At 41.9% G+C, this 57,671-nt stretch carries 46 protein-coding genes and 1 tRNA gene (1 of these 47 running past the window's edge); 23 read left to right on the top strand and 24 right to left on the bottom strand.

Features of this window, described 5'->3' with window-relative positions; genetic code table 11:
* Together V7L31_RS31645 and V7L31_RS31640 are read right to left on the bottom strand one after the other, a co-directional pair.
* Positions 1-574, bottom strand: the 5' portion of a protein-coding gene (locus V7L31_RS31645) for a DUF4335 domain-containing protein (RefSeq protein WP_334699893.1). Its footprint begins 866 nt before the window's first position; 574 of the gene's 1,440 nt are visible here — the first part of the coding sequence; it begins with the start codon at positions 572-574; the stop codon falls past the left edge of the window.
* A complete protein-coding gene (locus tag V7L31_RS31640) occupies positions 571-1,197 on the bottom strand; it encodes a DUF3038 domain-containing protein (RefSeq protein WP_179066478.1) in 627 nt (208 codons plus the stop codon). The genes V7L31_RS31645 and V7L31_RS31640 overlap by 4 nt, the downstream gene beginning before the upstream one ends.
* A 434-nt stretch (positions 1,198-1,631) precedes the next feature.
* Here V7L31_RS31640 and V7L31_RS31635 point away from each other — a divergent pair, with 434 nt between their 5' ends.
* Together V7L31_RS31635 and V7L31_RS31630 are read left to right on the top strand one after the other, a co-directional pair.
* Positions 1,632-2,150 carry an adenine phosphoribosyltransferase gene (locus tag V7L31_RS31635; protein ID WP_179069185.1) on the top strand — a complete coding sequence of 173 codons (519 nt, stop codon included), beginning with the start codon at positions 1,632-1,634 and terminating at the stop codon, positions 2,148-2,150.
* 113 nt (positions 2,151-2,263) lie between these two features.
* Positions 2,264-3,310, top strand: coding sequence for an ABC transporter permease (locus V7L31_RS31630; protein WP_334699892.1), 1,047 nt, complete (start codon positions 2,264-2,266; stop codon positions 3,308-3,310).
* Positions 3,311-3,509: 199 nt separating this feature from the next.
* Here the strand turns inward: V7L31_RS31630 and V7L31_RS31625 are convergent.
* From V7L31_RS31625 to V7L31_RS31610, 4 genes are all read right to left on the bottom strand, one after another.
* Positions 3,510-3,580: transfer RNA gene (locus V7L31_RS31625), tRNA-Gly, on the bottom strand.
* A gap of 56 nt (positions 3,581-3,636) precedes the next feature.
* Positions 3,637-4,812, bottom strand: a complete 1,176-nt coding sequence (locus V7L31_RS31620; RefSeq protein ID WP_334699891.1) for a hypothetical protein — start codon at positions 4,810-4,812, stop codon at positions 3,637-3,639.
* Between the two features lie 68 nt (positions 4,813-4,880).
* Positions 4,881-8,426 (bottom strand): response regulator, encoded by a 3,546-nt coding sequence (locus V7L31_RS31615; RefSeq protein WP_334699890.1) that lies wholly within the window; start codon positions 8,424-8,426, stop codon positions 4,881-4,883.
* A gap of 221 nt (positions 8,427-8,647) precedes the next feature.
* The gene (locus tag V7L31_RS31610; protein ID WP_256874850.1) at positions 8,648-8,821 is read right to left on the bottom strand and encodes a hypothetical protein; all 174 of its coding nucleotides are present in this window, start codon (positions 8,819-8,821) and stop codon (positions 8,648-8,650) included.
* 908 nt (positions 8,822-9,729) lie between these two features.
* On the opposite strand from V7L31_RS31610, the gene V7L31_RS31605 reads away from it, so the two are divergent.
* Both V7L31_RS31605 and V7L31_RS31600 read left to right on the top strand, forming a co-directional pair.
* Positions 9,730-10,335 (top strand): GNAT family N-acetyltransferase, encoded by a 606-nt coding sequence (locus tag V7L31_RS31605; protein ID WP_334699889.1) that lies wholly within the window; start codon positions 9,730-9,732, stop codon positions 10,333-10,335.
* A gap of 734 nt (positions 10,336-11,069) precedes the next feature.
* Positions 11,070-11,624: a hypothetical protein gene (locus V7L31_RS31600; protein ID WP_334699888.1), complete on the top strand. Its 555-nt coding sequence runs from the start codon at positions 11,070-11,072 to the stop codon at positions 11,622-11,624.
* A gap of 8 nt (positions 11,625-11,632) precedes the next feature.
* On the opposite strand, the gene V7L31_RS31595 is transcribed toward V7L31_RS31600, so the two are convergent.
* The 4 genes from V7L31_RS31595 to V7L31_RS31580 all read right to left on the bottom strand — a co-directional run bounded on the left by V7L31_RS31595 (position 11,633) and on the right by V7L31_RS31580 (position 16,459).
* Positions 11,633-12,778 (bottom strand): histidinol-phosphate transaminase, encoded by a 1,146-nt coding sequence (locus tag V7L31_RS31595; RefSeq protein ID WP_334699898.1) that lies wholly within the window; start codon positions 12,776-12,778, stop codon positions 11,633-11,635.
* A 105-nt stretch (positions 12,779-12,883) separates the two neighbouring features.
* Positions 12,884-13,525, bottom strand: a complete 642-nt coding sequence (locus V7L31_RS31590; RefSeq protein ID WP_334699887.1) for a YqiA/YcfP family alpha/beta fold hydrolase — start codon at positions 13,523-13,525, stop codon at positions 12,884-12,886.
* 76 nt (positions 13,526-13,601) lie between these two features.
* A complete protein-coding gene (gene gor / locus V7L31_RS31585; RefSeq protein WP_334699886.1) occupies positions 13,602-14,978 on the bottom strand; it encodes a glutathione-disulfide reductase in 1,377 nt (458 codons plus the stop codon).
* Between the two features lie 218 nt (positions 14,979-15,196).
* On the bottom strand, positions 15,197-16,459 hold the full coding sequence (locus V7L31_RS31580) for a FecR family protein (protein WP_334699885.1): 1,263 nt from the start codon (positions 16,457-16,459) through the stop codon (positions 15,197-15,199).
* 664 nt (positions 16,460-17,123) lie between these two features.
* Here V7L31_RS31580 and V7L31_RS31575 point away from each other — a divergent pair.
* Positions 17,124-18,284 carry a hypothetical protein gene (locus V7L31_RS31575; RefSeq protein WP_334699884.1) on the top strand — a complete coding sequence of 387 codons (1,161 nt, stop codon included), beginning with the start codon at positions 17,124-17,126 and terminating at the stop codon, positions 18,282-18,284.
* A 47-nt stretch (positions 18,285-18,331) separates the two neighbouring features.
* Here the strand turns inward: V7L31_RS31575 and V7L31_RS31570 are convergent, their stop codons facing one another.
* A complete protein-coding gene (locus V7L31_RS31570) occupies positions 18,332-19,153 on the bottom strand; it encodes a sulfurtransferase (RefSeq protein ID WP_334699883.1) in 822 nt (273 codons plus the stop codon).
* A 204-nt stretch (positions 19,154-19,357) separates the two neighbouring features.
* Between V7L31_RS31570 and V7L31_RS31565 the strand changes: the two genes are divergently transcribed.
* The 6 genes from V7L31_RS31565 to V7L31_RS31540 all read left to right on the top strand — a co-directional run bounded on the left by V7L31_RS31565 (position 19,358) and on the right by V7L31_RS31540 (position 26,422).
* Positions 19,358-20,281, top strand: coding sequence for a tRNA (5-methylaminomethyl-2-thiouridine)(34)-methyltransferase MnmD (locus V7L31_RS31565; protein ID WP_334699882.1), 924 nt, complete (start codon positions 19,358-19,360; stop codon positions 20,279-20,281).
* 192 nt (positions 20,282-20,473) lie between these two features.
* The gene (locus V7L31_RS31560) at positions 20,474-20,599 is read left to right on the top strand and encodes a hypothetical protein (protein WP_334699881.1); all 126 of its coding nucleotides are present in this window, start codon (positions 20,474-20,476) and stop codon (positions 20,597-20,599) included.
* A 425-nt stretch (positions 20,600-21,024) separates the two neighbouring features.
* The gene (locus tag V7L31_RS31555; protein ID WP_334699880.1) at positions 21,025-22,269 is read left to right on the top strand and encodes a response regulator; all 1,245 of its coding nucleotides are present in this window, start codon (positions 21,025-21,027) and stop codon (positions 22,267-22,269) included.
* Positions 22,270-22,457: 188 nt separating this feature from the next.
* Entirely contained in the window at positions 22,458-23,807 is a 1,350-nt protein-coding gene (glmU, locus tag V7L31_RS31550; RefSeq protein ID WP_334699879.1) for a bifunctional UDP-N-acetylglucosamine diphosphorylase/glucosamine-1-phosphate N-acetyltransferase GlmU, read from the top strand.
* Between the two features lie 656 nt (positions 23,808-24,463).
* Positions 24,464-25,426 (top strand): ABC transporter permease, encoded by a 963-nt coding sequence (locus V7L31_RS31545; RefSeq protein WP_334699878.1) that lies wholly within the window; start codon positions 24,464-24,466, stop codon positions 25,424-25,426.
* A 42-nt stretch (positions 25,427-25,468) separates the two neighbouring features.
* Positions 25,469-26,422, top strand: a complete 954-nt coding sequence (locus tag V7L31_RS31540) for an ABC transporter permease (RefSeq protein WP_334699877.1) — start codon at positions 25,469-25,471, stop codon at positions 26,420-26,422.
* A gap of 197 nt (positions 26,423-26,619) precedes the next feature.
* Here V7L31_RS31540 and V7L31_RS31535 read toward each other — a convergent pair whose 3' ends face one another.
* The 5 genes from V7L31_RS31535 to V7L31_RS31515 all read right to left on the bottom strand — a co-directional run bounded on the left by V7L31_RS31535 (position 26,620) and on the right by V7L31_RS31515 (position 34,310).
* Positions 26,620-28,365, bottom strand: coding sequence for a peptide ABC transporter substrate-binding protein (locus V7L31_RS31535; RefSeq protein ID WP_334699876.1), 1,746 nt, complete (start codon positions 28,363-28,365; stop codon positions 26,620-26,622).
* 368 nt (positions 28,366-28,733) lie between these two features.
* Positions 28,734-29,339, bottom strand: coding sequence for a nitroreductase family protein (locus tag V7L31_RS31530; RefSeq protein ID WP_334699875.1), 606 nt, complete (start codon positions 29,337-29,339; stop codon positions 28,734-28,736).
* Between the two features lie 393 nt (positions 29,340-29,732).
* Positions 29,733-30,686, bottom strand: a complete 954-nt coding sequence (locus V7L31_RS31525; protein WP_334699874.1) for an isoaspartyl peptidase/L-asparaginase — start codon at positions 30,684-30,686, stop codon at positions 29,733-29,735.
* A 125-nt stretch (positions 30,687-30,811) separates the two neighbouring features.
* Complete coding sequence (locus V7L31_RS31520) at positions 30,812-30,967, bottom strand: DUF2256 domain-containing protein (protein WP_094341107.1); 156 nt, start codon at positions 30,965-30,967, stop codon at positions 30,812-30,814.
* A 421-nt stretch (positions 30,968-31,388) separates the two neighbouring features.
* On the bottom strand, positions 31,389-34,310 hold the full coding sequence (locus tag V7L31_RS31515; RefSeq protein WP_334699873.1) for a GAF domain-containing protein: 2,922 nt from the start codon (positions 34,308-34,310) through the stop codon (positions 31,389-31,391).
* 110 nt (positions 34,311-34,420) lie between these two features.
* Here V7L31_RS31515 and V7L31_RS32765 point away from each other — a divergent pair, with 110 nt between their 5' ends.
* From V7L31_RS32765 to V7L31_RS31505, 3 genes are read left to right on the top strand one after another with little or no spacing between them, the layout of a single operon-like run.
* Positions 34,421-34,606 carry a DUF6888 family protein gene (locus tag V7L31_RS32765; RefSeq protein WP_442944522.1) on the top strand — a complete coding sequence of 62 codons (186 nt, stop codon included), beginning with the start codon at positions 34,421-34,423 and terminating at the stop codon, positions 34,604-34,606.
* The gene (locus V7L31_RS31510) at positions 34,603-34,794 is read left to right on the top strand and encodes a DUF6887 family protein (protein WP_229455084.1); all 192 of its coding nucleotides are present in this window, start codon (positions 34,603-34,605) and stop codon (positions 34,792-34,794) included. Before V7L31_RS32765 ends, V7L31_RS31510 begins: the two co-directional genes overlap by 4 nt.
* A gap of 28 nt (positions 34,795-34,822) precedes the next feature.
* On the top strand, positions 34,823-35,965 hold the full coding sequence (locus tag V7L31_RS31505) for a quinone-dependent dihydroorotate dehydrogenase (protein WP_334699872.1): 1,143 nt from the start codon (positions 34,823-34,825) through the stop codon (positions 35,963-35,965).
* Positions 35,966-36,151: 186 nt separating this feature from the next.
* Here V7L31_RS31505 and V7L31_RS31500 read toward each other — a convergent pair whose 3' ends face one another.
* From V7L31_RS31500 to V7L31_RS31480, 5 genes are all read right to left on the bottom strand, one after another.
* Positions 36,152-36,877, bottom strand: coding sequence for a hypothetical protein (locus tag V7L31_RS31500; protein WP_334699871.1), 726 nt, complete (start codon positions 36,875-36,877; stop codon positions 36,152-36,154).
* A gap of 291 nt (positions 36,878-37,168) precedes the next feature.
* On the bottom strand, positions 37,169-40,126 hold the full coding sequence (locus V7L31_RS31495; RefSeq protein WP_334699870.1) for a DUF3769 domain-containing protein: 2,958 nt from the start codon (positions 40,124-40,126) through the stop codon (positions 37,169-37,171).
* A gap of 136 nt (positions 40,127-40,262) precedes the next feature.
* Positions 40,263-40,379, bottom strand: a complete 117-nt coding sequence (locus V7L31_RS31490) for a photosystem II reaction center protein I (RefSeq protein WP_041566417.1) — start codon at positions 40,377-40,379, stop codon at positions 40,263-40,265.
* Between the two features lie 318 nt (positions 40,380-40,697).
* The gene (locus V7L31_RS31485) at positions 40,698-41,399 is read right to left on the bottom strand and encodes an acyltransferase (RefSeq protein ID WP_334699869.1); all 702 of its coding nucleotides are present in this window, start codon (positions 41,397-41,399) and stop codon (positions 40,698-40,700) included.
* Between the two features lie 663 nt (positions 41,400-42,062).
* Complete coding sequence (locus V7L31_RS31480; protein WP_256091202.1) at positions 42,063-42,191, bottom strand: hypothetical protein; 129 nt, start codon at positions 42,189-42,191, stop codon at positions 42,063-42,065.
* A 577-nt stretch (positions 42,192-42,768) separates the two neighbouring features.
* Between V7L31_RS31480 and V7L31_RS31475 the strand changes: the two genes are divergently transcribed.
* The 3 genes from V7L31_RS31475 to V7L31_RS31465 all read left to right on the top strand — a co-directional run bounded on the left by V7L31_RS31475 (position 42,769) and on the right by V7L31_RS31465 (position 46,598).
* Entirely contained in the window at positions 42,769-43,092 is a 324-nt protein-coding gene (locus V7L31_RS31475; protein ID WP_334699868.1) for a hypothetical protein, read from the top strand.
* A gap of 518 nt (positions 43,093-43,610) precedes the next feature.
* Positions 43,611-46,175 (top strand): alpha-glucan family phosphorylase, encoded by a 2,565-nt coding sequence (gene glgP / locus V7L31_RS31470; RefSeq protein WP_334699867.1) that lies wholly within the window; start codon positions 43,611-43,613, stop codon positions 46,173-46,175.
* A gap of 129 nt (positions 46,176-46,304) precedes the next feature.
* Positions 46,305-46,598 carry a hypothetical protein gene (locus V7L31_RS31465; protein WP_334699866.1) on the top strand — a complete coding sequence of 98 codons (294 nt, stop codon included), beginning with the start codon at positions 46,305-46,307 and terminating at the stop codon, positions 46,596-46,598.
* A gap of 65 nt (positions 46,599-46,663) precedes the next feature.
* Here V7L31_RS31465 and V7L31_RS31460 read toward each other — a convergent pair whose 3' ends face one another.
* Complete coding sequence (locus V7L31_RS31460) at positions 46,664-47,416, bottom strand: DUF429 domain-containing protein (protein WP_334699897.1); 753 nt, start codon at positions 47,414-47,416, stop codon at positions 46,664-46,666.
* A gap of 151 nt (positions 47,417-47,567) precedes the next feature.
* Here V7L31_RS31460 and V7L31_RS31455 point away from each other — a divergent pair, with 151 nt between their 5' ends.
* The gene (locus V7L31_RS31455) at positions 47,568-48,827 is read left to right on the top strand and encodes a glycosyltransferase family 4 protein (RefSeq protein WP_334699865.1); all 1,260 of its coding nucleotides are present in this window, start codon (positions 47,568-47,570) and stop codon (positions 48,825-48,827) included.
* A 177-nt stretch (positions 48,828-49,004) separates the two neighbouring features.
* Positions 49,005-49,871: a calcium-binding protein gene (locus tag V7L31_RS31450; RefSeq protein ID WP_334699864.1), complete on the top strand. Its 867-nt coding sequence runs from the start codon at positions 49,005-49,007 to the stop codon at positions 49,869-49,871.
* A 220-nt stretch (positions 49,872-50,091) separates the two neighbouring features.
* Here the strand turns inward: V7L31_RS31450 and V7L31_RS31445 are convergent, their stop codons facing one another.
* The gene (locus V7L31_RS31445; protein ID WP_334699863.1) at positions 50,092-50,994 is read right to left on the bottom strand and encodes an XDD3 family exosortase-dependent surface protein; all 903 of its coding nucleotides are present in this window, start codon (positions 50,992-50,994) and stop codon (positions 50,092-50,094) included.
* A 966-nt stretch (positions 50,995-51,960) separates the two neighbouring features.
* Here V7L31_RS31445 and V7L31_RS31440 point away from each other — a divergent pair.
* Positions 51,961-53,094 carry an SAM-dependent methyltransferase gene (locus V7L31_RS31440; protein ID WP_334699862.1) on the top strand — a complete coding sequence of 378 codons (1,134 nt, stop codon included), beginning with the start codon at positions 51,961-51,963 and terminating at the stop codon, positions 53,092-53,094.
* Positions 53,095-53,344: 250 nt separating this feature from the next.
* Here V7L31_RS31440 and V7L31_RS31435 read toward each other — a convergent pair whose 3' ends face one another.
* On the bottom strand, positions 53,345-54,250 hold the full coding sequence (locus V7L31_RS31435) for an acyl-CoA desaturase (protein WP_334699861.1): 906 nt from the start codon (positions 54,248-54,250) through the stop codon (positions 53,345-53,347).
* Between the two features lie 381 nt (positions 54,251-54,631).
* Between V7L31_RS31435 and trpS the strand changes: the two genes are divergently transcribed.
* The 3 genes from trpS (at position 54,632) to V7L31_RS31420 (ending at position 57,605) form a co-directional block, all read left to right on the top strand.
* A complete protein-coding gene (gene trpS, locus V7L31_RS31430) occupies positions 54,632-55,642 on the top strand; it encodes a tryptophan--tRNA ligase (RefSeq protein ID WP_334699860.1) in 1,011 nt (336 codons plus the stop codon).
* A 58-nt stretch (positions 55,643-55,700) separates the two neighbouring features.
* Positions 55,701-56,621 carry a methylenetetrahydrofolate reductase gene (locus tag V7L31_RS31425; RefSeq protein ID WP_334699859.1) on the top strand — a complete coding sequence of 307 codons (921 nt, stop codon included), beginning with the start codon at positions 55,701-55,703 and terminating at the stop codon, positions 56,619-56,621.
* 123 nt (positions 56,622-56,744) lie between these two features.
* Complete coding sequence (locus tag V7L31_RS31420) at positions 56,745-57,605, top strand: Rpn family recombination-promoting nuclease/putative transposase (protein ID WP_334699858.1); 861 nt, start codon at positions 56,745-56,747, stop codon at positions 57,603-57,605.
* The last annotated feature ends 66 nt before the right edge of the window (positions 57,606-57,671 follow it).

Here is a 57,671-nt window from a genome sequence, read left to right as displayed (position 1 = left end):
CGATCGCTGCTACTGCTAAACTTGATACTCCCACAGCCGCAGGAACAGTCTGCCTGATCAAAGCCTGACTAGCACCGCCATAGCGTCTAGTAACCGGTTGTAGTTCTAGAGATAATTCTGGTAAAGTCTGGCTATCAGCAAAAAACTGATCTACTGCTTCTACTAAATCAAACAACTGCACCGTATTCAAATCTATTTCAATCGGCGGACGTTTGGAATTCTTAGAGTGAGACTCAAATCCCTCTGGAGCGCCTTCTGAATGTATGATTAATCGATGTCGGTTGCTGTCAATTTTCTGAAACTCTACTAGCTCCGATTCCTGATTGTGTGCTTGCGGATTGGGTACACTACTTAAAAATTCTTGGGCGTAGCCACTAACAGCCCTTACCAAACTTTCAAAAAATTCCCGTCCTCCCGTTAAGGGTTGATTGTACCCAGATAAATAGCATTCTGCATTTACCAATATTGACAATTCCGGGCGCATTTCCTGGAATTGTGCAGCCCTAGTGACATCACTTAACCCTTCTAAAAGAAGTGTGCAATTAGGTAGACTATACTTACGTTGAATATTCATTCCACTTCACCGTCAAAAAGACTAATCCAGAACCGCTGCATTCCAGCCGTACCAGTACAAAATAGTAATTGTCCTAACAAATTTATCGCTAGCGCATCTAATTTCTCATCAGAAGTTAATGCTAGTACACCAGAACGCCGAGCATTCATCCGGCTTTTAAAATGCGCTCTAAACCGCTCTAGATAATTAGATAGACGCAAATTCTGTTCTAATGGAATCTGCTTCTCTTCCATTTGTTGACATATCATTAATAATTGGCGGATGACAACAGTTAAACGCCGCGCTATGTAGCAAGCAATTACCACCAGAGCTTTCGCTTCCATAATAGTTAAGGGACGGCGTATATGCGCTCTTCGTAGCGGGTTAGAGCTACGCATCCGCCATAAATTCACCCTGTCTTTAACAATTCCTTTAAGATCCAACTCTTGAGCAAAAGCCAGGATTGCTTCTGAACCACCAAGCTCTAAAGCTTCAATTGCCAGTAAAATCAGGTCAATTTGCAGCCTAGTTCTCCGAGGACAGGTTTTGGAAGCGATCGCCGGATCTGGTAAAGTGTCCAAAATCATTGGCACTGAGTCTTGGGTTGGACTGTTGAACGGCGTTAAACTTGCTGAGACATTCATTCTATAAATACCTTATGCGGTTCCAACAGACTAGATAAAACAAATTTAAGGTCGGTAGTCAAGACTTGAGCGTTAGACTTGTAGCAGTATCATGACTACCTGATATATACATTACTTAACTCTTTCTATTGAAAGTTTTCCCTATATTGAAATCAAAATTTTAAAACATCACTAAATTCACCTCATTTATTAATGCAAGACCTTTTCTAGCTTGGTTTAGATTCTAATTATCGTCAATGAAGGGCGAAACTTCAGCCTCGACCCCCAGCGTATGACATTATAGTGTACGATTTTTCAGGTATCTGAAATTAGGCATTGGGGATTGGAGACTAAGGACTAGGATAGTTATGAATTTAAATTAATAACTCCTCACTCCTCACTCCTCACTCCTCACTTTCCCCATTCCCTACTCCCCATTCCCCATTCCCCATGTTATGGATTTAAAGTCTCTCGTTCGTGACATCCCAGATTTCCCGAAACCCGGAATTTTATTTCGGGATATTACTACGTTACTGCGCGATCCCGAAGGACTGCGCTACACTATTGACTTTTTAACACAAAAATGCAGCGAAACTGGAATAGCTGTAGATTATGTCATTGGGATAGAGTCGAGGGGATTCATTTTTGGTTCACCTCTGGCTTATAAGTTAGGAGCTGGTTTTATTCCCATTCGCAAAAGAGGTAAGTTACCGGCAGTCGTTCACTCAATTGAATATGAACTAGAGTATGGTACAGACTGCCTAGAAGTGCATCAAGACGCTTTACACCAAGGTAGCCGAGTTTTGATCGTAGACGATTTGATTGCCACAGGTGGAACTGCAAGTGCTACAGCAAAGTTGGTGCAGAAAATTGGCTGCGAACTAGTAGGGTTTGGGTTTATTATCGAGCTACGGGATTTACAAGGGCGTACACATTTGCCGGACGTGCCAATTATCTCTTTAATTGAATATTAGTCATTGGTCATTAGTCATTGGTCATTGGTCAATAGAAAAACAAATGACAAATGACAAAGGACAAAGGACAAAGGAAAAGTGACAAGTGACAAAGGACAAAGGACAAAAGATAAATGACATCTACAAAAATTTCCTTGGAGACAGGTCGGGATTGGCTAATCAGGTTAGTCACGAGCGAAACTTTTGTTTATGTAGGGAAGCGGCTATTGCAGGCACTCCTGACTTTGTTGTTGGCGTCAGCTTTGTCGTTTTTTATCATTCAACTCGCTCCCGGTGATTATGTAGATACGCTACGGCAAAATCCGAAGATATCTCCAGAAAGAATTGCGGAAATCAAGCGGCAGTTTGGCCTAGATAAGTCTTGGCCAGAGCAATTTTGGCTATGGCTATGGCGAATTTTGACCAAAGGGGATTTTGGCACAAGTTTTATTTATCAGCGTTCAGTGGCATCGCTGTTGTGGGAACGGGTACCAGCGACTTTGTTATTAGCGATCGCGTCTTTAATTGTCACATGGGCGATCGCTATCCCTCTAGGAATCTTTGCCGCTGTTAAACAAAATAAACCAGCAGACCGGATTCTACAGGTGATCAGTTACGCTGGACAAGGCTTTCCCAGTTTCATCACTGCCTTAGCGCTGCTGGTTTTAGCCCAAATCACCTCGCCGCTATTCCCAGTGGGTAGTATGACTAGCATTAATCACTCAGAACTATCATGGTTTGGCAGAATCTTAGATATCGGCTGGCACATGATTTTACCCACAATCGCCCTCTCAATTACTAGTTTTGCTGGTTTGCAACGCATCACTCGCGGCGAATTATTGGATGTGCTGCGTCAAGATTACATCCAAACAGCTCGTGCCAAAGGTCTACCAGAAAACCCCGTAATTTACGTTCATGCACTCCGCAATGCTATAAATCCCTTAATTACCTTATTGGGTTTTGAATTAGCCGGTTTATTAAATGGTGCTTTCATCGCTGAATTTTTCTTCAACTGGCCCGGTTTAGGGAGATTAGCTTTACAGGCTTTACAAGCTCAAGATTTATATTTATTAATGGCAAGCTTATTAATGGGCGCAGTATTGCTGATTGTTGGCAATTTAATCGCCGACTTGATGCTCAAAGCAGCCGATCCACGCATTCGCCTAGAAAACCTCAATTAGCGTAGCAGCAATTCTAAATTCAGAAAATCAAGAAGCATTGGCTGACTCCCACACCCGCATTTATCACCTTGCCTGAAATTTTGCTGCTCTGAGTCTTTTAAAACCAATTGACGGATAAATACCTTGTAGAGACGGCGATTTATCGCGTCTCCCTAACCTTACTGATGGCAGTAGTTAGTATATTTGAGGGTTTTTTCTAAGCGGGCGGCGGGAATCGAACCCGCATTAATAGCTTGGAAGGCTATAGTTTTACCACTAAACTACGCCCGCGTATTTCCAACCCTATAAATCTAACACAGCTTAGGTAAAAAATCAAGCATTTAGTTTTAATTGGCAGTTTGGATTGTGACTCTAATATACAGATTGCTCAAGTCTGGTTTTTTGCCATCGTTATTGTGAGCAGGAAGAAAGTTTTCTGTTTTGAAAACTTCATTGAGGACTTGCTCGTATGTGCTTTTTTCACTTTGCAGTGCTGCTGGTTGTATTTCTAGAACTACAGCCTGTTTAAAGTTACCATTGCGATCAATTATTAAGCTAGTCAAGAGCTGTGCTGGTTTAAGTCCAGAATTCTGGACAAGAAAACTTGAGTCTAATTGTTTTGTGTTGCTTCCCTTGTATAAAGCGATAACGTCGGGTAAAGCATCTTGTCGAAATCCTCTTGATTGTATCAAGCTAATCACTTCATCTCTAGATAAAGGAGCTACTATTGCTACCGATGCTCCCCCAGTAGAAGCTGGTGGAGTTTCCCTAGTTGGAACTGCTGGAGTTTCTCTGTTTTCAGGTTCCGAAACTGGCAAATTTGATGGAATAGTTGTTGGTAGGGGCGTTCCGTTTCCCAAGTTGATGGGTGGACGGGGTTTCCAAGGTAGATTACCGACTGGAACTGTGGATGTCGGCGTCGGTCTGGGCGTAGATGTCGGTGTCGGTCTGGGTGTAGATGTCGGCGTCGGTCTGGGCGTGGATGTTGGCGTTGGTCTGGGTGTGGATGTAGGCGTCGGTTTGGGCGTGGATGTTGGCGTTGGTCTGGGTGTGGATGTGGCTGTCGGTCTGGGTGTGGATGTGGCTGTCGGTCTGGGCGTAGGAACTCTCTGTTGTCTAAAGGGTTGGCTATTAGGTTTAGAGGCGACCTTACGCCTCTTTTGCTGGGGATTATCCACAGAATCTATTACGCCAAAATCTTGATTTCTGGGCGTAGTTCGTCCTGTTTGTAGTGGACGTGCTGCTGGTACAGACTTTTGAGGTGAAGATAGTGGCTTTGATGAAGCTGTTTTGGCTGTTGATTGTGTTTTGGGAGCAATGTCTATCAATTCAATGGGAACAGCAGATTGACTTTGCTGGGGAAACCACAGACTAAATGCATTAGATGAGCGCATCAGCCAGAACACCAGCAAGTGCAGAGAGACTGAACCGACAACAACAGAAATCCACAAACCTGGGGGATCAGTATGTCGTCTCCAGACCTTGGCTGGAATTGGAGTTTTGTCTGCAACCGATGGTGTCATATTATATAAACTGGATATGATTAGGCACTCTTACTCATTGATAATGCTTTCAAATACCAGTCTAAATTTTAGCGATTAACCATTACCTCTGGTGTAACAGCGAAAGTCAAAACTGTTTCATCTACTCCTTTAAGTTCTAGCGGACTACCTTTAGTAATTTCTTCTTCCTGCAAATAATCTGCCACGGCAGCAGAAACCAGGATCGTACCGGGAACGGCGGCAGCTTGCAACCTAGCAGCGATATTTACACTTGGGCCAATAGCAGTATAATCGGCACGTTCCGCGCTACCAAACATTCCCACAACAGCAGTACCTTGGTGGATACCACACCGAAACTGGACGCTAGTAAGTCTGTCGCCATCGAATACACCTTGCTCTCGCCAGCGTTCGTTTAACACGGCCAGTGAGCGGTGCATTGCTCTTGCTGTATTAATGGCACGACGTACCTGTTCATTGGGGGTTAGTTCTTCGGGCGCTCCGTATAAAGCTAAGATCGCATCTCCCATAAATTTATCGACAGTGCCGCCATTACCAAATACAACCTTGGTCATAGCTTCTAAATATTCATTTAGCAACTCTGCGACTCGTCGGGATCTGAGAGTATTTGATAGCTGTGTAAAACCTACGATGTCACTAAACAAAACTGTAATTAAGCGTGGTTCTGGGCGCAAATCTAACGTCAAATCTCCAGTTGCGGCTTTTTGCACCAATACAGCTGGTAAAAAGCGCTTTAGCACCGATTCTGTGAGATAAGTATTTAACTCCACGATTCGCCGCTCATTTTCTTTCAACGCTAAAAGATTCCGAACTTCCGCCAAAAGTTCCCGATCGTTGAATGGTTTTGCTAAATAAGCATCCGCCCCATGTTCTGTACCTTCGATGCGGGTTTCCTCGTCTACTTTCGCTGTCAGGAGAATGATTGGTGTTCCTTTCAACTTCTCCTCATTGCGGATCAACTGAATCATCTCAAGTCCGCTGACCAAGGGCATCATTAAGTCAGTCACAATTAAGCTGGGTAGAATTTCCTTAGCTTTACTGTGCCCTTCATGACCGTTACGAGCTGTCTGTACGCGATAACCGTTGCGACGGAAAATCTCAGATACATAGGTTCGCAAATCTGGATTGTCATCTACAACTAAAATTGAGTGCTGAGTCTTATGTGCTGAGTCTTGAGTATCAATACTGGGGGGGAAGTTTATTGTAATATCTTCAATATTGTCTGTTGTTGACTCTACTAGTTCTAAATCAGCTAATTCTACGCTAGCGCGGCTCGTATTCAGTTCGGTAGGCGTTTCTAGTACTTGCTGTGGGGGTAAATGAGCATTTCCACTCACCAGCCATAAACTAAAGGTAGTGCCTTGACCGTAAACTGATTCCACGGTGACTTGACCACCATGTAATTCGACCAATTCTTTAACTAAAGCTAAACCTAAACCACTACCTTCATAGGAGCGATTTGCTGAACCTTCTGCTTGACGGAAGCGCTCAAATAGATGGGGAATTTGTTCTTTAACAATGCCAATTCCAGTATCTTGTACTTGCAAGACGCAGCGATCGCGCTCAGATTTTAGTCTGACACTAATCGTGCCACCTTCGGGAGTAAACTTCATGGCATTTGACAGGAGGTTATAAACCACCTTGTCAAATTTTTCCATGTCCAAGTACACCGTAGAACATTCATCTAACTGGGTGACGAGATGCAGTCTCTTTTTCTCACAGTAGGGACGAAAAGATTCCACAATTTGGCTGACAAACTCGACTAAATCGCAAGGATGGAAGCTAGGCTGCATTCTCCCTGCATTCAAGCGTTGTAAATCCAGGAGTTGGTTTACCAGTCGCAGCAGGCGGCGGGAATTACGCAGAGCGATCGCACTTTGGGAGTAAGATAATCCTTCACCAGCCGCCACCGCCGACTCTAAAGGCCCTTGAATCAAGGTGATCGGTGTGCGAAACTCATGGGAAATATTTTGGAAAAATTCAGTTTTTTGCTTGTCTAACTCCAGTAAGCGTTCAGCTTGTTGGCGAGTTTTTTCATACAAGTGTGACTGCTGCACAGCGATCGCTGCTTGCGCTGCTACTGCTTTCGCCAAATCGATATCAGACGGTAGCCATTGGCGTATTTTTTTACCTTCATGTAGCGTAATACTACCGATACATTTACCGTCAGCCAACAATGGCACAAACATTAGCGATCGCGCTGGCATTTTTAAAGGCAAATCAAAACCCCGCACATCTGAGGGAGAATGGCTCACATTACCAATTACCACAGGTTCATGAGTCTGTAGCATTTGTTGGAGGATGGGATTCTCCTGTATGGATGCTTGAGAATAGGGTAATCTCTGAGTTGGTACGTGATTATTGCCATTTAAATGATTATCTGGGGCTGGCAAGCGTGAATTTTCTAGATGTTGAAAACTGTCATACAAGGCCACACACTCGACAAACTCATCTTCCTCAGTCCACAAAGACAGGACACAGCCATCGACTTGTAAAGCTTGTCCCAATTGCTGAGTGATGGCCGCAAATATATCTTGCGGATCTAGGCTAGAGCGAATCGCGCTTGTAATTGTGTTAATTAGGGCTTCTCGCTTGGCAAGGGCACGTACTTGTTCGTAAGCATAAGCTTGAGACAAAGCTAAGGCTGCCTGATCCGCTACCATCAAAACTAACTGCACCTCATCATCCCCCCAGAGGCGAGGCTGAGAACATTGGTGCAGTGCTAGCACTGCCATCAGTTCTTGTTGGCAGATCAGTGGCACAATTAAACTAGAACGAATATCAGCAGCAGCAAAAGCTTCCCCCCGCTCGTGCAGTTCGGCAGTATTACCGTGAATCCGCTCATCATCGATGGCATCGTGAATTACCTGGACTTCGCGGGTTTCCCACACCGTCTGAGCCAAAAGAGGCTGAGGGGAAACAAGAGGATGGGGAGCAGAAGAGATGGGGGGCAAAGGAGAAAGATTTAGTGCTACTTCCCCTCCGATCCCCTCCACCTCTGCTTCTTCAGAAAGAGGCTTCTGATAAATAAATCCTTTATCCGCCAACTGGTCATCTTGAAAGGGACGCAACAGACAGACATCCACCTCTAACATGTGACCCACTGTGTCTACAATTGCTTGCAAAATTTGTCTGTAGTCTAAAGCACTGCGAATCGTATTTGTAACGGTATTCAGCAGTGATTCTTGACGGAGTGTGCGGGTAAGTTCGCGGGTTCTGGCTTTGAGAACATTGTGGGTATCCAAAGCTTGGCGTACCACTGCTTTAAGTTCTTCAGCTTCCCACGGTTTAGTGACATATTTGAATACCTTACCAGCGTTGATTGCTTCCACCAAGTCTTCGACATCGGTGTAGCCAGTTAAAATAATCCGAATAATATCTGGATATTGAGTTGCTGTGAGGCTTAAAAATTCTGTACCGCTCATCATCGGCATCCGCTGATCGGAGATGATCACCGCGACCTCTCCCTCTTGAGCCAGCAGATCAAGGGCCGCGGGGCCAGAGGTTGCCCTTAGCACCTTATAGTCGCGATAGAAAGTGCGGTAAAGCAAGTCAAGGTTGTCTGGTTCATCATCGACAACCAAAATTTTAGGCTTACTGTTTGCTTGGGATTTCATGCACCGCTTTCCTGCTGCAACGGCAGTCGGATAAAGAATAATCTGATCAGGTAAGGATTTTTCTGAGTCAGGTGAGAGCAGAGCATTTCGACCAATAAGGCTGGTTGGCTACATGACTGCTGAGTGTAGGAGCGTTCGCTGACAGTAATTCGTCTCAATGGCTTGTGCCGATTACTGTTTGCTTTGGTGCAGTGTAATTGCTTTCATAGTCTGTTTTAGTGTTACAGAGTCGATGCTTGCTTGCCAAATGTTCCTTCACCTCCTGTGAGCAATGTCTGACTACCACACACAGCGCTCATAGCTAGCTTGAAAATCCAGATGAAGCTGCATATTAAGTTTTCCCTCCGCAGCAGTTGTACTAACACTTGCAGGTAAATTTTATTTATGATAGTCATGGTGGAGTTAGCAAAATCAACAAAATAAGATTGAAAGCCAAAGTATACTATTAGACAAATACCTCTTTCTAATTTAGCAATCAGAACTATCATTCAGACAAGTTGTAGTGGTTGGAGAGTTAGAGATTAGGGATTGAGGAACCTTAAGATTCTTGTACCAGTATATGTATAGCCTATTCATATAATTTTGTAGCAAAGTAGTGTCAGTGTAGCAGCAAGTGCAAAAAAAGTTCAGTACTGCAAGCAAGGGTGATTTGAAACCAGAGTTGGGCGATGGTGTACTTACTTAACAATTTTGTAGGTGCTGCCTACGGCCAAGTTATGCTATTTTTCTACCCACTCAGCCCAGGCTATATCACTTTACAGATTTTTTTGTGGTAATCAGTCTGATATCCTACCTACTTAAAGCAAGAGATGAACCGGAACCTACTGAATTTAAGTTTATAGATTTATGAAGCTGTAATTCCTAAAATTCTTTCAAAATGCAGGTTATAAGAGAAATTAAGAAGATGTTTAGCGATCGCTCAGTCGAACCCCAGAGGGCAGTGATTATTGAAGGAAAGAAGTGAATGAAATGAAAACTCTCCTTCTCTACTAGAGGCTGCGCCAACGACAAGCTCAAAAAGAAGAATTGTATTGATATCGTAAGCGTTGCGTTAGCGACGTAGGAGCGTCGCAAAAAATGCAGTAAGATACAAAGCTTCATGCTTTTAAGCGTGCTTTGCTCTTGCCTCCTGAAAAAACCTCAAACTAAAGTATAAAACTTTGTTTGATCCACAAGCAAAAGCTAATTAGCGATGTTGTGTCACTTCAATCTTCTGAGCAGCAATTATGTTTTCATTTAGTTAAAATGGTGTTTTCGGATATTTGAGAAATTTTCTTAGAATAAAATCAATACTAAACTAGCCTTGAAATATCGGTTTTTTCATCCATACCACCAACAGCCAATCGATCCAGCTTCCTACCAATTCCAAATTCGGACGGCTACACCTGCTGATTTGATTGGTGTTGCCCAAGTTATTACTGAAAGCTTTCACTCCCACAAGGGTATATGGGGATGGGCTTTTCCATTGCTACGTCTGGGTATTTACGAAGATTTAAGGCATCGCATGGCATCACCTCCGCCTCGTCATGTTTGTTTAGTGGCTTTTGAAGCTACTACTGGTGAGGCTAATAATTTAGTAGGAAGTGTGGAACTGGGTGTACGATACAGTGATTCCTGGAGCCAGGCTGGCGTAGGTTTTCCTTACTTATCTAATTTAGCGGTTCACCCAAAATACCGTAGGCATGGTGTGGCTTCTGGATTACTTACTAGCTGTGAGAAAGTTTCTCGCGAGTGGGGATTTAAAGATTTATATCTCCATGTTTTAGAAAATAACCATCAAGCAAGACAGCTTTATTTCAAGCTGGGATATCGGGTGCATAAAGTCGAATCTAATTGGAATACATTTTTCCTAAGACGCTCAAACCAGATACTTTTGCACAAGCACTTGAGTGCTGATTCCAGCATCTAAATGTTGTTTTGGTAATTGTCAAGTTTTGTGTTGCAATTAATTCGGATAGAATTTATAACTCATAACGGTAATTAAAGACAAGATAACTAGGCTAAATATCTAGTACAGCGCGCCCGAAATCCAGTCACTATCTCAATCAAACAGATAGCCAGTTACTTAAGTAATTGGTTAATGGTAGACAAATTTCTGCCATAATGTACTAAATAAAAACTCAGAAGCATGAATTGATAAATTGAATAAATAGCTTTTGTAATTCTTTTTATAAAGAATATTCTCATCAGACTGGTTCCGAAAAATATTATTCATTATTGAAAAAAAAGTCTCTTTTTAGCAAAGATTTTTAATATTATAAAATATTAAGTTTTGCTTTTTGAGATTTATCGTTAACAAATATTTTGAAGTATTCGATATAGATAAATAAATGGATTAGAATGGGGATATACGCGAGAATACGCTTAAAAAAATAATCAGTTGATCATAATAACTTTGTAATTAAGATATTCATCTTTATAAAAACTTTAAGAAAACACTCCTAGAGTTTACAGACAAATCTAGTTATATCTCATAAAATATAATCACTCAATTGCTGAAACAACGTCTATACACCGCTGTTTTGGCTAATTTTGCTAAAAAACTCTTGATAATAAAAGACATTCAAAAACCTGATTTGACACAACACTTATTTAAGTTTTGAAGTGCATACTACTACCACATTCGTTGAAACTTTAAAAAACATGGATAGCGAACAGCATCAACGCTATCAGAAGTCTATGGTATCAACTTATTACCCTGAAACAAGTTTCCTTGATTCTATTGTCATGTCAGATGGAACTGAGCAGTCACAAGGCTCGGATATCCTTACGCGTTTGCATAGCGGAGAAGTTTTTATTGTCAATAGTCGTAGGAGAAATGGATTACTACTCTTTAAACGGTACCATGCAGAGTTTGCTGGGCCTGGGGCTGCTGTGGGTGGGGATTACGATTGTGATTGCCAAAGGGCACTGCCTATAGGTAATCTGTCTTTATTAACTCCCGAATCTAATGAAGAACGTCAGAAAGCTTACTTGATTAGGCGACAGTGGATTCGATTAATCAAACAAATAACTGAAAATCCACTGCCTGGGCAGCGTGTTCAGAAGATTCTCGATCAATTTGAACAATACTTTCCACCAGAAATAGTGGCTCTTTTACCGGATATTGCCTTTGCTCTTTTGGTGGGTGTACTGCCACAAACAGTAGGAATAGTACGCCGTTTGGGCAGTGATATGAACAGCAAGTCTAATTACTGAGTGAATTTCTAAGATTTCAAATTTGCCAAAGCGGCTTGGACTCGATTTATGGTGCGAGCGTTTTCCTCTGTGGTTCCGACGGTAATTCGCAATCCTCCGCTAATGTGTCTCACGAGAGTACCCAGCGTCCTAAGTTTCTGGTGGAAAGTTTTTAATACAGCATCTTGTGAACTAAAGCTATTTGCTTGAAGACGCAGGTAAATAAAGTTAGCAGCACTTGGGCTAATTTGTAGTTCTGGTTGCTGGGATAGAATTTCGATGAGTTTGGCTCGTTCGCTCAGGGTTTGAGGAATTGATTCCAGCAAGAGTGTACGGTTTTGTAAACCAACTAATGCTGCTGCAATGGAAAAGCTAGGGAGATTGTAAGGTAAGCGAACTTTTTCTAAGATGGCGATCGCTTCTGTATGAGCAACGCAATAACCAACACGGAGAGATGCTAACCGGAAGGCTTTAGAAAAAGTACGTAATATTATCCAATTAGGATGCTGTGCTAATTCATCTACTAAGGTAGTTTGGCTGAATTCAAAATAAGCTTCATCAATTACTACCAAAATATGCTCTGGCAAACTTCTTAACCATGTCAACTCTGCCGCAGTTAAGCTGTTGGCAGTCGGCGAATTGGGATGTACTACGAAAACTACGCGAATGGGGGGATTTTGAGTTTCTTCGATCGCAGACTGTGCAGCTTTTAAGTCAATTTCAAAATTTGTTTCATTTCTCCCCACCGTCACTACAGGAATGCCTAAAGTTTGTGCCAAAATCCCGTACATAGAGAAAGTGGGATTGGCAACGAGAATTGAACCTTCTCCTCCTAGACAGGTGGCGATTAATAAAGAGCGAATAATTTCATCTGAACCATTACCAACAGAAATATTGCCAGCAGTAAATGATGATGAGAGAGCAGCTGATTCATTGACATACTGTGCGATCACATCCTTAAGTGTTTCATGTCCACCATCGGGATAACGATTTGTTTCAATTACTTGCTGATATGTCCACGCCAGCTTCTCTTTTAACTCAGATGGTAAATCGTAAGGGCTTTCATTTGTATCTAACCGATCAAACTGTGTGGGGACAGAATTGGCTGTATCGCTGCTGGGGTGAGGTTTATAGGCGGTGAATTGGGCTAAATCTGACCGGATGAAGGAAAGCATAGTTTTAGTCATTAGTCATTGGTCATTAGTCATTGGTCATTAGTAACTAACAAAGGACAAATGACTCAAAATATTAGTTATATGTGAGTCTAATATTTTACAGCTTTAAGGTAATTGGCAAAAGAGGTGAATTGCCTGCCAAATTTCTTCCATAACATTACCCAAGGCGTGGTCACTGTCGAGTTCGACTAACTCCACCCAAGGACGAGAACGCGCAAAGTCACGACTAGCTTCGATTGGAATGACTTCATCATTTTTGCCGTGCAAAATTAGCGTGGGGATAGGATGTTGCAAAAGTTTTTCTTGGTATTGAGCAGCATCTATGACGAAATCGTAACTTAAAGGAATTAATCGCTTTTCCCCGTAGTGATAGACCATGATATATTTTTCTTGCTGCCAGCGCTGTACTTCTTCATCCCCTAACTTGGGCAACCAATGGGATAAAAACCCAAAAGCTGGTGCTAGCAAAACTAAGCGTTGCACTTGTAAATTTTGCTGTCCCAAGTGGGCGGCAGTCAAACCACCCAAACTTGAGCCAATCAGCGTTACTGGTGTAGAATCATTGTTGAATTCTGCGGCAACTTGAGCGATTTGACGAGTGATTGTCAACTGGGAAAAATCGCCAGCATTGAGATCGGGAATTTTCAGCTTTGTGTGAATTTGAGTAAAGCGATCGCTTATATCCCGCGCTTTGGCAGAATGAGGGCTAGAAGCAAAGCCGTGTAAATATATATATTGAGTAGGCATTCAAATTTTCACATTAGGATCATCCCTAGTCATTGGTCATTGGTTTTAGACAAATGACTAAGGACAAATGACATACTTACCGCATTGTGACAAATTCCTCTGCGGATGAGGGATGGATACCCACGGTGGCATCAAAGTCTTTTTTAGTTGCGCCCATCTTGACTGCGATCGCTACACCTTGGATAATTTCAGCTGAACTTTCACCTACCATGTGAGCGCCTATAACTTTATCGGTGTTGCTATCAACCACCAACTTCATCATTGTCTTTTCTTGCTTACCAGTCAAACTATAGTACATGGGGCGAAAACGAGTGCGAAAAACTTTTACGGCATCACCTAGTTTTTCCCGTGCTTCGGCTTCTGTCAAGCCGACTGTCGCGGCTTCTGGGCTAGAAAATATGGCTGTGGGAACAGTTGCGTGACTGAATTCGCGGCGGTTATTCCCGAACTCGCTATCGGCAAAGGCGCGACCTTCGCCAATGGCCACGGGAGTTAAACTGATTCGGTCGGTGACATCGCCAACAGCAAAGATATTCGGTTGACTAGTTTGACTATATTCATTAACTGCGATCGCATTTGTGGTAGGATACCCAGGCCCTTCGATAGAGCTAGCCACAACATCAACCCCAGCATTTTTTAAACCTAATCCATCTACATTGGGAGTTCGACCAGTCGCTACTAAAAACATATCGGCAATTAGTGGTTCTTGGTCATCTCCTGATAAAGTTAGTTTCAACCCTTCTGGGACACGTTCAATTGCTTTCACCACATTATTCTTAATCAAGCGAATTCCGTGGTTCGTCATACCCTCTTCAATTTCTGTACGGATATCCTCATCAAATCCCTTCAAAATCTTTTCACCTCTGGTAATTTGTGTCACCTCCGAACCCAAACCGCGCATAATACAAGCAAATTCTGTGCCGATATAACCAGCGCCAATAATAACGATGTGTTTTGGTTGTTCTTTGAGATGAAAGATTTCGTTAGAGGTAATGCCATGTTCCATTCCTGGTAAATCTGGCTTAACAGGACGCCCACCAACAGCAATTAAAATTTTGTCTGCTGTAATTTTGCGGCCATCAACTTCTACTGTGTGGGGGTCTACTAATGTGGCGCGACCAGAAATTAGTGCCACTCCGGCTTTTTCTAAGAAGCTGATATGTAGTTGCGACAGTCGCCGAACTTCTTTATCTATAGATGTAATGAAATATTCCCAGTCAAACTCTACATTACCCACTTTCCAGCCATAGCCTGGAGCTTCACTGAATAGTGCAGGAAAGTGAGAACCATAGACCATGAGTTTTTTGGGAACGCAACCGCGAATTACACAAGTGCCACCAACTAAATCATATTCAGCGATCGCTACTTTTGCGCCGTAGCTAGCCGCTCGTTTGGAAGCCGCCAAACCTCCCGAACCCGCACCAATTACAAACAGGTCGTAATCAAAAGTCATAAATTTATGTTCTCTCTAGCAAAAAGTTAGTTCCTGGGAACTTACACACAGAATCTAATGGAACTTATATAAGGATATCTGGTGAATCCCGTGTAAGTCCTGTCCTTGATTAATCTAGCGTTAGCAGATGCTATCTGGTCGTAGGGAATATCACTTTTTGCTTTAGTGGCTGTAGAGACAGTAGCTAACACTTGTTATTAATTCTGTCCCTAGCGCGTTTATGTGGTTGGTCTTTTCGGTGTCGGCTCTACTGGAGGTGGAGTAGGAACTACAGGAGGTGTTGTTGGCTCTACTGGAGGTGGAGTAGGAACTACAGGAGGTGTTGTTGGCTCTACTGGAGTTGGAGTAGGAACTACAGGCGGTATTGTTGGTTCTACAGGAGTTGGTGTAGAAACTACAGGCGGTATTGTTGGTTCTACAGGAGTTGGTGTAGGAACTACAGGAGTTGGTGTAGAAACTACAGGAGGTGGTGTAGGAACTACAGGAGTTGGTGTAGAAACTACAGGAGGTGGTGTAGAAACTACAGGAGTTGGTATAGAAACTACATTATTATTCTGGGTACTTACATTATTATTGTTACTATTTCTCCCAGATCGCCGCTGCTCAGTATTTGATAGGACTTGTCCTATATCCCCAAATAAATTTAATAGTGAATCATCTTTAATAGGGTCTACTGAGGAATTGTCTGTAATAATATCGTCGGTAGAGGAAGTTGAAGTACTAGTAGTTAGGTCAGCAAAAGATGGGTTTTCAACTACTCCCTCACCTCTTATCGGCGTCTGTGCGTTCAAAGCTGCAACAGTTTCAGCTTGAACACTAGCGATCGCCGGGTCGGCTGTAGGTGTAAGATTTTGCTTAGTTAAATCAAGCCCCCGCACCATATCGCTGGTTTCATAAAAATTTCTGAGATCAAAATCGTATAAACCCTGAAATTTGCCTTTCACTATAACTATCATCTGTCCTGCTTGCAGCACTTGAGTTTGAGAAGCTTCTTTATTAGAAACTTCAATGCCGCTATTGGTCAGCGCCCCCACAATTGTGGTATCTGTTTCTCGGTTGTAGCGTACAAATAATGCTGAACCACGAATTGCTGCTGCTGCACTTGGCGTTTGTATAAGTGTTTGTCCCCTTCCAGGTGGAATCAGTAGCAATGCAGTTCCGTTTGACAGTCTAAAGCTGCGAGTATTTGGTAAAAATTGAAATATAGCCTGTTCCCCAACTCGTGCTAAAGAGCCGTCGTTAAAGCGCAAGTCTGCTAAAGAAGCCCGACCGGTTGACAAACCATCACCAGGAGTCATTGCATCTGATTTGCGTGCAGGACGTTTCTGGTCTCTATTTCTAGGTATCAGTTGTACTAAGTTGCGGAGGCTCTGAATCTCTGCTCGCGTCAGAGGAGTTATGGCTTTTACCTGATTTGGGAAAGGCAATACTATAATTCCCCATAAAGCAATTACTAATAGTGGAAACGATTTATAAAACATAGTTTGATAATTTGCGAACTTCAACTAGTACCAAAACAGTTAAAGGTTTAAGGTAGTGCTAAATTGTTATCTAGCAATCCAATTTGATTTTTGAACTTAATTTGTGTAAATAGGGAGTCGGGAATCAGGCTTTTTGAGTTGCACGGAGTTTTTTAAAAAATCAGATAGAAGTCTTGTAGAAAGTTTTTTTAGGTAAACTTATCTGGATTTGAATATACATTTACATACATAAAATAAATCATAAATAAACTATATGTTTAGTTTCTTAAAATTTTTATTCCGAAACTGACATTGTGTGCATTAAAGTCTGTGGAAGATTTAAAAGCTAGTAATTGATATAAATAATCAAATCAGGAGTAGCTTACAGATAATCCTTTCTAATTAGATCAGCCACAGAGTCATTAGTTATTTAAGACAAGAAGTTGCTACGGATATGTTGTGAAATTACTCACTAATCGTATTTGATTAAATCCCATCAAAAATTTTCTCGGAATATCTCAGTTTTGTAGAGAAAATCCGGGAGAAAATCTGAAAACCAGCAATTTTAGTTTGTAAATTAAGTATATACCTACAAAGCTCAGATAGATGCACTCAATTGTATCTTTTGAGTCGGAACTTCCGATACAGCTTGTGGGACTACATTTGCCAAATGCGATCAAACCAGATGCGACTCAAGAACTGGAAGAATTTGTTTTTTTGTATTTTGTTAGCGTCCACTGGTGGAAGCTGTTGTTGCATTCGAGTAGATGCGGCAGAACCGACAAGTACGTTAAATCTGGCACAGCAAAAACTAGAAACTACTCAAACCCCAGGCCAAACCAAAGAACCTGAAGATACTCAAAAGCAAAATGATCCGCCACCGCTAGAATCGCAGCCAAGTAATTTGCCTACTTCCGACTCAAAAGAGCAAATATTAAATACGCCGGAGATAAATCAGTCTCAAAGGCTAGAGAGGCTAATGCAGCTGCTACGATCGCCAAAACGGCCACCTAAGTCCGATCGCGATCGCGAATTAGGGTTACGAGTGCGGTTACTACCCCTAGAACAGCAGCCACCACCACCGAAAGAACAACCCGTAGTTAAATTTAAACCTATCGGCTATCTACAGGCCCATGTCGGCTACTTCCAGACAAGTAACATTTTTTCGTCAAATGATAGTCCCATCGAAGATGGTTTAATTTTTTCTGGACTGACACTAGCCTCAGCGTATTTCCCTTTGGGATCTAAGACTTATTTAAACGGTTCAATTGATGGCAATCTCATTCGTTATATAAATCAGTCACAATATCATTACAACCAAGTAAGATTTAATCTCAGTATTTACCAGCAGTTATCGCGGCGAATGTACGGAGAAATCAGTTGGAGCAATCAACAGTTATTTTATGCCAACAACAGCGATCGCCTCGATAGCTTCAAAGCAGGCGATCGCTTTTTAAATGAGAATTCCCTACAACTGTCTTTAGGACGGCGAGATCCCTTAACTCCAAGATTAACCCTAGATAGCTTCTACGAATTTAGTGTAAATTTTGCCGATCCCCAAAGTCGTAATCGGATCATCAATTCCTTTTGGGTTTCTCTAAACTACTACTTGCAAAAGCCTCTCCAGGTTGGTATTGACTGCCAAATGAACTTATCAGACTTTACCCAGCGCGATCGAGAAGACGAATTTTATCGATTATTTGGCCACTTAAATTACCAAATATCCGATACCGTTAATATGAATATGCAGGCTGGAGTAAGTTTCGGTAGTTCAACCGCCGAAAACATTGATTTTGATGGCTGGTTCTTCAGTATTAATTACAATTTCCAATTAGGTCGCTTTTGAGAAGAGTTTGGAGTTTTAATTCTTAACTTCTAACTCCTAACTCATAACTATAAATAAGAAATCCAATCACTCCAACTGCCAGCATAAAGTTTACCCTTGCTAATGCCAGCTAATTCTAGAGAAAGTAAATTCACACAAGCAGTAACGCCAGAACCGCAATAAACCAAGATTTCTTCGGCTGTTTCTAGCTTTTCCCAGCGACGACGTTGTTCTTCTTGAGGGAGTAGGTAGCCAGAAGAGTCTGTAACTTCTTGCCAAGGATAATTGACTGCACTGGAAATATGCCCAGCAATTTTATCAATTGGTTCTCGTTCTCCTCGGTAGCGATCGCTCTCTCTCGAATCTACCAATACTACCTCATCGCTGTCTTTCCGGCTTTTCACCTCTGTAATATCTACCACTTTTTCTGTTTGTACTTGGGCTACAAACTCACCCTTTCGGGGATGAGGAATAACATCTGTAACAGAATACCCAGCTTTTTGCCATCCAGCAAAGCCGCCATCCAGTACTGCTACTTGCTCATGTCCAAGATAGCGCAACAGCCACCATAAACGAGCCGCAAAAGCAAAGCGCGAATCATCATAAGCTACAACTAAAGTTTTTTGGTAATCTACCCCAATTGCTGCCAATTTGTTAGCTATATCATTGGGATTAGGTAAAGGATGTCTCCCGCCATGCTTACCCACTGGACTAGAAAGATCCTGATTCAAGTCTAAGTAATACGAACCTTCTATATGACTCCTTTGATACTGCTGTTGTCCTAGTTGTGGATCGGCTAAAGAAAAGCGACAATCCACAATAACAACTTGCGGATCTTCTAGATGTTCAAACAGCCAATCTGGTGAAACAAAAAATTGAGTATTGGGCATAGGGCATTGCTTAACAATTCAAAATTAAAAATGACGCTCTCTACGAGACGCTGCGCGTAGCTTGCTTCCCCGCAGGGGTACGCAGACTCGGTAACGCTGCGCTAACAAAATTCAAAATTAAAGACATTTCAGATGGGGATTTAGCGAGAAACGCGGTCTTGGGCTTTGCCCAAGTGGAGGGTAATTATTTAGTTTTTTTGTCAGATGTCAGACTTAGAAAATTTTACACCTAAGCTAACAGCAGATGGTTCTTTCACCTTTGTCTCTCAAGAGTTTGGTGAATCTTTTCACAGCCATCATGGAGCTATGCAGGAGAGTTTTTGCAAGTTTGTGGAACCTACTCAACTAGCTACAGCCGCTCAAAAACCAGTCTTGCGACTATTGGATGTTTGTTATGGTCTAGGATATAACACAGCTGCGGCTTTGCAGACAATTTGGGCAGTGAATCCTAGTTGTTGTGTTGAAATAATTGGTTTAGAACTGAATCCAGCAGTGCCACAAGCGGCGATCGCTCATCACTTATTCGATAATTGGAACTATAACTATATTGAAATTTTAAAAAAGCTAGCTTGTGAGCATCAAGTGCAAACGCCTTACCTGAAAGCAAAGCTACTAATTGGCGATGCCAGAAATACAATTGGGCTAGTACATCAATCGGGTTTCTGGGCAGATGCAATTTTCCTCGATCCCTTTTCACCACCTCAATGTCCTCAATTATGGACTGTTGAATTTATTAAACAAGTGTCATTGTGTTTACATCCAGATGGTTTGTTAGCCACTTATTCTTGTTCTGCTGCTGTACGCACAGCACTTTTGTCTGCTGGCTTGGCGATATATTCTACCCCACCGGTGGGAAGGCGATCGCCTGGTACTATGGCAACACATTCTCAGATTGCTGAGTCTAAAAACCATTCAGCACTTACAACTCTCTCGCAAGCTGAAAAAGAACACTTACTAACTCGTGCTGCTATTCCCTATCGCGATCCTCAATTGAGTGATCCAACCGAAGTAATAGTGATGCGGCGACAACAAGAGCAACAAGCCTCTTGCCTGGAATCTACCTCCCGTTGGCGAAAAAGGTGGCTGTTGGGAACACAAGGCAGGGATTTTATGGGAAATAGTTTGTAGTTTGGTTGCGATGTTTTCGTCCGCCGGGAATTGAAATTCCCGTCTCATAGCTAAAAGTCATCTGAAGATGACTAAATATCGCTAAAAATCTCCGTCTACTTCAGTAGACTTTAGCTATATTAGCCCGAAAATTTATTTCCGGGCGGGTATGGAAGCCAATAGATAAGCTATTTCCAGCTGAAGTTGACACCTATGATCAATGCTGTTGCTCCTACTTACCTGAAAATACCTGTAATTCCAGAAAATTTAGATATTTTTGCCAAAATTTCTGATTTCGTTTCCAGATACTTAGGTAGCAAGTTTTTACGAGCCAAATAGCTTGATTGTATGATAGTATTCAAGATCACATCCGGCTCAACAGTACTTGAGTATTGCTATAAATAAGTAAGTAAAAACATATATACCTAATGATTACCATAAAAATTTGAAGCTCAAAACCCGATATCTGGCATAGAACAGGCAAATATAAAGCTTTATAACGCCACTAGGTTAAAAAATCTCCGTAAAAAACCTGATTTAACATTTGTGCCGATTCATCATACTGGAATTAGAAGCAAAAAATGTGACAACAAGATACACCTTGTTCGTAACATAAAAGATACATGCTGCGAAAAACTTAGATAGGCAGCTTGACATCATGCATAATCTATATCGAAACTCTGGCTCAGATACAGTCGAATCTTAAATTTGTTTGTTGTTGAAATCTGACACTGTTAACTTGTGCAAAAACCTGGAGTGCCTTTGTGATTCAATGGAAATCCAACCATACAGGCTTTACAGAACAAATTGTTAGTGGGTCAAACCCCATTAGCATAGTGAAGAGTATCGGTTCAAATCATGCCGTAGGGTCGCAAAATGCGGAGAGTTCTTTAGGCTTATCTCAAGAAGACCTGATATTTGAAGATAGTCAAGCAGCGCCTTCTTGGATCAAAGCTGATGTTAATTGTGGTGATAGTTTATTAGTCTCTAGAACACTACAAGCTAAAGGTTCTAAGGTGAATGGGTTTGATTTAGATCCGCCAAAAGTTTTAGTCGTTGACGATCATGCCGCCAGTCGGATGACTGCTGTTGCCCTCTTGGGGATGGAAGGATACGAAGTGATTGAGGCGGACAGTGGTTCTATTGTTGTGGGATTGGTAACTCAAAAACAACCAGATTTGATTTTGCTGGATGTGATGATGCCAGGAATGGATGGATTTGAAGTGTGCCAATTGCTCAAACAGGATGACCAAACTAGGCTAATCCCGGTGATTTTTATTACAGCGTTAAATGACAGGCGATCGCGCATTCGGGGAATTGAAGTTGGGGCAGATGATTTTCTCACTAAACCCTTCGATCGGGTGGAACTAGCGGCGCGTGTAAAGTCCTTAGTACGGCAGAAGCGTCTAAACGAAGATTTAGACCATGCCGAACAAGTACTATTTTCCATTGCTATGTCTATTGAAAGTCGCGACCCAAATACGGGCAACCATTGTGAACGCCTAGTACAACTAGGACAAGTTTTTGGTGAATATCTCAGCCTGTCACGCTACCAAATTCGAGATTTAAGGTGGGGTGGTTATCTCCACGATATCGGTAAAGTTGGTATTCCTGATGCAGTGCTGCTGAAAAAAGGCGAACTCACCTCTGAAGATTGGCAGATCATGCAGCAGCACGTTTTGATTGGAGAAAAAATCTGCCAGCCATTACGCAGTATGCGGGGTGTAATTCCCATTATTCGCCATCACCACGAACGTTGGGATGGCTCAGGCTACCCTGATAGACTCCAGGGGAATGATATTCCCTATCTGGCACAAGTATTTCAGTTAATTGATATTTATGATGCCCTAACCAGCGAACGACCTTACAAAAGAGCTTTTCCTTCAGCAGAAGCACTTTCGGTAATGCAAAAAGAAACTGATTCCGGTTGGCGTAATCCCAAACTAATGGAGCAGTTTGTAGAGTTTATTCGCTCCTGTCAAGGAAAAATAATAGAGAGTAGAGAGTAGGGGATAATAATTTGTCGTTACTGTGTAATGAGTGCGAAATAGTATTATAATTTCCAACTTTTACCAAAGCAGTTGTTTTGACTACTTTGATATTTTACTCTTCTATGATTAGCTGGTATGATTTGAACCTATATTTTAAAGTACCAAAAGCATTAATTATAATTTCACTGATAGCTAATAGCTAATTTATGGTAGTTGTAGCAATTTTAGCAGCAGGACGCGGCACACGGATGAAATCACGCTTACCCAAGGTTTTACATTCTTTGAGTGGGCGATCGCTAGTAGAGAGAGTTCTCGAAAGTGTACAACCACTTGCGCCCTCACGGCGAATCGTGATTGTGGGATATCAGTCCGAAGAAGTGCAAGCCGCCATGCATTCAATTCCCAACTTGGAGTTTGTCGAACAGACTGTGCAACTGGGAACAGGTCATGCTATCCAGCAATTACTTCCTCACTTGGAAGATTATACCGGGGATTTGCTGATACTTAACGGCGATTTACCGTTAATACGTAGCGAAACCCTCAAGCAGATGTTACAAACTCATGCCCAAAATCAGAATGCTGCCACCATTCTTACCTCGCACGTACCCGATCCCACAGGCTATGGACGCGTTTTTTGTAACGATGAAAATATTGTGCAGCAAATGGTCGAACACAAGGATTGTACTGCTGCTCAAAGACAAAATAACCGCATTAATGCTGGAGTTTATTGCTTCCGCTGGCCAGATTTGGCAAAGGTGCTTCCCCACCTACAGACAAACAATGCCCAAAAAGAATACTATCTCACTGATGCCGTGACTCAAGTCGGAAAAGTGATGGCAGTGGATGTGGAAGATTACCAAGAAATTCTCGGCATCAACGATCGCCTACAACTAGCAACAGCAGCCGAAATTTTGCAAAGACGAGTTAAGGAAAAATGGATGCTGGCGGGTGTCACGCTCATCGACCCCACAAGTATTACCATTGATGAAACCGTAGAATTACAGCCTGATGTAATTATTGAACCTCAAACTCACCTGCGAGGAAATACGGTTATTAAAACAGGAAGTCATATTGGGCCGGGAAGTTTCATTGAAAATAGCCATTTGGCTGAAAATGTTACCGTGCAGTATTCAGTGGTGACAGATAGCACTGTGCAGGCGGGAAGCCGAATTGGCCCTTATGCTCATTTGCGCGGTCACGTAGAGGTAGGTGCTGGTTGCCGTGTGGGGAATTTTGTGGAATTGAAAAATACGCAATTAGGCGATCGCACTAATGCAGCACATTTGTCATATATAGGTGATAGCGTTGTCGGCAATCAGGTAAATATTGGTGCAGGTACAATTACTGCCAATTATGACGGCGTGAAAAAACATCGTACCAAAATAGGCGATCGCACAAAAACTGGTGCCAATAGCGTTTTAGTGGCTCCACTAACCTTGGGAGATGATGTCTATATTGCGGCTGGTTCTACAGTCACAGAAGATGTACCTGATGATTCCCTGGTAATTGCCCGTAGTCGTCAAGTAGTGAAACCAGCTTGGAAGAAGAAAAGTTAGAAATGCAATTCTTCTTTCCACTTCAGCTTCGAGAAAATACCACGTTTTTTGACAGGCAACCGTAGTTTGCCTGTCATTTCTCCCTGATAATAATTCAGTTCAGATCAGCCCGAAACACTTGTAGAGACGGCGATTTATCGCGTCTTCTCTAGACCAATTATCTACACCGATAACCCTTAACTGAGCCGTATTGCCTCATAATGATTATTATTCCTATCAACAATTACAAATTATTTTGTTTTTTGTCTAAATCTCACTAATCTACCGTTGTTTTTAAAGATAAATTTTTTGTATCGGTGATGCTATCTTGCAAGTTTCTGATCTACTAAACTGAACAATAAAACTGGTTTTATCAGTTGTTCTGACTTTTCACGTCATGTGGAAAAGCCTAACCTCTAGCCCAATACGGTTCAGTTAAGGGTTATTGGCATAGAAAATTGGTCTTTCAGACGCGATTCATCGCGTCTCTACATGAGGGTTTTTGGCTTAACTGAAATGTATTGCCCTCTAGCCCCCGAACCGAAACGGGAAGGAGGAAAATTCAAAGTCTCTCTCCTTGTAGGAGAGAGATTTAGAGAGAGGTTTTCCAGATACCGTGAAAAGTCAGATCAGTTGTTCTCTCGTTTTTAAGAGTAAGGCAGATTTTGTAAGAGCTAATGAATAAATATTTAATTAATCGTCTACTAATTGCTATTCCCACCTTAATTGCCATTAGTGTTGTTATATTTACTATTCTGGCATTAGCACCCGGCGATCCAATGGGAGAATTTGCACTCAATCCCTCTATTACAGCTGAAGTTCGGGAAAATATTAGAATATCTTTAGGTTTAGACCAACCGCTCCATATCCGCTATATCAAATGGGTTACAGCTTTTATTAGTGGAGATATGGGCTATTCTTTTACTAGTCGTAGTCCGGTAATTGGTTTAATTCTGCAACGCTTACCCACAACATTATGGGTGGTTGGTTCTGCCTACCTTTTTGGCATACTGTTAGCTATTCCTTTGGGAGTAATTTCGGCTCTCAAACGTAATTCTCTGATTGATACAATTTTGACTACTTTAGTTTTTTTTGGGTTTTCTCTGCCAACATTTTTTACAGGCTTACTATTTATTATTATCTTCAGTATCCAATTGAAATGGTTGCCTTTTATCTATAACAGCACATTACAAGTGACAGATTGGCAGAGTTTTATCGCTCAAGTTAAACAATCGATTATGCCAATTTGCGTATTAGGAGTCTGGCAGACAGCAATGCTGATGCGCTTTGTGCGCTCAGAGATTTTAGAAAATATCCATCAAGATTATGTGCGTACTGCTTATGCTAAGGGTTTACCCAAATTTTTAGTTATCAATCGTCATGTTTTGCGGAATGCGTTAATTCCTGTAGTTACATTGGTAGCCTTGGATATTCCAAGTGTTTTTACAGGTGCTTTAGTTACAGAAAAAGTTTTTCGTGTTCCGGGAATTGGCGCTCTATTAATTGACTCTATTTATAAGAATGACACACCCGTTGTCATGGCAATTACTTTTATATATGCAATTTTAATTGTGATTTTTAATCTCGTTGCAGACATTCTCTATAGTTTATTAGATCCTCGTGTCAAATACACGAAGTAGCTAAACAATTAAAAATTAAACATGAATAAAAACTAGATACTTATGTTAAAACGATCGCCTAATCAAAGTTCAGAACTATCCAAGCTTTCAGTTTCTCCAACATCAACAAGTTTTGTTTCCAAGCCAGAAACGCCCACAAAAGAAGCATGGCGCAAGTTTCGTCGTAATCGTCAGGCGATGTTTGGTATTGTAGTCTTGCTGATTATAGTGTTAAGTATTTTGTTGGGGCCATTTATTTATAATATTCCCATCAACAAAATTGACTTTGCTAAATCTACTCTTGCTCCCAGTTGGGCGCATCCATTTGGTACTAATGATTTAGGTCAAGATATATTAGCAAGAGTATTGTATGGCGGACGAATATCGATCGCAGTCGGAGTTTTTTCGATGTCAGTAGCCATAACTCTCGGTACACTCATCGGCGCACTCTCTGGTTTTTATGGCGGCTGGCTGGATATTGCTTTGATGCGCTTGACAGATTTGTGTTTAGCTTTACCACGGCTACCATTATTATTACTGGTAATATTTTTGTTTCGAGATGCGATTAAAGCGATCGCAGGCCCAGAACTAGGTATATTTGTATTGATAGTACTGGTAATTGGTGGACTCAACTGGATGTCTGTAGCCAGATTAGTCCGAGCCGGTTTTTTGACAGTGCGGGAGTTAGAATTTGTCACAGCAGCACGCGCCCTTGGTGCTTCTCCTAGTCGATTGATTTGGATTCATATTTTGCCCAACGTGATTAGTCCAGTACTAGTTGCTGCTACTCTTTCAGTAAGTACTGCGATCGTTACCGAATCAACCCTGAGCTTTTTTGGTCTAGGTTTTCCCCCTGATGTCCCAACTTGGGGACGAATGCTTTATGAAGCGCAAAACTTTTTAGAATTTGCTCCCCACATGGTTATTTTCCCTGGTACAGCAATATTTCTCACCGTGCTAAGTATCAACTATATAGGTGATGCTTTACGAGATGCTCTCGATCCTCGATTATCGTAAAGGGAACTGGGGATTAATAGTCTGTCAATAAATAATTGATAGATAAATTTCCTGTAGAGACGGCGATTTATCGCGTCTTTCTAACCGTCAAAATGAATTTGACAGACCACTAGGAAAAAAGATTAAAAACACTATTTCTAAATCCCCATTACCCCTTATCCCCAGAGGGGGCCCCACCTTTCCCAATCCCCAGTCACTTACTGTAACCGCCAATCCTTAATATTCCAGGTACGATCATCCCAAGGTGTTGCATCTATACCAGTGAGTCTGTTACTTACTCCATTAACATTAGCGCGAGAAATTAGAGGAATCACAGCTTGCTCTTTAATTAACAAATCATTCATTTGAATAAATAATTGCCGACGTTTTTGTGGATCTAATTCTGTATTAGACTGTTGCCAAAGCTTGTCATATTCAGGGTTGCAGTAACGAGAACTATTCGGTTTCGACCAATTATTTTTCTTCTGAGGAATCTCATTACAAGTCCATGCCTTCAGATAAGTACCTGGGTCTGGATTACTATTGCCACCACTAAACATTTGCAAATCAGCGTTAAAGTGAGCAAGAGTATCTGGGTTAGCTGGGTCACTAGAAAAGAAAATACTTGAATCGATACTCTTGAGTTCTACCCCCACACCAATAGAGGCTAGAGATTGTTTAATGATTTCCTGCGTTTTCTGGCGGACTGGGTTGACAGAAGTCTGAAATAAAACCTTTAGTTCTACACCATTTTTATCCCGAATGCCATTGCCATTGCTGTCTTTCCATCCAGCTTCATCGAGCAAATCAGCAGCTTTTTTCAGATTAAATTCGTACTTGGTATTAGGCGAATTATAGATATCTGGTGCTACTAAGATATTTGTCACAGCACGGCCAGTTTGACCATATAACTGTTGGTTCATAGTGTCACGATCAATGGCATAATTAAAAGCCTGACGCACTTTCAAGTCTTTAAAAAATGGATGGGGAAACTCTAAGCTAGAACGTTCACCATCTTTTGTTTGCTTGTTAGGATCAGTCTGATTAATCGCAATCCGCTCCAAAAAAGAGCCGAAGCTGATATCTAATCTTCCTTTTCCCGCTGCCTCCAGCTGTTTAAGGATTGGAGCTTCTACTTGGAGATTCCAAGCAAAATCTACATCTCCAGTCTGCAATACGGCTCTGGCAGCAGAAACAGCATCCCCGCCACCTTTAAGTTCTACTCGCTTAAAGAAAGGTTTATTAGCTTCCCGAAAAAAGGAATTAGCTTCATAGATAACAATGTCACCAGGTTTGAAGTCCACTACTTTATAAGGCCCAGTACCAACAGGAATTAAATTAGCTGGAGCTTCCCTAGCTTTGCTACCGCTGTATGGCTCAAAGATATGACGAGGCAGGATTGGCCCATTGGAACCAATAAACGGCAGCGACCAAGCCGGGTTAGGATTTTGGAAATTGATTTTAACGGTGTAGTTGTTAATAGCTTCGACGCTTTTGATAGCTTGATAATTTGCAGCAGTAGTTGCACCTACTGCTGGATTACTAACAAATTGGTAAGTAAATACCACATCCGCAGCAGTGAAAGGTTTACCATCAGACCATTTGACTCCTTGTTTGAGTTTCCAAGTTACTGATTTACCATCTTTGGCGACTCCACCATTCTCTAAGGAGGGGATTTCTGCTGCTAGAAAAGCAACTAACTTACCATCTTTATCAAAGCTGGCTAGGGGTTCATAAGTGATTCGACTGGCTTCAAAGTCTTTGCTACCTTGAGCTAAATGGGGATTGAGAATAGTTGGTGCTTGCCAATAAAGAAGCCGTAAGGTACCGCTAGCAGCACTACTCGTCGCTGCTGGAGTAGAGGTAGTTGGAGATTCAGCCTTTGGGGTAGAACAAGCACTTAGCAATAAGATACTAAGCAACGACCCAGCAAAAATCTGACCCCTACTGAATTTATGATTCATAATTTTAGGGAACAAAAATAGTAAAACTATTGCTTGAAGAAGAATTCAGAAATCAGAATTCAGAAATCAGAATCAAGATGCGACACTCGAATACTCGCTATCGTGGACTCGCTAACGCTACGCTATCCGCCAGTCACACAAAATTCATTCTGAATTCTGACTCATGAATTCTGTTTTGATAATTTTTTAATCGTAGAGATGCGAAGTTTTCCCCAAGGGAGTTTCGCATCTCTACAACCTAATTAGGGAATTCCAAGAAATAAATTATCCAATATTGTGGGGTAGGCAACATGAGCGCCCAGTCTGTATGGCGGGCGAGACGCCCACCCCACAAGAATTAATTAGATATTTTTTTATTTGGAAGTCCCTTAATTATTCAATAAAGGTGAACTATTCCCCCACTGTCCAGTAAAGACAAATTCCTTTAAAGGTTTGCGGACACGGGCTGCTAGTTCTCGTTCGCGCAGTCCCTCAGAAAGAGTCTCTGGATCGCCAGGATAGCCAATTGTGACAACTGTGGCAGGTTCGTAGTCATCTGGAATTTGGTATAGTTCCCTGGCGCTGTCTGCATTAAATCCGGCTATTTGATGGGCAAACAAACCAAAAGAAGTTGCTTGGAGAATGAGGTTTTCTAATGCTAGACCAACATCATGAAAAGCGTGTCGATTTGTTTTGCCATCTTCAGAGCGGACTTTAGCAACAGCCAGGATTAGGACAGGAGCATTTTTCGCCCACCCTTGATTAAACTCAACCAGAGTACTGAGTAGACGGTTATATTCCGTCGGTTCGTCTTTGGTAGCGACAATAAAACTCCAAGGCTGATAATTGTAAGAAGAAGGGGCCCAACGAGCTGCTTCTAGCAGAGATAGAAGCTTATCTTGCTCTACGGGATGGTCGGCAAAGGCTCTAGGACTCCAGCGACTACGGATGAAGTCATGAACAGGATATTGCGTTTGTGCAAGTTTCTCAGTCATGTTAATGGATTTCCTCGTTTTTACTCGTAATGCACTACTGATTGCTCATAAATAGCCTTCAACGGCTGGCAACCGTCAAAAAAAGCTTTTTTCAGATAATGAAGTTTATACTACGATAAATCGATAGAAAATTAGTAGTTTATTTATATAAAAATTACGGTGCGTAAAATCAATAAAATAAACAAGTGCCGCCAATCTGGTGATTTTTACTTGAATCATGCAGAATTAATAAATAAAATCGGCATTAAAGTCGCATAATCAGGGCGGGCAAGATGCCCACCCCACAAGATTGGATAATTTATTTGTCGGAAGTTCCTAAGGGTGTTATGAAACCCAATAATTAGCTGCAATGGCTGACTAGCAAGAAACTTTAGCCTCAGCGCTGGAACTGATTCAACAGTGGCCGATCAATTCACTATCATTCCATTCCAAGGTGTCACCAATTTTTTCGCCGTCGTGATAGGCGGCGAGTAAGATTTCGCTAGTTTTTCCCCAAGCGATCGCTCCACTAGCATCTAAGGCGATCGCTCCTAAATCCCGTTTGTTCTGGTGCGCTTCTGCAAGCGATCGCTGCATGGCATCCTTCAGAGACATCCCATCAGTGACACGTACTACAATCCGTGCGGCTAAACACTCATCAATAATATCTTCGCCAATGCCAGTACAACTTACACCAGCATTACTAGTCGCATAATTACCTGCGGGCATCGCGGAATCACTTACCCGTCCAATCCGCTCAAAGCCTTTACCACCAGTAGAAGTGCCAGCAGCTAGTTTACCATTAGTATCTAAAGCTACTACGCCGATAGTGCCACGTCCGGCATTACTGGTTTCTAAAAGTTCGGGTTCTGCTACCACGTTAGCCATTGTGCTTTTAAAATTATCTTGGCGTTCTTGTATCCACTCTTGTAACCGCAAATCGGTTAAAGCGTTATAGCTGGGGATTTGCATTTCCCGCGCCAACTCAGCCGAGCCAAAATCTGATAATACTCGGTCTGGCGAGCTTTGTAAAAATTGCGCCAAATCAATGGGATTTTTCACCCGCGAGATATTAATCACACCACTAAACCGCCCTGATGCACCATCCATCAGGGAAGCACTCATACGGATTTGACCATCAGATTGCAATACTGAACCAGTACCAGCATTAAAGCGGGGGTTGTCTTCGAGCATTAGGCAACCCTTCACCACTGCCTCAGAGGCAGTTGCTCCTGATAATAATAGAGAATAAACTTCTTCTATTACTGTATGGAGCGATCGGCGCACCGCCTCTAATCCACCTTTACCGTGGAGAGAACTACCAGCCCCTCCATGAATAATTAATTTAGGTTGCACCTGTAACTCCATTAATCTCTTGCGCTATTTGCGTCTGTATTGCGGTTAGTTTCATTAGGGACTGGGGATTAGGGATTGGGGATTGGGTATTGGGAAGAATTCATTCCCCATTCCCTAGTTCCCAGTCCCCAGTCCCTTTAAGTTTTCGCTTCAGAACGACGACGACGACAACGTTCTGAGCAGTATTTCACATCGTCCCAGCAATCCTGCCACTTTTTCCGCCATGTGAAAGGACGTTGACATACCGGACAGATTTTTGTCGGTAGGTCAGATTTAGAACGAACACGTCCCATATAAATACTGTGTAGATGAGAATTTCATTTCTGAGGGAGATGGAAGATAATTATAACCAGTTTGCTACGAAGGGAGGATACTTTTGGCGAATAAATGTCTTGTCAATCTCCCCTTAGACTTATTTCTGAGTCACCAATTTGAAAGGATGGGACTTTAAGCAGTGGGAAAAGAGCGATGGTCAAAGCCTTTGGGCAGCGATCGCTGTTTAAGTTATTTGTGAGGGCAAATCCACGAGGTTACTTGTTTGCACTCAGCAATCTAGTTCAATAATATTTGTCTGTGCGATCGCGCAATCTAGCTATCTGTACTAGCAATCTAAAACCTTTATAAATAAAGTACTTTGAGCAAATCAGTAAATTTCCAGAACTTAATTTTTTCTTAACTCAAGCTTATTTACAGACACTTTTTTTGAAAAAAGTACTAAGAATCATTACCAACTAACGGCAGCAATAATCGACTCACTACCCGATTATCTGGTAATTGATAGAAATTTAACTCTCCTCCCAACTCTTGTATGAGGTTTTGGCAGATGAGTAGATGCAAAGCTGGTGGTTCATCGAGGTTGGAGGGAGCAAGTATATCTTTTGGTGTATTATCATGTAGTTCTGTGAGTAGCTGTGGTTCGATCGCACCGTTATATGTGATCGACAGTTCTAGGGATGTCTGACGATCAGCTCCTCCAGTTGTAGAAGAATGCTTTGTATCTGAAGATTTTGGCGCATCTAAACGGCGACACCAAATATCAATTCTGCCGCCGATTTGAGAACGATTACAGGCAGTAAGCAATAATTCATGGATAACTAATTCAATTTTGACAATATCACCAGCGATCGCCATTGCAGATTGAGCGCTGGAGGTAGGAACTCCTCTGGCTGATGAAGAATTCTTGGGGGATTCTTGCTCGTCAATTGATTGTCCCAAGCCATGTACGCCAATCCACAGCTTTTGTTGTTTAAGTAAATTGTCGATGCGTTCGAGCGATCGCTTCAGTAAACTGGCTATGGACATAGTTTCCCAACTTATATGTAGCTGCCAGTTCTCAAGTTTTAGCATTCCACTCATAGAGGTGGCTGTATGGTCTAACTGCCGCAGTAATAGCTGGTAGCGCATCTGAGTTAGTTCATTAGCAGGAGTGCCCAAATCATGTATTTGTTTCAGAGAGTGGGCTGTTATTCTTTGAATTTCTTCTAGACGACGATGTTTGTACCAATTAAGCTGTCGTAATTCTTCTGTTTTAGATTCTAAAAGTCGGGTAATTTGCTTTTCACGACGCCACCAAGCTAATTGAGAAATCAGAGTTGCTGTTGCACTCAGGTTTTGTTCTGACCAGCGACGCTCTTGATAGTCTACTAACAAAACGATACCAGTGATTTCATAATGAGCAGTTGTACGTAATGCCATTACCAAAATTTGACTTTTGTCTGGAACATTCAACCATTTCCGGGTTTCCGGGGGTAAATTATTCGCCTTCAAAGTCAGGTAATTCTCTGTAGCAAGTGCCCACTGAATTAAGGCTTCAGCCTGGATAAGAATAGATGCCTCAGAAAAAATCCCAAATTGGCTATTGTCAATTACTCCAGGGATAATTTCTGCCCAACTTTGACCAGGGGCCCAAGATAGCATGATCGCTAGGGGACAACTCAAAATTGATGCTATTTGTTCGAGTGCTGCACGTTCTAAATGCTTTTTTTCGACCTCAATGCTGTTCTGAGATTGTGTCAGGATGCGTAAGCATTGCTCAAAAGCCTGGGAAGTTTTTTGCTGTTGGGTGGTGCGGTTATGTAATTGCCACTGACGAACAATTACCCCAATCTGTTGACTAACGACCCACAGCAATTCCTTTTCCAGGGTTGTCCAAGAACGATGAGTTTCTTGAGTGATGATCAAAAGTGGTGCTGGTATTTGACCGTGAGTGCATTTACAAATAAGTAGCGATCGCACACCATTTTCTAACAACGAGGGTCGCCAGTTAAAAAAGCGTAAATCTTCATCTAAGTTTTCAATTTCTACCGCTTGAGTTGAACGTTGCAAAAGTTGCCCATCCAATTCTTTGAGGGTATTGAGGGTAAATGTCAACGGTCGGCGATTATGGGGCTGGCTTTGATAAATAAACTGATAATTATTTTGCTCAGAGTCATACTGCAAGAGCAAAAAGCGGGTGGCAGCTAGTCGAGTTAAAATTCTTTTAGCACAACTTTGTAAAGTTTCCTGGAGGTCATTGTCACTATAAATACCTTGGGCAACTTGGCTAGTCAGTTGGGCATCTTCTTGAATCTGTTTGATCGTGCCTTCCATGTTTTCGGTAGGTGCAACGAGAGAAATTAAACCAGCAACACCCTGGACGAAATTTCTGTCTGTGTCCGTCCAGATGCGAGGTTCATTGCTTTCTACCGCCAGAAAACCGACTAAATTCTTTTGCCAAATAATTGGGGCTGCCAAAAGCGATCGCACCTTCAATCGTTGCAGCAATTTTGCCGTAAAATGACTCTTTAAAGAACTGCGGGCATCACCAATAGAGACAATTTGGTTCACCGCCAAAGCATAATAAAAGTCGCTCAACTCCTGTACAGTGATTCCTGCTGATTGCTGAGTGCTAGAATTGCGATCGATTTTAACCAGCTGATTGCTCATCCGACACCAAAAGTAGCGCCCTTCCCGCTCAAACCAATAAACATTTGTCCGGCTGGGGGAGATAAATTTATGAGTTGCTTGTACTGCTGCTTCAAGTCTTTGATTCAGATTACTGAGGGTGCGTAAATTTTCTAGCAGTTCTAATAATGGCTCGTCGCTTCGCCTGGTTTGCTTTTGCTGCTTATGCATTTCATTTTGATAAAGCACTGCCCCCAGTTCACCTAAAACCATCATCAAACGTGCTTTTGTTTCTCCTGTCAGTAGGTAGCCCCAACGTTCTGAACCCAATAACACCAAGCCTAAGCAACGGTCTTTATAACGAATTGGTAAAATGACCGTTCCCTGGATGTGGAATTTTTCGGCAACTTTGTGCCATTCGGTAGCGCGGATTTCTGTTTGTAAATCAGCTACGCCCAAAGGATGCTGTTCAATTACTACTTGCTCTAATAAATCCCCCGGACTGAGAACAACCCTTTGCCGTAAAAAGCTCTGGTCGCGTTCGGGTATGATGCCACCTTGGCCAAATAATATGTGATTCAGGCGATCGTAAAGAGCAATCCAAATCAGTTTGTAGTCAAACTCTTCCTTGAGATAAGAAATAGTAGTTTCAATCAGAACGTCAACATCATCTTCTTCTCTGAGGCTCTGGAGAACGCGCCCCAAAGAGAGGATTTGCTGTTCGGCGGCTATAGGTTTTTGCGGCTGCCCCATCTGATTTATTGGTTAACATAACTTGTAATATATAAGATGCCCAAAAAAGCACCCTGAGTAATATTGCCACAAGTGTTTAATCTTGAACCTGAACAGCTTAATAGAGGGTTATGTACCCACTAGTACCGACAGCAAAACAAACCTTTGAATTTTTCTTAATTTGCGTCAGATTAGGTAATGTACTTCTGCCAATTAATGCAGTCAGACTAGATGAGAGAACCAACCAAATCTATGTCTTGGCTGGCGAGGAGATAGAAGTGCTGATTTACCCAAATGGGAAAGTGAGGTTTTTATGACTGATATAAATCTTGCCGCAATGAGCAGAGAGCAATTGAGAGACTACGTAAAAAACCATCCACAAGACCAGGTTGCATTCCAAGCATATATGGACAGACTACAAGATGAACCTGGCATTGAGATCACTTCAATGGATCAATTTGAGCAGCTAGTACGCGAGAAAATTAGACAATCTCAAGCAGAATGATCTGCAATAGCTCCAAAAATAACAGCTAATGGATATTTATAAATTTGCCATTCGTCCGCTTTTCTTCAATGTAGTCAAAACCGATGCGGAGTGGTTACACCAGCAGACGATTCGCAGTTTTAGCTGGCTATCGCAAAGGAATATTAGCCCCCCTGCTAGCTGGGTAAACCGCCACCTAGAAAAATCCCTGTGCTTGTACGATTCACGCCTAGAACAAAATTTGTTTGGGCTAAATTTCCCAAATCCCATAGGGTTAGCAGCTGGCTTTGACAAGGATGGAGTTGCTGCTGGCATTTGGTCTAACCTGGGTTTTGGCTTTGCAGAATTAGGAACTGTAACTTTTCACGCCCAACCAGGAAATCCGCGTCCTCGTTTGTTTCGCTTGCCGTTGGATAAAGCTGCTCTCAATCGGATGGGCTTTAATAACAATGGTGCAGCAGTCATGGCAGCACGATTAGCACAGGAAAAACAAGAGTTAACCCACTCAATACCCATAGGGATAAATTTGGGTAAATCGAAGGTAACTCCCTTAGAAGCAGCCGCACAGGATTATCTCGATAGTTTTCGTTTACTCAAGGATTTGGGAGACTATTTTGTTGTTAATGTTTCTTCTCCCAATACACCAGGGTTACGATCGCTCCAAGATGCTTCTATGCTTAGTGCCATCTTAAATTTATTACAGCAAGAGAAGAGTACACAAAAACCAATTTTTGTCAAAATAGCACCAGATTTATCATGGGAAGCGATCGCTGACATTATAATTCTTGCTAAAACCTACCAACTGGCGGGAATTATCGCCACCAATACCACCATCAGCCGTGATGGACTGAAAACTCAGGTAATTGACCAAACTGGCAAATCACCCCAGGATGAAGCAGGCGGAATTAGTGGTGAACCATTGCGCGATCGCTCCACTGAGGTAATTCGTTTTATTTGGCAGCAAACTCAAGGCCAAATCCCAATTATTGGGGTTGGTGGTATTTTTTCCTCAGAGGATGCTTGGGAAAAAATTACTGCTGGTGCTAGCTTGATTCAGGTTTATACAGGCTGGATTTACGAAGGCCCACTGATGGTACGCCGTATTCTAGCTGGTTTACTTTCCAAACTAGAACAAAGCGGATTAAATTCCATTAACCAAGCTGTGGGTTTAGAATTCAAAAATCAAAAGTAATTAATATTTTTGAACTAGGGATTGGGGATTGGGGATTAGGGATTGGGGATTAGGGATTGGGGATTAGGGATTGGGAACTAGGAAGATAAGTATGTGGATTCAGACCCCAACCAAATCTTAAAGGAATTTCTTACCCAATCCTCAGTCCCCAGTACCCAGTCCCCAGTCCCCAGTCCCCAGCCTCCTTCAACCTTCTTCCTCCAGTGGGAAAAATTCTTTAGTTTTTTCCGAGTATGACCAGGCAATGCCATCAGGGTCTTTACTACGACTCCACTCAGGAAACTCTGGATCGTTTCGCCGTTTATAAACTGTGCTGGAATAGACATTTAACCGTTTAGCAAGTTCAGATTGGATGAGAGAGCCAAAAATTAACTGTTTTTCTAGCGATCGTTGAGCTTCTTGATGTGTTTGCTGTGGGATTGATTCGGTTTCTGGTTCTTCCTCTTGTGGGGTTGGTGGTGGTGCTAAGAGCGATCGCGCAGTTTTAGTAACCGCTTGAGCCGGAAGTTCTTTAACAGGCTCACTACTGTCAAGAATATTGCCGAGAATACTGGCAGTTATAAAGTAATAAGATTGCCCCGACTCTTCGGAGTTCACTATACTGGCACCAAATTCCGAGGCTTTACCATCCAAGTAGCGTTTTGCCGTTGTTCCGGGAAAATTGCCTTTGATTGCCAAGTCCATTGGCGTAAGTCTGCCTTGATTTTCGCGAACTAATTGATGAAAAATTGGGTTAACTCGTACAGTCCACTGTTGCCATTGATATTCCTGCCAAAGCTTGAAGGCAATTGCCAGCACAATTAGCGCTAGTAAAATTCTCCAAGTGGCAACTAGGAAAATAATCAAAAACGAGATGGGCAAAAGTAGAACGAGAAAAGCCTTGCCGTTATCTTCTATGGGTTTCTCACTCATGCCGATTTTTGCCAAGTGAATTTTGGGAAATAATATTATTATATTGGCAAAAATTGAGACACTTTTTTGTATCTTTTGGCAAAGTTGCGGCAAATGTGTCGGCAAAACCTTTATTCGGTATGTGTTATGGGCTTATTACCTTTCTGCTTATCTAAGTATTGGTCTGCGATGCCTACGGCGGTAAACTACGCACCAAAGTTTTTTCCCAGAGAAAATTAGAGAGTTTTAACTCATCCCCCGGCTTCAGGGGGGAAATCGAAGTTATTAGTCATTAGTCATTGGTGCTAATGACTAATTACCCTGTTCTACACCGTTCACTACTGGCTTAACTTCCGAGAATGGATCAGTGCCACCACCCCAGTTAAAATCACTAATTCTGATGCTGAAGCCGCCTAGCTGCAACACAGGATTGTAACGTAAGGTGATGCCATAGGTACGACGGCTATATTCCAAAATGTAGTCAGTACTAGTTTGTGTACCAGTATCCAAGTTAATAGATGTTTGAAAGCCTAAACGATAAGGGCCGTAGACTTGCTGTGATATCCCAGCGGTTAAAACTTTATTATCGACGGAGCGATCAAACAAAAAGGGTGATAATCCGTTATTTAAGCCTTGAGAAAAACTGATATTAAAGGCGGTATAGTCTAAGAAAGGTCGAGAAAAATGACCAATTTGCCCTTGTAAACCAATTGTACCGGTTAAGGTGCTTTGATTATCACCATTGCTGTAATAACTGCTAGTGCCTGTAAGTCCAGCGATCGCTAGTAAGTAAGGAACTACAGGGTTAGCTGTGTATCGTAATCCCTCAGTGGCAGTGGGTGGTAATGGTTTTCCCTGCCATAGCAATATCCCAGTACTGAGGGCAACGCTACCTTGTAAACGACCTAGTGAGATGCGATCGTTTTCGCGCAGTGGTTGTAGTAAGTCTTGGCGATCGGTGTTGGCATCAATATACTGGGCACTTGCCTGATAGCTGAGGTTAATACCACTTTTTCCTAAGGGAATCACAGGAGAGGTAATAATACCGCCAAAACTGCTCTGGACAGTTTGAAAGCCAAGGCTACCGTTGTAGAGGCGATCGCGGTAGTTATATTGCACATTCAATATGTGGGGAAGAGAAGTGCCTATTGTCTGGCGCAATCCCAAATTCACCCGCAAATTGTCTTCCAGCTGGCTGAAGTCAAAACTAGTTAACTCGCCAGTTCCCTGAACTACCGTCCGTGGACTCAAAACAGAATTTATCTTGGTCTTTACAGCAAACAGTGAGCCTAAGTTACTAGTGCCATCTTGCACGGCTCTCTGTATTAACAACTGGGGCGTGATTGTCCAGGTAGTATTGTCTGTAGCGATCGCTGGAAAGCCATGTTCAATATACAAACCGCCCCGCTTATCTCCATCATAGCCAGGGGAGACTATTGCAGGTGAAACATCCCGCTCGCGGCGGTCAATAGTCTTTTCATCCAACGGAATTGGTAAGGAGATTTTTTGATCCAATACCAAACGTTGCTTCTGTGTCCTGATGCGGTCTACTAAAGGTGTCTCTCGCGTCAGAGTTACTTTATCTGCGCGTAATTCTAGTTCTGGCGGCGAAAAAGGATCGTTGGTGATGCGAACATCATTTGCTTGCCAGCCTTGCGGATAAAAGTCAATGTGTTCAGCTTCAAACCTGAGCCGCTTGACTACACCCCCTGTTTTCGGTGGCGTTATATTGCTAGCATCTGCCTGACCGCCAAGTGACACATCAATTCCTCCAGGGCTGCTCACACCGGAAATCGGCTGATTGGCCCTGATGCGATCGCTTGGTGGACGTTTTGGCACTCCACCAGCACTGACATCAGTGGGCAAGAAAGCAAAATCTGTTTGGGCTGAGGGGACGTAAATTTCGCCTCTACCATTTTCCAGTTCCCCACTATCTTGAACAAAGTTATAGGTAAAGCGTTGCCCACGCAGTATTTGATCGCCCCTTGTTAAAGTTACATTGCCTTCTCCCGCAGCGATCAAGTTGTCCAAATTGACTTGCAAGCGATCGGCATCTACCACCGCCCCATCAAATCGCACAACTACATTACCGACAGCTGTAATAATTCGCTGTTGCTCGTTATACTCTTGCCGATCTGAAGTCACTTCCACAATTCTCGGCCCGGCTGGCGGTGTAGTAGCTGGCGCAGTTATTGTACGAGATGGTTGAGGCTGATTAGTGGTACTTACCTGTGGTACTTGGCTTTGTTGTTGAGCTTGAGACTTGAATTCGACAGTAATGGGTACTGAGAGTTGGTTTGTAGGCTTACGAGACTTAAATGTTATAAAATTTTGTACTGATTGAGAACTCGGTGCAAGATCAGCAGCAGATACAGAGATATTGTCTTTTTTTGGAGACTGTTGTGCAGTAATATCACGTTGCTGTTTTTGTTCGGTTAATTTCTCAACTAAAATTTCTACCTTGGATTTGGCTAAATGGTTGTTGTTGTTGACAGTGGGGGCAATTTGCAAAAGGGGTGGAGATTGGGCGACAAGGGGACTGGGAGAAACCTTATAGCTCAAGCTAGAAGATTCCAAAAAGGTTTGTTTTTGTCCAGTGCTAGAGTTTGGAGCTAGCGTAGACGCAAAGCGGCTTGTCGTTAGATATCGCTGTCCGACTTTTTGAGAAGGTTCACTTTTTGCGTCTTGCTCAGAAGCCTCTACTGCAACTTTTCTTGGCAATACAGCGGCTTCTCCTTGCATCTTCTGTTTACGCAGCGCTGAAATGAGAAGAAGTTGCGATCGCTGGATGCCGCCACTCGAACTTGTTTTTGTATCTTCTTGATTTTGGCGATTAGACGTTGTAACCTTCTGCGTGGGATAACCAATTACCTGCGGTTGCCCCAAAAGCCCAGCAGTTCCAGAACCAGTGAATGGGGAACTTCCTGGTGGTAAGGTTTCTGGTGAATGAGATATAGAGGAGGTTTTGGCAACTACCAAGTCATCCTGAGTTGAGTTAATCGGAATTGGCAATGAAGGATCGCTCTTAGCGTTACCCGCTATTGCCAACTGAGCCAAAACCTTGGGCTGCTTGGATTTATCTGTTTTTTCGTGTATTCCAGTATCTACACCTGAAAGAAATTTTGTATGACTAGCAGATGAGTCGGAATTTACAGGTTGTAAAGATTCGAGGATAGGAGGCGGATCGGGTGGCAGAACTGGATGAAGCATAAGTGAGCAAAATCGGGCTAACAAACAGCCAAATGTCGGACGGAAGGATAAACTATACATTCTGCCTTCCGACTGTCGCCTTCTGCTACCTACAGCAAGCTACCTGGAGGAAGAAACTTACTAATTTTCGCTTAGTAAGTTTCCGTGGCGTTTAGTATTTTCCGCCTTCCAAAGTCGCGGATGATTTATCGCCCTTTTACTCTAAGTCCCGACGGCCGGGGTTACGAGCGGGATCGTTCGACAAAAATCCGAAGATGAAGATAGTTACGAAGAAGGCAACAACAATATAAACAGCGATTTTTAAAGTCAGCATAGAAATATCTCCAATGGGTAAAACAAAGAGAGCTTTTCTTTTAGGATCTGCCATGCAGAAAAGATAGCTACTTTATATTACCCAAATCTCGTCCCTTTTTTAGAGGACTCTGGGGACTGGGGATTGGGAACTAGCAGTGTCTATCCTATCCTACGCTTATTGAGAATAGTACAAGATATCAGTTGTCTGACTTTTAGATGACCCTAAGAAATAACTCAGAGGACTATTGGCTCTTCTGACGTTGACTGACGGCAAAGGTTTCCCAAAAAAAGGGTAGAGGTTGCAGGTTACAGTAAATAATCCCCAATCCCCAATCCCCTATTTCTCAGCTTTAACTTTTGCTATATCTTTGCCAATTCGGTTTTTAATTACTCGTGCAGGTATGCCTACAGCAACAGAGAAAGGAGGAATATCTCTGTTAACAACTGCTCCCGCACCAATAACACTGCCTTTGCCGATAGTAACGCCATCTAATACTGTTACTCCATGCCCTAGCCAGCAATCATCCTCAATCACGATTCCCTTGCGAGTAACACCTTGGTATTTAATCGGCTCTATCGGATCGGCAAAATTATGATTATTGGCATATATCCCTGAATGGGCAGCAATCAAGCAGTGTTTACCAATTTTAACGTTTCCTGGCCCCTCAATACACACGTTGGGAGCAATGAAGGTGTCTTCATCAATTTGTATACATGTATCTTCCAAAGAGCCGATATCAACGTTACGCTCAATAGCAACTCTATTTCCTAGATGAATTCTATTATTTTTGTGCCCTCTAGCATCCATCCGCACACCCTTGAAAATATAGACTCCACTGCCGATCTCAATACAAGAAGTACCGTTAAATTCAACACCATTTTGAATATACACTGAGTTGCCTATCTGGCCAAAAATACTGCGATACCCCAAATTACGCAACTTTGGCCCCAGAATAAGTGTTGGAATATCTCCTAACACAGTTGTTACTAAAAGTTCTTGCGCGCGCTGCAATTTTGAAAAATTTTGCTCGTTCTGCATGGCTACATATCTCTTTAATCAATTGTTGTTGAGAGTGTTGAAAGTTGTTTTGGCTGTATCTTAATTTTCTGCCAATACCAATTATGCTCTGTGTGTATTAATACATGAGCTAAAGTAGCAGTATCACAAAAATTTCCCAAGATTTTTAGATAGTTCTCCAACATTTGAAAAACCAGAGTCTAGCTTTGACTATGTGAGCAATTTTTGAGTTTAGGTGTGTAGAATTACTCAAGTAATATGCACAATTGCGTTAAGTCGCCAGAAGTTTTTGTACTATATGTACGTAAAACTTTAGCTTCTTTGCCACAAAATCAATTAACAAAGCTATTTCAGGGCATTGCCAAGTCAAAACTCAGATTCTTAAATTGTCTGATGGGAAAATTTGCTGGTTTAAATAGGCTACTGTTTTGGTTCTCAGTCAAATTTGAAAAGCTTGCTACCGCTAACAGCACTACTGAAGTAAATAGGGATAGTGTTGTCTATCTTGAGGGTATTTCCTCTCAAGCGATTTTAGTCTTTTGAAACAACTCAGTTTCAAAAGCTATTTGGCAACAAAAAATACATTTAACTAGACTATATTCAAAGTTTAGATAAAATTTATGCCTAGCATGACAATGTAATTATTGTTGGATTTTATGGGTATTTTGCCCAAATAAAATCCAATTAGGGTGGATTATCTCCCACATCAGCCATCACATTGAAGTTAACCATCGGTGCAAACAAGTAAGCGCTTCCCCGACTGCTATGACGGCTTTCTTGCAACGAATTTCTAGAGTATGCTGCTCCAATCATGTTGCACACGGATGATTTACAGACTAACCAGTTCATGTTGGTGTAATTACATGAATGGTTTTTAATAACAATTGTTTTTAACGATAACACATTTTATTTTTAGTGGAGCACTCTCAATAAATAAGTTGATTTTTAAGTTGCTTGTTGATGAAAATTCGGGTAATCAGTTATTTTTTTTTACTTGAGCGATCGCTAGTCTGAAATATTTTTATACACTTAGATAAAATCCCTTGAGAAGAGAGAGTTGACAAATGCTGTCAAGGGTTACTTAGAATTTCTGTCTATATTTCTACATTTGCTTCTCCAAGTAATTTTATGATTGGGTGTTAAACTTAAAATAATATCTACTATACTTGTGACGTTCACAATATTCTTTTTCTCTATATACTTATATCTAAAAATTTGTAAATCACCCATTCGGGTGAGCCAAGCGGGTGATGCGTACTTGACATTACTTATTATAAATTCTATTGAAATAAAGCTAAAACGTAGCTTAGTTTCGAGGATAAATCCCCAAAAAAACATCAAAATTCTCAAGTTGAGGTATCGGTTTTAACTCACACACGTGGTTCAAATTATGGCTTTAATTAAAGAAATTGTACAAGAAGCTCTAACTATCGGCTATTTGAGTGTTGTAGCCGAAGATCAAGTGCGATCGCAGCTTCAAGGTAATTATGACTCAGAAGACCTAGATGCATGGATCATTTTACAGCGAGCGATCGCAGCAGGTGATGTAAAACTTGAGTCGCGCCGAAAAAAAGCTTCTCTCTCTCCTAAAGCCAAAGACGCTTCATCGAGTATCAAACTTGCTTATCAAATGGCAGCAGAACTCGCCTATGCAGCAGCCGTAGCTTTGACAATGACAAAAAATACTAAAGATCAGCCTTCATTAGGTGCGTAGAATAACACGTTGCTAAGTTATTTTACTGATTTAGTGTCAAAACTTAATACCAAGTAGTTAGCGTTCGCTTTTCCTGGTTAGCTGCTTGGTAAGGTTTTCATCCGATTCTTATTTATATCCTTTAGCTCCCGCTTCTTTGCCAGCACAATTTTATTAAGAAATAATTAAAAATTTAACTTTCCTGGACACAGCTATGGGGAATTTTTACCTTCACCCAAGACCCTAGAATTGATCCCCGGAAGCAATAGTAAAATAAATATAAATTATTTAATTCAGAACTAGATTTTTTTAAGTGATACATGCCAGTAAATGATTAAATCTTAATATACCAAGTACATGACTGAAAGTAAGGCATAGAATTAGAAACACCTTGGTGTAAACTTTAGCAACGAGGTAAAAAAGAATTCTCAATGTTTAACAAAGTCATCGCTTTTTCACAAAATACAGTGTGAAGAATTGGCAACATTGGTAAAGAGAGTAAACAATAACCATAGCTAAACTTGGAGTTTTGCCAACCTATGCAGCCAATTCGCACATTTAACGTATCCCCTTCACTACCGCCACGACTCGAACCACTACGGCGGTTAGCATATAACTTGCACTGGGATTGGAACGTTGATACTAAAGATTTATTTCGTCGCTTAGACTCTGACCTGTGGGAGTCTAGCCATCATAATCCAGTGTTAATGTTGGGTACGATCGCTCAATCGCGGCTTCTGGAAGTTGTCGAAGATGAAGGCTTTCTAGCGCAAATGGATCGCGCTGACCGTCAGTTAGAAGATTATTTGCAAGAGCGCACCTGGTATCAGAAACAACGGGAGCAGAAACCAAAGGAATGCTACGCCTATTTTTCGGCAGAATTTGGACTGGTAGATTGTTTGCCGGTCTATTCTGGGGGCTTGGGCGTTTTGGCGGGGGATCACCTCAAATCTGCCAGTGACCTGGGATTACCGCTTGTCGGTGTAGGTTTATTGTATCAGCAAGGCTATTTTGCCCAGTATCTCAATGCCGATGGCTGGCAGCAAGAGCGCTACCTAAGCAATGATTTCTACAATATGCCCTTGCATCTAGAGCGCAATGCCGATGGTTCAGAACTGCGGATTGCGGTAGATTATCCAGGACGCAAGGTGTATGCCAGAGTTTGGCGCGTACAGGTAGGAACGGTTCCCCTGTATTTGATGGACACCAACATTGAACCCAATAATACTTACGACCACGACATCACAGATCAGCTGTATGGTGGCGACATCGATATGCGTATCCACCAGGAAATCATGCTGGGGATCGGTGGTGTGCAAATGCTCAAGGCTTTGGGGCTGAAAGTTACCGCCTACCACATGAATGAAGGTCACGCCGCCTTCTCTGCCCTAGAACGCATCCGCTTGCTGATTCAGGAAGAAGGATTGAATTATGCCCAAGCTAAACAGGTAGTAGCTTCCAGCAATATCTTTACCACCCATACGCCAGTACCAGCGGGAATTGACTTGTTCGCTCCCGATAAAATTTTGTACTACCTGGGGTACTATGCAGAGATATTTGGGTTGCCTAAAGAGCAATTTTTAGGGCTAGGGCGTGAGAATACAGGCGACTTATCTGGGCCTTTCAGTATGGCGGTGCTGGCGCTGAAAATGGCAACATTTTCTAATGGTGTCGCACAGCTGCATGGTGTAGTTTCGCGGCAAATGTTCCAGGGATTGTGGCAGAAAGTGCCAGTAGAGGAAGTGCCGATCGCCGCAATTACCAATGGTGTCCATGCTCGGAGTTGTGTAGCGAAACCAACTCAAGAATTGTACGATCGCTACCTGGGGCCAAATTGGTCATCAGCACCACCAGATAGCCCATTGTGGGATCGGATGGAAGCCATACCTGATGAGGAATTGTGGCGCAATCACGAACGTTGCCGCTTAGATATGGTTTTGTATGTGCGAGAGCATTTAGTTAAGCATTTGACCGATCGCGGCGCTTCGGCTTCCGAAATTGTCCAAGCCCAAGAAGTTTTAGATCCTTACGCTTTCACCATTGGCTTTGCCCGTCGCTTTGCCACCTACAAGCGCGCCACTCTCTGGATGCGTGATTTGGATCGGATTAAGCGGCTTCTGCTGGCTAACAAAGACCGAAAAGTGCAATTTGTCATCGCAGGTAAAGCACATCCCAAAGATATTCCCGGTAAAGAACTGATCCGCGATATCAATCACTTTATCCGCGAACAGCATTTAGAAAAACAGGTAGTGTTTGTTCCCAATTACGACATTTACATCTCTCGGTTGATGGTTGCGGGTTGTGATATCTGGTTAAATACACCGCGTCGTCCACGGGAAGCCTCTGGTACTAGTGGCATGAAAGCCGCCATGAATGGATTGCCGAATTTAAGTGTACTAGATGGCTGGTGGGATGAAGCTGATTACGTCCGCACTGGTTGGGCGATTGGACATGGAGAGAATTACGACGATCCCAACTACCAAGATGAAGTAGAAGCCAACGCTCTCTACGAGTTGTTAGAAAAGGAAGTTGTACCGCTATTTTATGACCACCGCGATACTGATGGCTTACCCCGTCCCTGGGTTGCCAAAATGAAGGATGCAATTCGGTTGAATTGTCCATTCTTTAATACCGCACGGATGGTAGGAGAATATGCACAGCGAGCTTATTTCCCGGCTAGCGATCGCTATCATACCCTGACTGTTGATAACTATGCCCCAGCTAAAGAGTTAGCTGCTTGGAAAGAGAAACTGGGCGAACACTGGTTCAACATCAGAATCAAAGATGTTGACATATCGGCAGTTTCGGACATTGAGGTTAACCAAACCGTTGCGGTTAAAGCCAAGGTTGACTTAGCAACTTTGAACAATAATGATGTGCAGGTGGAGTTATATCAAGGTGCGATCGATGCCAATGGTGAGATTGTCAACGCTGTATCGGTGGTGATGGATTACCAAGGTGAGGATGCACAGCAATTGAGTATTTACACAGGTAATATCACTTATACCGCTTCTGGTTTGCAAGGCTTGTCTTTGCGTGTATTGCCGAAAAATAAAAATCTAGCTAATCCTTATGAACCAAGATTGATTGCTTGGGCAGAATAAGAGTGCTGAGTAGTTATTGAATACTCAAAAATAGGCGTTGCTGATTTAAGTTGAGCAACGCCTTTTTTTGTGCGATACAGTCAGACCCCAAAAATAATTATTGCTAGAATGATGAGGAGAGAGAAATCTATGAACAATATTTCTATTGAAGAACTTGAGGAGAAAATTGAGTTAGGAGAGGAAGTCATCGATCGTTATTTTGACTCCACGACAACAAGAGTCGGAACGCCTCATCAAATGACTTCACGAAGAGGACAGGATATAGTGACAACAAACCTTGAAATTCCTAGTCCAATGCTAAACGAACTGGACAACATGGCAACTGAACTCAATATTAGCCGTCAAGCTGTAATTAAAATGATGCTAAGATGCGCTCTTGATGAACACTATCTAGACAAGAACCAGATTAAATCAGAAATTTGATTGCGTAGCTTCAGGCAGGTACAGTAATCTAAATTCCTCTAAAGCAGCATACGCGAAGCCTTGTCTCAAATTCTTTGAGGAATGACAATGTAGCCTGTGGTGCGATCGCCTAATACCAAATTACGCTGTTCTCCCCAATACCACCAGTATGCAGCAATGTAAGCACAAATTAAGCTATCTAGTTTATCTTCGGTTGCTTTGAGGGCTGCGCCTGTGGTGGGGATTTCCAGAAGGAACGTAGACGCATTAGGGGTTTGCTGTAGACTACCGCAGAGACGCAGAGGAGGGGAGAATGAGGGGAGGATATCGAGGAGATAATTTTGGAGTTTGATTAGTTCTAGGCGGCGATCGCTGAGGCGTCCTTTTTTGTATTTGAGGATGCGTTCTAAGTTGAATAGGTTAACGATCGCTGGATGGGGGAAGACTTCTATTTGATATCTGCCAAGTTTTTGCGGTTCGATGGTGGGTGCGTGTAGATAGCCGCGTGATTCTAATTCTAAGCCAAAGTTGATGGTGCGATCGGCAAAAGGTAGACTTTGATTAGCTGGGTAGCATCCCGCATGATATTTACCAAAGTACTTGTGGCTGAGTTTGTCGGGGAGACGACTCCCAGTAGCGTTGGGTATGAGCGTAGGCGCATCTACGGCGATGATAGCTGGTTCATCTAGTTTGACAGCGCGATCGATCCAGTTGAGGATATCTGCAATGGCATCTTTGCGGTCTAAATCGAGTAGTTGCAGTTGTCCATCTATCCATTCTAAACAGCATAGTCCACTTGGTTGCGATCGCCAGCCTAAATCAATGCCAATAAATTTCATGGTCATAACACGAATTTGCGATTATTTTCGCATTTTCGGGCAACCATTTACCTAAATTTACTTGCTAAAAATCGTGATGAATAATCTTATAATCTTAGGCAGCTTGTCTTAATTTATTTTATCTGGCAATAAGTTAATCAAGATTATTCCAATGAAAATTTTATTTTTACATCCCAACTTTCCCTCACAATTTCGCAACCTAGCGATAGTTTTAGGTAAAGATCCTAATTACCAAGTCGTCTTTGGGACAAATCGTCGTGAAGGTGAAATAGCTGGCGTTTATAAAGCTATTTATACTCCTTCTCGTGAAGCGGCTCCCCAAACCCATCACTACGTTCGTAATCTAGAAAATGCTGTTCTGACTGCTCAGGCTGTCTATCGTGTGGCAGAAAAATTAAAAGCTGAGGGTTTTGTTCCAGATATAGTCTATGGTCATTCTGGTTGGGGGCCGACTTTATTTATGAAAGATGTTTTCCCCAAAGCAGAATTATTGTGTTATTTTGAGTGGTTTTATCATGCTCACGGTTCCGATGCAGATTTTGATCCGAATGAACCACTGAATGCTGATGATGAATGCCGTATCCGCGTGAAAAATGCGCCGATTTTGACTGATTTATATAGCTGCGATCGCGGTCTTTCTCCGACGAATTGGCAGCGTCAGCAGTTTCCTAAAGAATATCATCGGAAACTCACTGTAATTCATGATGGTGTTGATACCCAATATTTTGTTCCCAAACCAGGCGCAAAGTTAGTTTTACCAAGAATAAATCTGGATCTCTCCCATGTCGAAGAGTTGGTAACTTATGTAGGACGGGGGATGGAACCTTATAGAGGTTTTCCGCAGTTTATGGAAACAGTGGCACTACTTCAGCAGCGACGACCTAAGTGCCATGTAATAGTTGTGGGAGAAGATCGGGTTGCTTATGGTAAAAATCTCCCCGATGGAAAGACTTATAAACAATTAATGCTAGAAAAATTATCTTTGGATTTATCGAGGCTGCACTTTACAGATAGGCTTCCTTACAATGAGTACCTTCAGGTTTTACAAGCTTCTTCTGCTCATGTTTATTTAACCCGTCCTTTTGTATTATCTTGGTCAATGTTAGAAGTCATGGCAGCAGGATGTTTACTTGTAGCTTCTAAAACTTCGCCAGTATTAGAAGTTGTACAGGATGGTGTGAATGGACTGCTAGTAGATTTCTTTTCTCCCAATAATATTGCTAATCGGGTTGAAGAGGCGCTGAATAATCCTCAAGAGATGAGTGCAATTCGTGCAAATGCGCGAGAAACAATTCTGAAGCGTTATGATTTAGCAAAACTGTTACCACAACATTTGCAATGGATGTTTGCTGGTAAAAATTCTGATAGTTTGAAAAAACGTCCAAGTTCTAAAGGATTTGCTAGAAATTAAGTAAATTCGTCATTAGTAATTACCCTCTTGTATAAATATTTTTGTGTCAAGTAAAGGTGCAAATAAAAGCCTGAAAATAATGACTTTAGTAAGAAGCATATTAATTATTTCTTCGTTGTTGGTAAATAACTAATGACTAATGACTAATGACTAATAAATACAAAAGCGATATTTAAAATGCGAATTATTTTTACCATTGCCCATTTTTTCAAACCTAGCGGTGAGGGTCGACATGCTTCCCAACGCAAAGATTCACAACCCCGTCTACAGGCTTTAACTACAAGCCTGACTACCTTACACCAATTATTTGGTAAATCTCAAAGTATCATCAATATCGCTCAACGACTAGCTTTCCCTGCTAATCAGCCACAGTCTCACGAAATCGATATTGTTATTTGTACAACTAAAGATAATCATCTTCTGAATCAGCTTGCCTTACCATCCCATTTATATAGGCATCATTCTAGTAATGCAGAACCTATGCTTTTAGGATTTGAATGTCAAGCTGTTTTGCAAAGTTGTCTTGGTCAATATGATTACTACTGTTTTCTTGAAGATGATTTAATTATTCATGACCCTTGGTTTTTTATAAAATTAAACTGGTTTACCCAACAAACGGGTGATTTAAATTTGCTCCAGCCAAATCGTTATGAAGTGTCCTCCTACGCTTTGGTTCACAAAGCTTACATTGATGGAGATTTGGCTTTACGAGTAACTGCTCCTTTTCAAAATGTGCAACAGCAACAGGAACTCAATGGCGCAATTATGAATGCACCAATTACCTTTCGTCGTGCCCTCAATCCTCACGCAGGTTGCTACTTTTTAAATGCAAATCAGATGGCTCAATGGGCTAATCAAGCCTATTTTCTCGATCGGGATGTTAGCTTTGTTGGGCCTTTAGAAAGCGCTGCTACTTTAGGAATTATGAAGACGTTTCAGATTTACAAAACCTCACCAGAGCAAGCAAGCTTTTTGGAAATTCAGCACTTTGGCACAGGATTTCTGGGGCTAATTGGCGGACAAGTAGGTTTGGTAGAAAGGTAGATTTAATTTAAGAGTTTGACTATTTTATTAAGTCAATATAGTTCAAAATGAGCAACAAAATACTTGTATGGTGATTTATCGCGTCTCGAAAACCCAAGCGTATTGCTTTATAAGTAGAAAGTTAAATATATATCTTTACTTGCTATTTTATAGTTTTATATGAATAAAAAAAATAGGGTGAGCATTACAATGCCCACCCTATTAATAGCTATAAACTTATTTAAGCCTCTTGTTTTTTCTTCCGAAGCTGTGGAAGTTGGCTAGCCATAAAACTCAAACCTGTTAAGAGTAAACCAATTGTCCCGGCTGATTCTGGTACGGACTTGAGATCGCCTTTGAGAGCTACTCCATCATTACCGCACTCCAAGAAGATATTACTAACATAATTACCATCGCCTATTAAAGCCTTATCAAAGGAAAAGCCAATTGTGTATTGCCCAGTAGCAGAAAAGTTACCAAAATTTAGTCCAGCAGCATTGAGTTGCTGATCGTTAAGCATGGAGATATTGCCAACTTTCGTACCCGATCCAATGGCGTTGAGAATCGGTGTATTATTCCAAGTAGCATTTTGAGCGACATTAGAGCCGTAGTAATAGTTGTAAACGTCTTGTGTAGTCGCTAAGTCTGTGCCTTGAGTATTATTCTGACCCCAGCCCCAGTCATAATACCACTTCAAGTTACTGTAGCCTCCATGTTGGGTAGTGGTACTCTTTGCTTGGACTCCTTGGTAAACTCCTGTTGTCAAGCTACTATCATAGTCAGCAAACCTCACACCAAATAGCTGACCACTTTGACTAGCTGTTTGGAAGTCTTTACCTGAGAAATTGAAGAATAAGTCGCTCCAACCAATATGGACTGAATGACCCGGATTCCAGTAGTCATCGGAATCGGTTGTACCACCTAGAGGCATCCCGCCTGTAAGAGCAACATAAACTTTGTCACCTGAGTCTTTGACCGCCATACCTTTGATATCAAAAACCGAACCTCCAGAACCATCCTGGAAGGAATCAATACTATAGTTCCATCCATTGACGAGTTGTCCGGCACTTGCTTGTTGATTAGATAGACTCAGGAGGCTTACGCTGATGGCTGTAGTGGCAAGAAGAACTTTTAGAGTTTTCATATTTATGAGAATATCTCCGATTAGGCAATGATTTTTTATCTGTGAAAAGCCTAACCAAACTTATGTAAATTCTGTAGTGTTCAAGATGATTTGTTTTGAAAAAATCTCGTGAATTATTTTGCGTATTTATCTCTAAAAACTCAGTATTGTACTTAGCTACTCAGATTTTGGTAATGGGTTATTTTATATCTGAAGATAATTTAATATCTGGTTAATAGCGTGGAAATATGTAAGGTTATGATATAAAAATATGTGTTTTTAATAAACCATTAATTATTTTATTGTTATATCCTTGATTTCAATTAGATTGATATGTTTTATTAAATAGGGTCTTTTGAGTTTCTACGTAGAAATAATTGCCGTCTGGAAGGTTAGGACGCAAAGAGAACCTAAGTTCGACAAGTTATGTAGCGCCCATCTAATTGTCTGTAAAAACAGACCACTAAGAGATTTTACTGAGCAAAATCTTCCCTCTCGAAGTTGGGGTTATGGTGTACACACAAGTCGTATCTGCAAGGATTTCAAGCTTTTTATACCCAGTAACTATGTCACTAGGAGCGGAGCGAACGCAATGACATAGTTATAAATTTTCTCACCCACTTACTTAATTTGCTTTTCCTGTTTTTTGTGATTGCTGGTGTTGTTTCAATGCTTTTAGTTGCACCTTCACTTTATGACGAAAGCTGAAGAAGTGTTCACCAAAACTCAATGCTACGAGGTAATCATACAATAAATACGGTTTTTGGAAGGCGATCGCTGCCAACTACTCGGCTAGGGTGTATCTGCTACCATTAAGAAATATTTCGCCAAGGAGATCATATCTCGGCTTAATCCTAATGTTGTATCTTCAAAAATATTCCTAAATATATGTTAATATTCTTTACATTTTAGTGTTAAAGAACTAAAAAAATTTAATCTTTTATACTAAATGTATCGTTATTTCAATGCTTGTTAGGAGTATAGACTATGACTACTAGTACCCTGCTGCAAGAAATAGAAAAGTATATCCCGATTGTGGGAGATATAAATATCAAGAGTCCATTAGCATACCAAGCAACTCGTGGGGCGGTTGAGGTAGTCAACACAGTTCAAATGGCAGTGGCAGAGGCTTATATCAACGGATTAGAAGTTCCTGATTTAGTCTTAGAATCGCTTTTCGATATATGTATGCCAATTTTCTTTCAGTATTTCCCATCTCTCCTAGCACCCTATGAATGGGTATTAAAAGAAACTGATCATCTCGCCGAAGGATCGCGAGAACTAATGAAAATTCAGTACGACTTGCCTCAAGCCATGTTGAATACTATGTTGGGGGACGGGAAACTCATTTATCCTAAGTACAGCATGGGATTGTGGGAAAAAGGAGCATTAAACCTTGAGCAATCCCAGATGCAGATGATTGATGATGTGATTGAAAAGTTAGATATCAAAGACGGAGACAATATCTTAGACTTTGGGTGCGGGTGGGGATGTGTTCCTAATTACATTCTTTCTAAGTTTCCCAATGTCAAGTTTACGGGTCTTAATTTGAGCCACGAGCAATGTGAATATATTCGCCACAAAATGCAAGATCCTGAGAGTTATCTCAGTTCCGATCGGTTTACCCTGTACGAAGGTGATTTAAATAATGCAAATTTCGAGACAAAGTTTGATAAAATCCTCTCGATTGGCGTTTTTTGTCATGTTGGTAACTTAACGGCAGCCTTTAAAAAATTAGCTTCGTTTCTTAAGGATGATGGCAAAGTTTTTATTCACATCATCACAGTCCGCATCCCTAACAATATGTCCAGCGTTTATACCCACAAATATATTTTTCCACACGGTCGTTACTGGAATTACGATGCAGTTCCTAGCCATAAACAAGACCTCAAAACAATTAAACAATGGTATCTGAATGGCTTTAATTACTCTAAAACACTCAGTCATTGGTTACAAAATTTTGACGAAAATCAGGCAACAATAAAAACATTAAACTATGGCATGGACTATGCTAAGTTTCGCCGGATATGGAGGTTTTATTTGATATGGTTTATTCGCAATTTTGCTTGTTGTGATGGAGAATATAATGGTAATGGTCAATTTTTAATGGTTCATGCTTAACCGGACAAAGCTAGAATTTTCCCTGCTAGGGGTACTGGGCTGATAGCTCGAATTATGCGAAGCGCTCCGACGCAATGCCCAGGCTTCAAAGATCGCCTTTGTGTTGAGGAATGGACATCTTGTCCGTCCCTATTAACTGCCTGAAGATACCTTCTTCACAAAAACATCTTTTATTCTACTAAACCTTTGGGTTCTTGACTAAGACGGCAAGGAAAAGACTTTTTTCTTAACCAATCTGTGAACCAGAATATCAGACGGATATCTCTGCTTCAGCCTTGAACCCTGAATTTTGACAGTTTTGGTTTCTGGCAGAAGCGAGAAGTTCTGTTTTAGAAGGAACTCTAATCTTTGAGGCTAGCTTCAGGAACTCAAGCATTTTGATGAACCAAAATGTTGGGTCTGGAAGATAGGCAACCTGTCCCTCTCGCACAGTGATGCCATGTCGGGCTGAGGACTGGAATGCATGATGAAGATTATGCCAGCCTTCACCCAGGGTCAGAAACGCAACGAACCAGTGGTTCCGACTGTAGTCGTTGGTTGTGAAGGGTTGGTCGCCTATTATGTGGCTGAGTGAGTTGACAGTGGCGACACCATGAAAGAGGATAGTCGTGCTGAGGAAAAAAGCGCCGAGATATTCAGCTCCACCGATGTAGTATGAGATAGCACCTAGAGCAACGGTGGGAATGAAGTGCAAACGATCAACAATTTTCAAAACCAGATTGCTCTCAACATCGCTGGGAAGTTTCGAGGGAAAAAACTGTGGGGAGAATAGCCATCCAGCTTGAGACCACCAGAATCCTTTGATCCCTTTGAAAGGCATATATGGGGAATGAGGATCTTTTTCCTGGTCTGAAGATTGATGATGGGCTACGTGGTGAGCTTTCCACCAACTTGGCCCCATCTGCCCGGCGGAAGCAGCCACGATGCTTCCAACACATAGAACTGAGGTTGGAGCCTGGTAGCTTTTGTGAGTGAGTAGGCGATGATAGATGCCAGTAGTTGCAAGCATTCGTATTACATACAACAACACGGCCCACAGGGCAGCACCCCATGAGAAGCCAGTAACAATAATCAGTAGCGATCCTAAATGACTCACCACGATCAAAGTAGGGCCTACTATGTAAGAAATAATCGTGAGATTAGAGTATTGCTTCATTCGTGTTTTAATGTCCTTAAGCTTCAAAATAAAAATGCACCACATCTTCGCAGCAGTCTAGCTCGCGGACAGCAGAATGCCCAGTGTTGGCAGTGTTAACAACACAAGGATATCTTGGCACAACAATTTTTTATTTACAGCAGACTATAGTAAGGGATTATAATGCCCACCCTACAAGCTGTCTTAACACACTAAGTTGTCATCTTCCTTTCTGAAGAGTTTCTATAGCAATCCGAGTTTAGTCAATATTCTCTGATTCTATAACGACGAGTTGACCTGGAAAATGTCAAAATTAAGTGAGTTTTGCGTAGGCGCAAGGGACTTGTCGCCAGACATCGCCACTTGACATAGCGCGGATTTGAGATAAATAACTTGAAATTTATGGGCAAGCAACGTGTTCTTTCTGGAGTTCAACCAACCGGCAATTACCATCTAGGTAACTATTTGGGAGCCATTCGCAACTGGGTAGAAGGTCAGAGCGAATACGAAAATTATCTTTTTGTAGCTGATTTGCACGCGATTACAGTGCCACACGACCCAAAACAGTTGGCAGCTGATACCTACACTCTTGCTGCTCTTTATTTAGCTTGTGGTCTTGATTTAAATCACTCCACTATCTTTGTACAATCCCATGTTTCGGCCCATAGCGAACTCACCTGGTTGCTCAACTGCATTACACCTTTAAACTGGTTGCAAGACATGATTCAGTTTAAGGAAAAAGCTGTTAAGCAGGGAGAAAATGTCAGTGCAGGCTTATTGGATTACCCTGTGCTGATGGCAGCTGATATTTTGCTTTATCAAGCAGATAAAGTGCCAGTAGGTGAAGACCAAAAGCAACACTTGGAATTGACACGGGATATTGCAGCTCGGTTAAATCACCAATTTGGTAAACCAGATCAACCAGTTCTAAAGTTACCAGATCCTTTGATTCGTAAGGAAGGTGCAAGGGTGATGAGTTTGGCGGACGGTACACGCAAAATGTCGAAGTCCGATCCTTCAGACTTAAGCCGGATTAGTTTACTAGATTCACCGGAACAAATTCAATACAAGATTAAACGTTGTAAAACCGATCCGATTCGTGGGCTGACTTTTGACGATCCAGCGCGTCCAGAGTGCAATAATTTGTTAACGCTGTATACATTGCTTTCTGGGCAGACAAAGGAAGATGTAGCCGCTGAGTGTCAGGATATGGGCTGGGGACAATTCAAGCCATTGCTGACAGATACAATTATCGAATCTCTGAAACCAATCCAAGAAAAATATCAGGCGATAACGGGCGATAAAAGTTATTTGGAGTCTGTGTTGCGCGATGGAGGGGAAAAAGCGAGAGCGATCGCAAACCAAACTTTATCACAAGTCAAAGCGGCTTTAGGCTATTCTCTGCCTCTATAAGTTTTCACCTTGAGGTGTGATTTGCTATACCATTTAAGAAATTGAGATTCTTAATTTTATGCATCACACCCATAGCCCCACGGCTTTCCAGAGAGCTGTACAAGCAGGTGAGTTTCTAGTTACTGCTGAGGTAGCACCGCCGAAAGGGGGAGATCCAACGCACATGATTCAAATGGCGGCGACTCTTAAGGGGAGGGTTCATGCCGTCAATGTTACTGATGGTAGCCGCGCCGTGTTACGGATGTCTTCGTTAATCGCGTCGGCGATCTTATCACAAAACGGCATAGAGCCGATTTGTCAAATTGCTTGCCGCGATCGCAACCGCATCGGTTTACAAGCTGATTTAATGGGCGCTCATGCTTTGGGCATTCGTAATATTTTAGCTTTGACTGGCGACACAGTAAAAGCAGGCGATCATCCAGATGCTAAAGCAGTGTTTGACTTAGAAGCTGTGCGACTGCTGCAATTGATTCGGAAGATGAATCAAGGTGTTGATTTTAATGAGAAACCTTTAACTGATGGAGCGTTAGATTTATTTGTTGGTGCAGCAGTAGATCCGCAATGTAAAAGTTGGTCGGGTTTGCAAAGTCGATTTGAACGCAAAATTGAAGCCGGAGCGCAGTTTTTCCAAAGTCAGTTGATTACTGATTTTGACTTGCTAGAAAAGTTTATGAATACGATTGCCACTGGCTATAAAAAACCAATTTTGGCAGGAATTTTTCTGTTGAAATCGGCCAAAAATGCCCAGTTTATTAATAGATGTGTTCCAGGTGTAAATATTCCCCAACATATTATTGATAGATTGGCAAAAGCCAAAGACCCTTTTGAGGAAGGGATAAAAATTGCCGCCGAGCAAGTGCAAATAGTGCGGCAATTGTGTCAAGGGGTTCATGTTATGGCGGTGAAGCGGGAAGATGCGATCGCGCCAATTTTAGATTTAGCTGGGGTTGCTCCAGTTAATCAGTTGGTATCCAAGTAAATAAGATAATAAATCTTTTATGAAAGCAGATGGTTCCATCTGCTTTTTTTAATCCTGAATCAGACGCGTCTACACAATTTTTGATAGACTTTCAATATCCAATTTTTGCTTTATTAAATCCAGGTGAAAACTGACAAAATATTTTATAGCTTATTTCAAGCTTTTCCTAGCATATTTTTTGCAATCATTGGCGATAATACTATTAATGCAAACGCCTACAAATTTGTTTCAGTTGAAGTAAAAGAAAATGCTTTTAGGATTGATGGGGTATTTATCCCCACAAGTGAAACTACAAACCAGCCACTTTACTTTGTTGAAATACAGTTTCAATTAGACTCAACTTTTTATAGACGCTTCTTTGCTGAAATCTTTACTTACTTGCGTCAAAATGAATCAGTCAATTTTTGGCGTGCTGTAGTTATCTATCCGCAAAGGAGTTTAGATCCAAGCGATCGCCTACCGTATGAGTTGCTTCTAGACAGTTCACAAGTGCAACGCATTTATCTAGATGAATTGGATACGAGAGAGGACTCACTGCAAGTTGCGATCGTTAAATTAATTATCGAAAGGGAAGAGACAGCCATTGATAAAGGTAGAGAATTAATTTTACAAGCAAAGCAACAACTGACAGATGAAGCAACCACCAAGCAAATTGTAGAATTGATAGAGACTATTCTGTTGTACAAATTTACCCGGTTAAGCCGAGAGGAGTTAGCAGAAATGTTGGGTATAGATGACGAATTCAAAAAAACAAGGATGTATCAATCAATCCTAAAAGATGGCTTAGAAGAAGGTCGCCAGGAAGGTCGCCAGGAAGGTCGCCAGGAAGGTCGCCAGGAAGGTCGCCAGGAAGGTCGCCAGGAAGCTAAGTTAGAAGCTATTCCTCGGTTGTTGGCATTAGGGTTGAGTGTGGAACAAGTGGCGGTGGCTCTCGATTTGACAGTGGTGCAAGTACAGCAAGCAGTCCAGAATCAGTCTGGTTGATAGTGGACGCTGCTTGCGTCTAATGTAATTAGCAAGTGCGTAGGTGTAGCCAACGCACTTCAAAAC

Origin of the sequence: Nostoc sp., assembly GCF_036916655.1 — a bacterium.
Lineage (GTDB): Bacteria > Cyanobacteriota > Cyanobacteriia > Cyanobacteriales > Nostocaceae > Nostoc.
The sequence above is the reverse complement of the archived record's forward strand: the minus strand, read 5'-3'. Positions and strand labels throughout refer to the sequence as shown.

What these genes read in the sequence shown, in the direction of transcription:
- V7L31_RS31640 (WP_179066478.1), bottom strand. Translation starts at nt 1,197, where the DNA reads ATGAATGTCTCAGCAAGTTTAACGCCGTTCAACAGTCCAACCCAAGAC.
- V7L31_RS31635 (WP_179069185.1), top strand. Translation starts at nt 1,632, where the DNA reads ATGGATTTAAAGTCTCTCGTTCGTGACATCCCAGATTTCCCGAAACCC.
- V7L31_RS31630 (WP_334699892.1), top strand. Translation starts at nt 2,264, where the DNA reads ATGACATCTACAAAAATTTCCTTGGAGACAGGTCGGGATTGGCTAATC.
- V7L31_RS31620 (WP_334699891.1), bottom strand. Translation starts at nt 4,812, where the DNA reads ATGACACCATCGGTTGCAGACAAAACTCCAATTCCAGCCAAGGTCTGG.
- V7L31_RS31615 (WP_334699890.1), bottom strand. Translation starts at nt 8,426, where the DNA reads ATGAAATCCCAAGCAAACAGTAAGCCTAAAATTTTGGTTGTCGATGAT.
- V7L31_RS31610 (WP_256874850.1), bottom strand. Translation starts at nt 8,821, where the DNA reads ATGACTATCATAAATAAAATTTACCTGCAAGTGTTAGTACAACTGCTG.
- V7L31_RS31600 (WP_334699888.1), top strand. Translation starts at nt 11,070, where the DNA reads ATGGATAGCGAACAGCATCAACGCTATCAGAAGTCTATGGTATCAACT.
- V7L31_RS31595 (WP_334699898.1), bottom strand. Translation starts at nt 12,778, where the DNA reads ATGCTTTCCTTCATCCGGTCAGATTTAGCCCAATTCACCGCCTATAAA.
- V7L31_RS31590 (WP_334699887.1), bottom strand. Translation starts at nt 13,525, where the DNA reads ATGCCTACTCAATATATATATTTACACGGCTTTGCTTCTAGCCCTCAT.
- gor (WP_334699886.1), bottom strand. Translation starts at nt 14,978, where the DNA reads ATGACTTTTGATTACGACCTGTTTGTAATTGGTGCGGGTTCGGGAGGT.
- V7L31_RS31580 (WP_334699885.1), bottom strand. Translation starts at nt 16,459, where the DNA reads ATGTTTTATAAATCGTTTCCACTATTAGTAATTGCTTTATGGGGAATT.
- V7L31_RS31575 (WP_334699884.1), top strand. Translation starts at nt 17,124, where the DNA reads ATGCGACTCAAGAACTGGAAGAATTTGTTTTTTTGTATTTTGTTAGCG.
- V7L31_RS31570 (WP_334699883.1), bottom strand. Translation starts at nt 19,153, where the DNA reads ATGCCCAATACTCAATTTTTTGTTTCACCAGATTGGCTGTTTGAACAT.
- V7L31_RS31565 (WP_334699882.1), top strand. Translation starts at nt 19,358, where the DNA reads ATGTCAGACTTAGAAAATTTTACACCTAAGCTAACAGCAGATGGTTCT.
- V7L31_RS31560 (WP_334699881.1), top strand. Translation starts at nt 20,474, where the DNA reads ATGATCAATGCTGTTGCTCCTACTTACCTGAAAATACCTGTAATTCCA.
- glmU (WP_334699879.1), top strand. Translation starts at nt 22,458, where the DNA reads ATGGTAGTTGTAGCAATTTTAGCAGCAGGACGCGGCACACGGATGAAA.
- V7L31_RS31545 (WP_334699878.1), top strand. Translation starts at nt 24,464, where the DNA reads ATGAATAAATATTTAATTAATCGTCTACTAATTGCTATTCCCACCTTA.
- V7L31_RS31540 (WP_334699877.1), top strand. Translation starts at nt 25,469, where the DNA reads ATGTTAAAACGATCGCCTAATCAAAGTTCAGAACTATCCAAGCTTTCA.
- V7L31_RS31535 (WP_334699876.1), bottom strand. Translation starts at nt 28,365, where the DNA reads ATGAATCATAAATTCAGTAGGGGTCAGATTTTTGCTGGGTCGTTGCTT.
- V7L31_RS31530 (WP_334699875.1), bottom strand. Translation starts at nt 29,339, where the DNA reads ATGACTGAGAAACTTGCACAAACGCAATATCCTGTTCATGACTTCATC.
- V7L31_RS31525 (WP_334699874.1), bottom strand. Translation starts at nt 30,686, where the DNA reads ATGGAGTTACAGGTGCAACCTAAATTAATTATTCATGGAGGGGCTGGT.
- V7L31_RS31520 (WP_094341107.1), bottom strand. Translation starts at nt 30,967, where the DNA reads ATGGGACGTGTTCGTTCTAAATCTGACCTACCGACAAAAATCTGTCCG.
- V7L31_RS31515 (WP_334699873.1), bottom strand. Translation starts at nt 34,310, where the DNA reads ATGGGGCAGCCGCAAAAACCTATAGCCGCCGAACAGCAAATCCTCTCT.
- V7L31_RS32765 (WP_442944522.1), top strand. Translation starts at nt 34,421, where the DNA reads ATGTACCCACTAGTACCGACAGCAAAACAAACCTTTGAATTTTTCTTA.
- V7L31_RS31510 (WP_229455084.1), top strand. Translation starts at nt 34,603, where the DNA reads ATGACTGATATAAATCTTGCCGCAATGAGCAGAGAGCAATTGAGAGAC.
- V7L31_RS31505 (WP_334699872.1), top strand. Translation starts at nt 34,823, where the DNA reads ATGGATATTTATAAATTTGCCATTCGTCCGCTTTTCTTCAATGTAGTC.
- V7L31_RS31500 (WP_334699871.1), bottom strand. Translation starts at nt 36,877, where the DNA reads ATGAGTGAGAAACCCATAGAAGATAACGGCAAGGCTTTTCTCGTTCTA.
- V7L31_RS31495 (WP_334699870.1), bottom strand. Translation starts at nt 40,126, where the DNA reads ATGTATAGTTTATCCTTCCGTCCGACATTTGGCTGTTTGTTAGCCCGA.
- V7L31_RS31490 (WP_041566417.1), bottom strand. Translation starts at nt 40,379, where the DNA reads ATGCTGACTTTAAAAATCGCTGTTTATATTGTTGTTGCCTTCTTCGTA.
- V7L31_RS31485 (WP_334699869.1), bottom strand. Translation starts at nt 41,399, where the DNA reads ATGCAGAACGAGCAAAATTTTTCAAAATTGCAGCGCGCGCAAGAACTT.
- V7L31_RS31480 (WP_256091202.1), bottom strand. Translation starts at nt 42,191, where the DNA reads ATGATTGGAGCAGCATACTCTAGAAATTCGTTGCAAGAAAGCCGTCAT.
- V7L31_RS31475 (WP_334699868.1), top strand. Translation starts at nt 42,769, where the DNA reads ATGGCTTTAATTAAAGAAATTGTACAAGAAGCTCTAACTATCGGCTAT.
- glgP (WP_334699867.1), top strand. Translation starts at nt 43,611, where the DNA reads ATGCAGCCAATTCGCACATTTAACGTATCCCCTTCACTACCGCCACGA.
- V7L31_RS31465 (WP_334699866.1), top strand. Translation starts at nt 46,305, where the DNA reads ATGAACAATATTTCTATTGAAGAACTTGAGGAGAAAATTGAGTTAGGA.
- V7L31_RS31460 (WP_334699897.1), bottom strand. Translation starts at nt 47,416, where the DNA reads ATGAAATTTATTGGCATTGATTTAGGCTGGCGATCGCAACCAAGTGGA.
- V7L31_RS31455 (WP_334699865.1), top strand. Translation starts at nt 47,568, where the DNA reads ATGAAAATTTTATTTTTACATCCCAACTTTCCCTCACAATTTCGCAAC.
- V7L31_RS31450 (WP_334699864.1), top strand. Translation starts at nt 49,005, where the DNA reads ATGCGAATTATTTTTACCATTGCCCATTTTTTCAAACCTAGCGGTGAG.
- V7L31_RS31445 (WP_334699863.1), bottom strand. Translation starts at nt 50,994, where the DNA reads ATGAAAACTCTAAAAGTTCTTCTTGCCACTACAGCCATCAGCGTAAGC.
- V7L31_RS31440 (WP_334699862.1), top strand. Translation starts at nt 51,961, where the DNA reads ATGACTACTAGTACCCTGCTGCAAGAAATAGAAAAGTATATCCCGATT.
- V7L31_RS31435 (WP_334699861.1), bottom strand. Translation starts at nt 54,250, where the DNA reads ATGAAGCAATACTCTAATCTCACGATTATTTCTTACATAGTAGGCCCT.
- trpS (WP_334699860.1), top strand. Translation starts at nt 54,632, where the DNA reads ATGGGCAAGCAACGTGTTCTTTCTGGAGTTCAACCAACCGGCAATTAC.
- V7L31_RS31425 (WP_334699859.1), top strand. Translation starts at nt 55,701, where the DNA reads ATGCATCACACCCATAGCCCCACGGCTTTCCAGAGAGCTGTACAAGCA.